The sequence below is a fragment of the Clostridium sp. Marseille-P2415 genome, assembly GCF_900155545.1.
Lineage (GTDB): Bacteria > Bacillota > Clostridia > Lachnospirales > Lachnospiraceae > Lacrimispora.
This window is the reverse complement of record NZ_LT732526.1, coordinates 3770427-3827610: the sequence shown is the minus strand read 5'-3', so window position 1 is coordinate 3827610 and position 57184 is coordinate 3770427. Positions and strand designations below refer to the sequence as shown.

Here is a 57184-nt window from a genome sequence, read left to right as displayed (position 1 = left end):
GTACGGAGCCTGTCCAATATCCGTTTAAGCTCCTCAGAACATTCATAGCACAAATCCATACCCACTTTATACCCACACAAAGACAAATTCCAATAACCAATGACAATATAAAACACCACGGAAATACTGATTTTCAGTACACCGTAGTACTTGATAAACCTGTATAAATAAACCAAAGATAAATAATTATTTTATGCAAAATGCCATTGCAACTATGACATAAAAATGTTATCCTATAAAAAGAATAAAATAAAAATTTTTTTCAGACAGATGGAGGGATAAAGACATGAAACTTTATCGCGCTAAGGACTACAATGATATGAGCCGCAAGGCTGCAAATATTATTTCCGCACAGATCATTATGAAACCGGGCTGCGTATTGGGACTGGCTACCGGTTCTACGCCAGTTGGGATCTATAAGCAGTTAATTGAGTGGTATAATAAAGGGGATCTGGATTTTTCCCAGGTAAAGACAGCAAACCTTGACGAATACAAGGGACTTACCAGAAACAACGGCCAGAGTTATTATTATTTTATGCGCGAAAATCTGTTCAAACATGTGAACATCAACGAAGCAAACACCAACATTCCGGATGGAACCGAGACAGATGCCCGGAAAGAGGCTGCCCGCTACGAAGAAGCGGTAAAAAACCTCGGCGGTGTCGATTTACAGTTATTGGGTCTGGGCCACAACGGGCATATCGGTTTCAACGAGCCTTCTGATATATTCCCAAAGGATACGCACATCGTTGATCTTCAGGAAAGTACCATCGAGGCCAACAAACGCTTCTTCGCATCCATTGATGAAGTTCCGCGCCAGGCATATACCATGGGAATCGGTACCATTATGAAGGCTAAAAAGATCCTGCTGACCGTCAGCGGAGCAGATAAAGCAGATATTCTTCATGACGTGCTCTGCGGCCCGGTTACTCCGCACGTTCCGGCTTCCATTTTGCAGCTTCATCCGGATGTTATCATCGTGGCAGATGAAGCTGCTCTGTCCAGAATGGGCAGCTGTTAATCTTGACTTTTACTTTTTCTGATGTTATATTAGGAACAAATTCTTGAAAAAAGGAGGTGAGACGCTATGCGTTATATTTCAGTGGAAGCTACATCATTATGGACTAACATTGAGCATATTGCCGCCATTTTCGGTAATTATGACGCGTCCGTGTATCAGTGCGCCCATTTTTACGAAAAAGGCAGCGTCCCATCTCAGATTTTGTCAAATAGCCGGTAATTTTCTGGTAACTGGTATATGACTGATTTTCTGCCCGGATGCTCCTGCACCGGGTATTTTTGTGCGCTTTTTCAAAATGAGGTCTCTGAACGGACGAATATACGATCTCAATTATAAATCCCGCACGAAATGGAGGAATTTCATTCATGAAACAGAAAAAAAGGGTTCTTACCGGCTCCGGCTTTCATCTAAAAGCCGTATTTTCCACTATGCTCATGTGTACGAAACAGATATTTGACGGCGGTTTCCTGTGTGTGGCAGGAGGATATTTCGTTCAGGCCGTCCAGTTTGTCATGCTTATTTTTATTTGGAGATCACTGGCAGAGAGCGGTGCTTTATCGGAAGGCACATCTTTAGACCGGCTGATGACCTATACCCTTATGTCAACCATTTTTCATCAGGAGTTAAACATCATTTCTCCGGCCACCTCTTCCCTATGGGAAGGTTCCATTATCGGACGGTTTCTCCGGCCTATGCCGGTAGAAATCAGCTTCTTTGCAGAAACCATAGGACGGTGGTGGATCCCGAACTTCCTGTTCTTTGGCCTGCCCCTGTGGCTTTTATCACCGGTCCTGGGAATCCGGCCGTGGCCTGCAACAGGGCTTTCCGGGCTTCTGGCTTTTTTTAGCCTCATACTGGCAGCTTCCTTAGGCTTTGCCATTGATTTACTTTTTGCTGCCTTTGCCATGCACTTAAAAAATGGCTGTTTCGCCGCACTGGCTGTCCGGGAGGCTGTTTATTCCCTGCTGTCAGGAGAAATGATTCCCTTTTCCATGTTTCCCTTTGGAATCGGAACCGTATTTTCTCTGCTGCCCCTTGGATCAGTGGCCCATGGCCCCTTAACCATTTATACGGGGACTGCCGGTAATCCATGGGCTGTCCTGGGGCTTTCAGTTTTATGGAATATCGTTTTATGGACTGCGGCGGTCCATATCTTTCAAAAATCAAAGGAAAGGATGATTTCATTTGGCGGATAATTTAAAAACTCTTCTTCGTCTTTACCGGCAATATGCTAAAATGGACCTTTTGTGGTTTCTGCGCGACACCCGGTACTTCTTGCTGCAGCTTTTATCTGATACGGTAAGCGGAGTATGCACCATTGCAGGCGTCTGTCTTTTGTCCGCAAGTTTCCGGAACTTCTCCGGCATGAACCGGGAGGAAATTCTGTTTATGATGGGCTACTCTGTCTTTATTGACGGAATTTATATGATGTTTTTTATCGGAAATAATACTTCCATGGTCAGCCGTATCATCGGGCGGGGCCAGCTTGACCATATTATGATCCAGCCGGTCCCCTTATGGGCTGAGCTTCTGGCCCAGGGCTTTTCTCCATTTTCCGGCTCCCCCATGCTGGCTTTCGGAACAGCCCTTACATGGTACGGGGCGGTCAGGGCTTCCATCGTTATGAGCCCGGGATGGATCCTGTTGTTCCTCGTATATGGAACCTGCTCCTGCCTGATCATTCTCTCGTTTCTGTATCTGCTGTCCTGTACAGCTTTTTACGCTCCTGCGGCTGCGGAGGAAATCGCAATGGTGGGAAGGGATCTGTTTTCTTCCCTGAAAACTTATCCCCTTGGAAACATGAATGCCGCCGTCAAAGGGATATTCCTTACGGTCATCCCCATCGGTCTTACGGCCTGGTTTCCTTCCGTCCTTTTGCTTAGGGCGGGAAGAGAGGGGGTATCCTCTCTGGACTTCCCCTCCGCTCTGTATGTACCGGCGGCATCCGCCATACTTCTTGCCGCTGCTATTTTATTTTTCAGGAAAGGAATGAAACACTATGCACGCTACGGCTCACCCAGGTACACCGGCTTTGGCCATCGATAATGTAACAAAACAATACTGCCAATGGCAGAGAAGCGGGAAAGCCCGTGATATTATTAAAAATATGCTTCGCCCGGAAAAACGGGCGGTAACTGCTCTTGACCATGTATCCCTTACCATTGGTCCCGGAGAATTCGTCGCCTATGCAGGCGCCAACGGAGCCGGTAAAAGCACTACGATCAAAATACTTTCCGGTATCCTCCTCCCTACGGAAGGAACCGTGTCTGTCCTTGGTTTTGATCCGGCAAAGGACCGGATCGCGCTTATGCGGCATATTGGAGTGCTGTTTGGGCAGCGGACGGAACTGTGGTGGGACCACCCTGTTATTACCAGCTTTGAGTGGAAGAAGTCGGTTTGGAACATTCCGGATGATATTTACCAGAAAAATCTTTCCCTTGTCACGGAACTTCTGGATCTGGAAGGCATTTTAAGGACATTCGCACGGGAATTAAGTCTTGGACAGCGGATGCGGGCAGATATTGCCATGCTGCTTTTGCACAGCCCTGACCTCATTTTTCTGGATGAGCCTACGTTAGGCTTAGATGTACTGGCCAAGCAGCAAATGATCCGTTTTTTAAAAAAGATCAACAAAGAACGGGGCACCACGGTTGTTGTCACCAGCCACGACATGGATGATCTGGAAGAAATGGCCCAGCGGATGGTGCTGTTAAATAAGGGCAGGATCGCATTCGATGGAAGCTTTAACGAGCTTAGAAACGTGCTTGGAGGTTTTTACCGGATCCAGGTCACTACCCGGGCCCAGGACCCTGCTCCGAAGCTTCCGGACATGAAGCTGTTAAAATCAGAAAACGGCATTCATGAATATGAGTTTGACCGGAAAAAGCTGGAGATCCATGAGGTTCTGGGCATGCTGGCCGGATTTGCAGAGATCCGGGATGTGGAGATTAAAAAAGCCCCCATTGAAGACGTAGTTGCAAATCTTTATTTAAGCTGGCGGGAAAATTAACGGTTGGATTTTCCAGGCAAATAGTGTAGAATGGGTGTAAAACAAAAGATAAGGAGACGATATCATATGGCATATACATTTACAAAAGATCTGGAAACAGGGAACCAGTTGATCGATTCCGAGCATCGTCAGCTCATTGATGCGATCAATAACCTGCTTAATGCCTGCGCGACAGGTAAGGGACGTGCGGAGCTTGCTAACACAACCAAATTCCTGCAGGATTATACTGCGAAGCATTTCAGTGACGAGGAAAAGCTTCAGCTTCAACACCAATACCCGGATTATATGAACCACAAGCGCTACCACGATGAATTTAAAAAAGTAGTGGCCGGAATCTGCGTAAAACTGGATAAAGAGGGTCCGACCGTCGCTCTTGTCGGGGAAGTCAACAGCGCTATCGCAGGATGGCTGATCAATCACATCAAGAAAGAAGATGTAAAGGTTGCGGCTCATATAAAAAGCAGATAAGATACCACGCAGAATAAGGGAAGAGAAAGAAATTATTTCAGAAAGAAGGCATATGATTATGAAAGATCCAAATTGCGCATACTGCATGAAGGGAGATCTGGTCGCAAAATTTGGCTATCCGATTTGCGAAATGGAAACAGGATTTTTATATTTATTTAAGGAGCAAAGCAAAAAGGGCAGAGTTATCCTGGCTTATAAGGACCATGTCAGCGAGATGGTGGATATAAGTGATGAAGAGAGAAATGCATTTTTTGCAGATATATCCAAGGTTTCAAGGGCTGTCCATAAGGTATTCAACCCGGATAAAGTAAACTACGGCGCTTATGGCGATACCGGCTGCCACCTTCATATGCACATCGTTCCAAAATACAACGGCGGTGATGAATGGGGCGGTACCTTTGCCATGAATCCGGATAAGGTCTATCTGTCGGATAAAGAATATGAGGATATGGCAGCCGCTATCCGTGCAGCATTATAATCAAATAAATGATGCTCATGGGGAAAGAGGGTGTGCATCATGTTAGATGAAATCACGAAGCAGGCTGAAGAGGCCGCAAAGGAACTACTGGGAGCGGCACATTTAAATGAACGGGACTTAGTCGTGATCGGCTGCTCTTCCAGTGAGATATCCGACCACCGCATTGGTTCCCATTCCAGCGCTGAGATCGGACAGACAGTTTTTTCCGCCATCTACCAGATTTTTAAAGCTGAGGGGATCTATGTGGCGGCTCAATGCTGCGAGCACTTGAACCGGGCCCTGATCCTGGAGAAAGAGGCAGCCCGTCTCTATGGTTACGAACCGGTTAATGTGGTACCGCAGCTGAAAGCTGGCGGTTCTCTTTCTACAGCCGCCTATGATACTCTGGGAAGCCCCGTTGCGGTGGAATCCATAAAAGCACATGCCGGAATTGACATTGGGGATACCCTGATCGGCATGCATTTAAAGGCTGTGGCTGTTCCTGTCCGCATTAAGACCCAGTACATCGGCTCCGCTCATGTTGTGGCTGCGCGTACCAGGCCGAAATTTATCGGCGGGGTACGCGCATGTTATGATGATTCTTATGAATAAAACAAAATCCCCCTTAAAGCCTGATGATTCATTCTTGATCTCATCAAGCCTCAGGGGGATTTTTTAACTTGATTTTTTACCTGTATGAGGTTTGGACCGCTTTCTTCAATACCTTTGGATTTTTGACATACGGAGTAACCGGACAGACCTTTTTATCCACTCCCATTAAAGTGTAGACAGCCATTCTGGCGGCTCGAACCGAATATTCCTCGGTAAATACCATGTCGTCCGGAATCTCTACAAACTGGCTTGCCATGGCAAAGTTGGTGGATCCGGCCGGGACCACTTTGGGGCGGTCAACCATTTTACGGGGCTGGAACTGGGCATCTACATATGGCATCATGCAGGGAATGACATTGATCACATCAGCCAGAATCTCCTCCTGGCGTTTTTCCATATGAAGATGATGAAGGAGCTCGATTAACATTTCTTCTCCGGTACAATCCTTCATAGGCTTCTTTACATAATCGCCTTCACGGTCGGTATAAAGTCCATATCCCCAGAAAACCGTCTGGTCCATGGGCTGGTTGATGAAATGGGGCTGGGCAGCCACAACAATGCTCATAAGCCAACTTGAATCCTTAAAGGTCATGAGCGCTCCGCTTCCCGGAACATTTCCGGAGAAATTCTCGATCATCTTTAAGAGCTTGTTGCCGCGGCTGGTCACGGTAAAGCTTTCCCAGTTAGTCTCATGAACATCTCCAAAGAACGGATAAGGATTTCCAATCCCCGGCTTCTTTGCAGCCACCTTGCTCCACAGCTCCCCGGAAATGGGCCTTAAAACAGGGGCAGGTGCCGGCGTATGCAAATTTCCCAGGGTGGCGCTGTCAGTCATGCAGGCATTCGTCATGATGCAGATATCCCCATCCTGAAGCTCAATGCTTCTCTCTATGCCATTATCCTTTAAGTGAAGTACCTTTGCTGTAATTCCATTTCCATCGGCAAAATCGATATCTTTAACCGTACAGTTTTCTTCAAAGACAACGCCTTGTTTCCTTAAATACGTCTCTAACGGGCGGATCACGCTGTCATACTGGTTTAACGGAGTTCTTGTCACCCCTTCCAAGGTTTCAATTCTTGAAAACTCCAGGATCATTCTGCGCATATAACGGCGGAATTCAAAAAGGCTGCTCCACTTCTGGAATGCAAAGGTCGTCTGCCACATGTACCAGAAATTGGTGGTAAAGAAGTGGGGCATGTCTGCAAACCATTCCTCAATGGTCATATCATCCAGCTTTTCTTCCGGTGTATTCATAAGCTTAAAAAGTGCCATACGTTCTTTCTGCGTAAAGCCCATGCTTTTTACATCCAAAATTTTTCCATCCTTATCTACCAGCCTGGCCTTTGCGCTGGTGGGATGAGCGTGATCAAAGTTTAATATTTCATCGGTTACGCTCCGGCCCGGGTTATTCAAAGACGGGATGGAACGGAACAATTCCCAGAAGTTTTCATAAGTTTCCTCATTGAGCATACGTCCGCCCCGGCAGACAAAGCCTCTTTCAGGGGTGCCGATGCCGTCATTGCTTCCGCCTAAAACAGGCATTCCTTCAAAAATCGTGATATGCTCTCCCGGAATTTTGCAATCGCGTATGAGATAAGCTGCTCCTGCCAGGCTTCCCAGTCCGCCGCCTACAAAATAAGCCTTTCTTTTTCCTGCATTCCGGCTTTCTATCCTCGGCTTTCCTGCTTCGCTCTGCTTCAAAGCCTTTTGTTTTTTTGTATAATCATAGGCTTTTTTTGCGGCCACTCCTGCCGTTGCCGCTGCCGCACCCCATGCAATTACTTTTCCAAAACCATTCTTTTCTCTCATAAGCGATGCTCCATTCTATGAATTGATTTTACTGATAAGCTTATATTATCATACTTCATTTTATTCGTCATCATACATGGATTTTAAGTTGTAAAAAAAAACGACACCGCAGAAATGGTGTCGAAAAACCAGACAATTCTTTTATTTTGTCTATCGAAATTTTTCTCATCTTCTTTTACAATAAATATTATCAAGAAGGAGGACTACTCATGACAGTCACCATGCACAAACACATCCGGGAATCCGTACTGAAGACGGCACTTCTACACCAGTTGAGGAACGGGCGGAAATCACCGGAACGGGCAGCCAGAAACATAGAAGAACTACTGCTGAAGTTCAGTCCCGGTTCTATGGAGCTTTTTCATTATACCGATCTGCTTGCACTGATAAAAAGCTGTTCCAGGGAGGAATGCCTGGATATCATTATGCGAAAGCTCTCTTAAAACTCCGCCTGGCTCCGGATATAACCGATCCGTTCCGTAGCCCTGGCGAGGCTTTTTAAGCGCTGTGCCACAAGTTTCGGTTCCAGTCTCATGCCTTTTCTCACCCAGTCTATAATAATCCCGCAAATACCGTAGGCATAAAACTCGGCATCAAAATCCCGCTCTTCCTCCGTAAGCTTTCCTTTTTCATCAAGCTTAAAGATCGCCTCGGAAAACAGGGCCTTTGCCATCTCAAAAAGATAGCTTTCAAATGTATGCTCCTGTTCTTTCATGGTATTGATATAAAAGGGTTTTTCAGACCTCATATTCTGCAAAAGTTCAAATATCTTCTGATCCCAGTTTTCAAGGGTGATGTCATCTGCAATCCTGGCAAAATTTTCGTTATAATAAATCCAGCTTAATAGTTCATATTTATCCTGAAAATGATAATAGAAGGTCTGCCGGTTTAAACCGCATACTGCAGTGATATCTGATATGGATATCTTGTCAAACGGTTTTTCCCTGCACACCTGCTTCAATGCTTCTGCTATCGCACGTTTCGTAATCAGCGAGTCTGACATAATCCCTCCTGTAAAATTATCATTTCATCCTCGTAAAATAGTTGCTGAGCGCAGCAAACTGTTCCAGATTCAAAGCCTCTCCCCGCACCGACGGTCCAAGCCCAAGGCTTTCTATTGCTTCCGTGATCTGTTCCTTTGTGAAAGGAATTTCCGGCGAATTGTTTAAGCCATTCTGCAGTGTTTTTCTTCTCTGGTTAAAGGAAGCGCGGATCAACCGGAACATGAGGTTCGGATCCTCTGCCTGCACNAATCGCCTTCACGGTCGGTATAAAGTCCATATCCCCAGAAAACCGTCTGGTCCATGGGCTGGTTGATGAAATGGGGCTGGGCAGCCACAACAATGCTCATAAGCCAACTTGAATCCTTAAAGGTCATGAGCGCTCCGCTTCCCGGAACATTTCCGGAGAAATTCTCGATCATCTTTAAGAGCTTGTTGCCGCGGCTGGTCACGGTAAAGCTTTCCCAGTTAGTCTCATGAACATCTCCAAAGAACGGATAAGGATTTCCAATCCCCGGCTTCTTTGCAGCCACCTTGCTCCACAGCTCCCCGGAAATGGGCCTTAAAACAGGGGCAGGTGCCGGCGTATGCAAATTTCCCAGGGTGGCGCTGTCAGTCATGCAGGCATTCGTCATGATGCAGATATCCCCATCCTGAAGCTCAATGCTTCTCTCTATGCCATTATCCTTTAAGTGAAGTACCTTTGCTGTAATTCCATTTCCATCGGCAAAATCGATATCTTTAACCGTACAGTTTTCTTCAAAGACAACGCCTTGTTTCCTTAAATACGTCTCTAACGGGCGGATCACGCTGTCATACTGGTTTAACGGAGTTCTTGTCACCCCTTCCAAGGTTTCAATTCTTGAAAACTCCAGGATCATTCTGCGCATATAACGGCGGAATTCAAAAAGGCTGCTCCACTTCTGGAATGCAAAGGTCGTCTGCCACATGTACCAGAAATTGGTGGTAAAGAAGTGGGGCATGTCTGCAAACCATTCCTCAATGGTCATATCATCCAGCTTTTCTTCCGGTGTATTCATAAGCTTAAAAAGTGCCATACGTTCTTTCTGCGTAAAGCCCATGCTTTTTACATCCAAAATTTTTCCATCCTTATCTACCAGCCTGGCCTTTGCGCTGGTGGGATGAGCGTGATCAAAGTTTAATATTTCATCGGTTACGCTCCGGCCCGGGTTATTCAAAGACGGGATGGAACGGAACAATTCCCAGAAGTTTTCATAAGTTTCCTCATTGAGCATACGTCCGCCCCGGCAGACAAAGCCTCTTTCAGGGGTGCCGATGCCGTCATTGCTTCCGCCTAAAACAGGCATTCCTTCAAAAATCGTGATATGCTCTCCCGGAATTTTGCAATCGCGTATGAGATAAGCTGCTCCTGCCAGGCTTCCCAGTCCGCCGCCTACAAAATAAGCCTTTCTTTTTCCTGCATTCCGGCTTTCTATCCTCGGCTTTCCTGCTTCGCTCTGCTTCAAAGCCTTTTGTTTTTTTGTATAATCATAGGCTTTTTTTGCGGCCACTCCTGCCGTTGCCGCTGCCGCACCCCATGCAATTACTTTTCCAAAACCATTCTTTTCTCTCATAAGCGATGCTCCATTCTATGAATTGATTTTACTGATAAGCTTATATTATCATACTTCATTTTATTCGTCATCATACATGGATTTTAAGTTGTAAAAAAAAACGACACCGCAGAAATGGTGTCGAAAAACCAGACAATTCTTTTATTTTGTCTATCGAAATTTTTCTCATCTTCTTTTACAATAAATATTATCAAGAAGGAGGACTACTCATGACAGTCACCATGCACAAACACATCCGGGAATCCGTACTGAAGACGGCACTTCTACACCAGTTGAGGAACGGGCGGAAATCACCGGAACGGGCAGCCAGAAACATAGAAGAACTACTGCTGAAGTTCAGTCCCGGTTCTATGGAGCTTTTTCATTATACCGATCTGCTTGCACTGATAAAAAGCTGTTCCAGGGAGGAATGCCTGGATATCATTATGCGAAAGCTCTCTTAAAACTCCGCCTGGCTCCGGATATAACCGATCCGTTCCGTAGCCCTGGCGAGGCTTTTTAAGCGCTGTGCCACAAGTTTCGGTTCCAGTCTCATGCCTTTTCTCACCCAGTCTATAATAATCCCGCAAATACCGTAGGCATAAAACTCGGCATCAAAATCCCGCTCTTCCTCCGTAAGCTTTCCTTTTTCATCAAGCTTAAAGATCGCCTCGGAAAACAGGGCCTTTGCCATCTCAAAAAGATAGCTTTCAAATGTATGCTCCTGTTCTTTCATGGTATTGATATAAAAGGGTTTTTCAGACCTCATATTCTGCAAAAGTTCAAATATCTTCTGATCCCAGTTTTCAAGGGTGATGTCATCTGCAATCCTGGCAAAATTTTCGTTATAATAAATCCAGCTTAATAGTTCATATTTATCCTGAAAATGATAATAGAAGGTCTGCCGGTTTAAACCGCATACTGCAGTGATATCTGATATGGATATCTTGTCAAACGGTTTTTCCCTGCACACCTGCTTCAATGCTTCTGCTATCGCACGTTTCGTAATCAGCGAGTCTGACATAATCCCTCCTGTAAAATTATCATTTCATCCTCGTAAAATAGTTGCTGAGCGCAGCAAACTGTTCCAGATTCAAAGCCTCTCCCCGCACCGACGGTCCAAGCCCAAGGCTTTCTATTGCTTCCGTGATCTGTTCCTTTGTGAAAGGAATTTCCGGCGAATTGTTTAAGCCATTCTGCAGTGTTTTTCTTCTCTGGTTAAAGGAAGCGCGGATCAACCGGAACATGAGGTTCGGATCCTCTGCCTGCACCGGCGGTTTTTTATGCCGGGTCAGGCGGATCACCGCAGACCCCACACCAGGACGCGGCATAAAGCAATTAGGCGGTACGTTTGCTACAATATAAGGTTCGGCATAATACTGAACTGCCAGGGAAAGGGCACCGTAATCCTTGGATCCCGGCCCTACCTGCATACGGTCCGCTACTTCCTTCTGCACCATGACCGTAATGTTGTCAATAGGGACCATACCCTCGAAAAGCCCCATGATGATTGGGGTCGTGATATAATAAGGCAGATTTGCCACCACCTTAATGGGGCGTCCCCCGTTATACTGCTCCGTTATACGTTTGATGTCAACCTTCAGGATGTCATCGTGAATAACGGTTACATTATCATAATCCTCAAGGGTCTCCTTAAGAATCGGGATTAAATTCGAATCAATCTCCACCGCCACCACATGCCTGGCGTTTTCTGCCAGATACTGAGTCATCGTACCGATTCCAGGTCCGATCTCCAGAACACAGTCATCCTTTGTCACACCTGCCGCAGCAATGATTTTGTCCAGTACGTGGGTATCAATCAAAAAATTCTGCCCGAATTTCTTCTGAAATGCGAACTCATATTTTTGTATGATCTCAATCGTCTTTTGGGGATTACCCAGTGTTGCCATGCTCGTCCTCCGTTTTCTTTTTTTGCAGCTCCATGATCTCTTAAATCAGTTTATATAATGTTTTCGCATTCTGACCGGTGATTTCAATTACCTCTTCTTCCGGAATACCCTTTATGGCGCTGATTTCCTTCACCACATAGGGAAGGTTTAAGGATGAATTGCGTTTTCCACGATTGGGCACCGGGGCTAAATAAGGACAATCCGTTTCCAGAACCAGCTGTTCCATGGGCATGTATTCCACCACTTCCCGAAGCTTTTTAGCATTCTTAAAGGTAAGCACTCCTCCGATTCCCAGATAATAGCCCATATTTAAGTATTCCCTGGCCATTTCCTTTCCATAGGAAAAACAATGGATCACTCCTCCTGTATCTTTCGCACCCTCTGCCTTCATGATGTCCAGAGTATCCCTGGCCGCATCCCGGCTGTGGATGATGACTGGAAGCTTCACCTGTTTTGCAAGGTCCAGCTGGCGGACAAACCACTTTTTCTGTATTTCACGGTCCGGCTCATCCCAATAATAGTCTAAGCCGATCTCCCCGATGGCTACGATTTTTTTATGGCCGGACTGTTCCTTAAGCCAGTTTAAGCTCTCTTCATTCAATTCCCCGGTTTCATTGGGATGCACACCGATGGCACCGTATACATAAGGATATTTCTCTGTCAGCTTCACCGTGCTTTCCGAAGTTTTTATACTGGCCCCTACATTTGTAACCGCCTCAATGCCATGTTCCCAAAGACCTGCCAGCAGGTCGTCTCTGTCTTCATCAAATGCCTCATCGTCGTAATGGGCGTGTGTATCAAAAATCATAATATTCTCCTTTTAAAAACAAGGCCCTCATACGCTTAAGGATCTGCTCATTTTTAAATTATAATCAAACGCAGTATATATAGTAAAAGCAAATGGACGGGATAAAACCAGTAAAAAAAATATTTTAAGTTCTTTTTCCCTCTTGTTCCATTGTACATGCGGATTGGGATCAATGCCAGCATGGCGGCTCCAAAGCATTCCAGGCTTTCAACTGCTGCCATAACTCCCCCAAACAAAGTCTGCAGCCTTTTATTCTCATAAAAAACATAAAAGAGCAGGATCATAACGATTCCAATGATATTATAGTCACATTTTAATAAAATTGACGCGCCGCAGCCGGCTAATATGACCAGGGACTGCTTAACCGGCTGCCCCATGGTCTTCCGGTACCAATAAAGGACCCAGAGACCAAGAAACAGGGTAAAATAAACATTCTGATAACCAGGGTTAAACCATTTGTCAAACAGCGCCAGATCAAAAGGTATCTCTGAAATAAGGGCAAACACCAGAAGCCTGGCTCCATATTTTTTCACATCCTTTGTATGGCAGAAACCTTCCACCAGCAGAAAGCAGAAAATTGGAAATGCCAGCCTCCCCATGGTCCGCAGTACCAGGTCGGCCATGCTCCACATTTTCCCCTCCGGCGTACTTAAAATTGCAAACGCCAGGCTGTTATTCTGATATTTTAATATACCGTTTTCGATGATAGCCACACCTGTGTGGTCAATGAGCATGGAAATAATGGCAATCATCTTTAAGGTATTTCCGGTTATTCCTTTTGTACGGGAACTCATTGGCTCATTCATGGAATTCTCCTTTTCAAAACCACAAGGCCGGATTATAATAACCCGGCCTTCGTTCTTTTCTCACATGCCTTTTGATATTCCCCTGATCAGCAGATTTCTGCTCCTGCCGGCATTGGTTTCTCCGGAACCATAAGGGATAAATTGCCTTCTGCGTCCTCCGCACAGAGAAGCATGCCTTCAGACATAACACCAGCCAGTTTTGCTGGTTTTAAGTTTACCACAACCATTACCTTTTTGCCAACCATTTCTTCCGGTGAATAATGGGCTTTGATTCCGCTTACGATCTGTTTTACCTGGCTGCCGATCCTCACCTGGGAGCATAAAAGCTTCTTGGATTTTGCAACTGCCTCACAGGCAATGATCTCGCCGACCTGAAACTGCAGCCTGGCAAAATCATCGTATTCGATTTCTGCTTTGGCTTCGATGTCAATTCCGTCAGATTCCCCGGCTTCGGCAGCTGCCCCGGCGGCTGAATCCGCAGAGGCGGCATTCATGGCTTCCACCTTTTCCATTACTTCCTTAATATCCATACGGGCAAATAAAATTTCCGGCTTATCCGTGACTTTATTACCGGATGGATACAGGCCAAATTCATTCATCTGAGACAGCTCTCTCTTAGCGGTGCAAAGCTGGTCAAGAATCTTTTTAGAGGTATCCGGCATGAAGGAGTCAAGTAAGGACGCTCCGATCGTAATGGCTTCCGTCAGGTTATATAAAACGGTTGCCAGACGGTCCTTTGATGCTTCATCCTTTGCAAGAGTCCATGGAGCTGTCTCATCAATGTATTTGTTGCTTCTTCTGAAAATATTAAATATTGATGTGATGGCATCCGCAACCCTGAGCTTTTCCATCTTTTCCTGAACTTTTTTCACTTCTTCCAGGACCGCTGCCTTTAAATCCCCGTCAATTGCATCCGCTGTGTTTCCGTCAGACACAATGCCTTCAAAGTATTTATTGGACATGGAAATGGTCCGGTTTACCAGGTTGCCAAGGATATTGGCAAGGTCTGAGTTCATGCGCTCCACCATCAGTTCCCAGGAAATGACCCCGTCATTGTCAAACGGCATTTCATGAAGCACAAAGTAACGGACTGCATCCACGCCAAAGAAATCCACCAGAGTATCCGCATAGAGGACATTTCCCTTGGATTTGCTCATTTTTCCATCCCCCTGTAACAGCCACGGATGGCCGAATACCTGCTTGGGAAGCGGAACATTAAGGGCCATAAGGAAAATCGGCCAGTAGATGGTATGGAAGCGGATGATATCCTTTCCGATCAAATGAAGGTCCGCAGGCCAGAATTTTTTAAACTGTTCGCTGCCGTCGCCGCCGCAGTCATAACCGATGCCTGTGATATAGTTGGTCAATGCATCCAGCCATACATAGGTCACATGCCTGGGATCAAAGGTAACAGGAATACCCCACTTAAAGGTAGTTCTGGATACACAGAGATCCTGAAGCCCCGGAAGAAGGAAATTATTCATCATCTCATTCTTTCTGGACACCGGCTGGATAAAATCCGGATTCTCATTGATATGCCGGATCAGACGGTCTGCATATTTGCTCATGCGGAAGAAATAAGCCTCTTCTTTGGCAGGCTTTACTTCACGGCCGCAGTCCGGGCATTTTCCATTCACCAGCTGGGACTCCGTGAAAAAGGATTCACAGGGAGTACAGTAAAGGCCCTCATAATATCCCTTATAGATATCGCCCTGCTCATACAGCTTCTTAAAAATCTTCTGAACCTGTTCTTCATGGTCTTTGTCTGTGGTGCGGATGAATTTATCGTAAGAGGTGTTCATCAAATCCCAGATTTTCTTAATTTCTCCTGCCGCCTTATCTACGAACTCCTTTGGTGTGATGCCTGCGGCTTCTGCCTTTTCCTCGATCTTCTGGCCATGCTCATCGGTTCCGGTCTGGAAAAACACATCGTAGCCTTCCGCTCTCTTATAGCGGGCAATCGCATCGGCTAATACAGCCTCATAGGTATTGCCGATATGGGGTTTTCCCGATGCATAGGCAATGGCTGTGGTGATATAATATGGCTTTTTGTTCGTATCCTTACACATTTTCTCTTCCTCCTGTTTATCAAATGAGATGCAGCGGAAAGACCGTTCTCCATATCCTTCCCGCAAAGAAAAAACCCGCCTAAAAACATCCTTTCGGAAATTTAAAGACGGGGAACTGTCCCGTGTTACCACTTTAATTTATCCATACCTTGCGGTACGGACCTTACCGGCTGCGTTTGTCCCCTTAAGCTTCATGCGGAAAACTTATGGTTACTTATTAACAGTCTGACACGATAACGGGTGTGACCGTCGAAATTTAAAGGCTGGTTCTCTGCCATTCAATTCCACTGCTCCAAGGCCATGTTGGGAAATACGCTCAAGCTTCCTTTTCAGCTCCCGGAAGTCTCTGCCCATGAGGTTGATTTCTTACTCTTCTTTTCTCAGCATTCTCACATAAATAAATTGTCAATAACCCTAGTGTAATGGTTCCTGTAAGGTTTGTCAAGCGGGTAAGTACCGATATCAATGCTTTTGTCATGACTTTTTTAGAATCATCATATAAATAGTATTAGTGAATTACGGAGGAATCATTTATGAAAAACAACGTTTTTAAGCAGGGCCGCCGTTTTCTTTCCATCATTCTGGCGGTTTCGCTGTTTTGCGCCTGTACACCGCCCCCAGAACCACTTGCAACAGCTCCGCAGGGGTATGAGCAGTACCGGGCCGATGACATATCTGTACAAAACAAGTTCGATCAGTTTACGGATGACCTGTTTCGTAAGGAGATAAGCGACTCCGGGATCAATTTTCATTTCAGCATAGCGAATCCTGCTTCCCGGGGATTTGATACGGTTCCTCTGACTCTTGGAGATTTTTCTCTGGATAAAATGAAAAAGAATTCCAAAGAGCTGCAAGAGCTAAAAAAGAAGCTGGAGGAGTTTAACCAGCGCCGGTTAACCAGCGGGCAGAGGCTCACCTATCAGATTTTATACTCTTACATAGAAACGGAATTAACCTCTGACGGCCTGGAGCTTTATGCCCAGCCCTTAACAAGCACCATCGGAATCCAGGCCCAGCTTCCGGTTTTGTTTGCAGAGTATGCCTTTTATACCCGGGATGATGTGGATCATTATCTTTCCCTGCTTTCTACTATTGATAATTATTACGGTCAGATCCTGGAGTTTGAAAAGAAAAAATCCGAGGCCGGACTGTTCATGAGCGACTCTGCCGCTGACCATGTGTTAAAATCCTGTGAGGCTTATTTAATCCAACCGGACCACAGCTTTCTGGCAGAAACATTTAACACCCGGGTGGATGCCCTTACGGACTTAACCGATGAGGAGAAAGCCGCTTATAAGGAGCAGAACTTAAAAATTCTGGAAGAGCACTTTATCCCTGCCTACAAGAACCTGATCGACGGCATGACTGCCCTTATGGGAACCGGAACCAATGACAAGGGATTATGCTGGTATCCGGAGGGAAAACGGTATTTCGAATATCTGGTCAATTCCAATACCGGAACATCTTATGATTCCATACGAAGCTTAACAAAGGCTATCGAAAAACAGATGAACTCTGATATACAGGCCCTGGGGCAGATTACAAAAGCTCATCCGGAGGTATTAAATTCTCTTGAAAATTATTCTTTCCAATATACCAAACCGGAGGAGATACTGGAATCCTTAAAGACTCAGATTTCAGAGGATTTCCCTGAACTTCCGCCATGCAGCTATACGGTCAAATACGTCCCGGCTACCCTGGAGACTTCCTTAAGCCCTGCTTTCTACCTGGTTCCGCCCATTGACCGTTATGAGGATAATGTTATTTACATTAACGGCAATCCCCGTTTTCAAAACGAGGATCTCTTTACCACTCTGGCCCATGAAGGCTATCCCGGGCACCTGTATCAAAACGTATATTTTTTAAGCAGGAATACCTGTGATTTAAGGAGCATCCTCTCCTTTTCCAGCTACTCGGAAGGCTGGGCTACCTATGTGGAATTTTATTCCTATACGCTGGATAACGGGCTGGACCCGGAGCTGGGACAGCTGCTGGCCCATAATACAGCCGTCACCCTCGGCATCTATGCCTATTTGGATATCTGCATTAATTATGAAGGCTGGGATAAGGATCAGGTAGCAAAATATCTGGGTACCTTTTATAACGTGGAGAACACCAATATTGTGGACACCATCTACAGCAGCCTGATCGAGAATCCTACCAATTACATGGAATATTACGTGGGATATATGGAGATCATGGAAATGCGGAATACCGCTCAGAGGATCTTAAAGGATGATTTTAATTTAAAAGACTTCCACACCTTTCTTCTTGATGTGGGCCCCGCTCCATTTTCCGTGATACAGCCCTCATTTCGAAACTGGCTTGGCAAACAATTACGGAGCTGATAAAAAGGCAGAAGCGTTAAATTTTGCGCTCCTGCCTTTTCTGTTATAATTTTATTTGATTTCTTTATAATTCTTAACGTATTCCAGATAATCATTATCACCCTGTTCCATATGTCCGCTGGAAAAGTTCTTTCCATTTACCAGAAGTTTTAACTTGTCCAGTTCAAAATTCTCAATAAAGGTATTACCAACCGCTGTCAGCATAAGTAAGTCTCCGGTTGAACCGCTGTTTGGAACCTGGGATAAATCCAGTGTGCCTGTCCCATCCGCCATATCAAACTTCAGAACCTTTGTACCTTCCGTCAGAACGCCGTATTCAATCAGTTTGTCCACCAGGGCATCTGCCGTTAACTCATCCACTGCATCCATCGCCTGGTTCAAACCGGTTGCATCATCGTTCTGGCTGTATACGGAAATGATTTCCATAGGTTCTGCGTTAGGGTCAGGAACTTTATCGCTAGCACCTCCTGTTGAAGCCATCACTTGCGGATCAGGTGCAGTAGTCTCCATCTTTGGCTGTGTTGGTGAACAAGCTGCCAGGGAAATAACCAGCATAGCGCTTAATAAAAACACGATGAACTTTCTCATAATTGCGTATTGCCTCCTTAAATTCTGTTAAAGGCTCCGAAACCATTTGTTCAGATTGGTCAGAGCTTTGATCAAAACTTCTATCTCATTTTCACTCAGGCTTGCAACAGCACCTGCGATCATTTCCTGATGAAATCTGGCATGGTGCTCATAGGCTTCCTTTCCCTTTTCTGAAAGAGAAATATATACAACGCGCCGGTCCTCTTTTCCTCTTTGACGGGTCACATAGCCTTTCTTAACAAGACTGTTCATGGCTATGGTCAATGTACCAACCGTAACGGAGAGTTCCCTGGCTATGGACGACATATTCTTTGGCTCTCCAATCCCGATCGCCTCTATCACATGCATATCATTATTCGTAATATTATTAAATTCCTGTGTAATGATAGCCTGTTGTTCTATATCCATAATATCCCGAAACAGTCTTACCAATACTTCGTTAAGAGTTCCGTAAGTATCCACGTTTATCCCCTTCATACCTTTATGACAATAAAAGCTTCTTCGTAATTATACATGATTATGTATTCCAAGACAACCACCTGAATTCTTATGAAATTCTTAAAATCGCTATGAAAAAATCCCTTTTATACCAAAAAACGGCTTAAAACGACGCTGGCAGCCACTCCTGCTGCCGTAGCCGCCAATGCACCGGCCAGGGTGTACCGGGTCTTTTTTATTTTAACGGTTCCAAAATAGATACTCAGACAGTAAAACACGGTTTCCGTGCAGCTCATAAGCACGGATGTCAGCATCCCGATATAAGAGTCAGTCCCATATTTCTTAAAAATGTCAAGTACCAGTCCGGTAGCCGCAGAATTTGATACCAGTCGAACTAAAATCACAGGAACGACCGGAGCGGGAAGGAAGAGAAGGGAAGCCGGCTTTGTCAGTAATTTTGCCAGAAAATCGAGAAAACCCGAGGCCCGGAGTACCCCGACCGCTGTCATCAGACCGATTAACGTAGGCATGATCCCTGCTACTGTCTTCATCCCTTCTTTGGCTCCGTTTATAAAATCATCAAAAACCGGCCGTTTGGACAAAATCCCAAATCCTACAATGTAAAAGATGATAAGCGGTACCGCTGCCTCTGACAGAAATAATAAAAATCTCACTGTTTACACCCAAAATTCCTCAATTGTTATAGTCTATTCAAATTCTTACCTTTTCATTCAACTGGTTTCAAGGTAAAATAGAAAGGAAGAACAGAAAGGAGATCTACAATGATGAATCTTTTATTTTTACAATACCCGCCCTGCAGCACCTGTAAAAATGCAAAGAAATGGCTGGATGCCCATAAAACAGCATACAATTCCAGGAATATCAAAGATGAAAAGCCCACTTCTGCCGAGCTTGCCGCCTGGATTGAAAAGAGCGGACTTCCTGCGAAACGCTTCTTTAATACAAGCGGTATCCTCTATAAGGAAAAGCATTTAAAGGACCTTCTCCCAGGCATGAGTGAAAAGGAGCAGATCGATCTGCTTGCAACAAACGGGATGCTGGTAAAACGTCCGTTAATAATCGGAAAAGATTTTGTTCTGGTGGGATTTAAGGAAGAGGAATGGGAGAAAGCATTGATGCAGTAGCTTCTCTCTGACTTTGAAACAAAAAACCTGGCGGAAAAAACGGCTTATATCCGTCACTTTCCGTCAGGCAGATGATTCCACCGCTACGGGCGGAAGCATTCATTCTATTTATCGTCTTCATAATAGTGCAGTTTCTTAACAATAGCTTCGAAATCCTGTTCCGGCATGATAGCAGACAAATAATAATATGCTCCATTCATTACAATACCCGTGCTATATTCCGCGGTTCCGTCAGGCAAATCATTTTTTTCAATATTAAAATCCTTATCTATGATTCCGTTGTAAACACTTTTAAATACAGCTTTACCCGAAATAATATTAATGGAAGAAGAAATCAGATTTTTAGCCTGAATGAAATAAACGTCCTGACCGTTATATGAAAATTTTATCGTTGCGCTTCCGCCTTCAATATCCATTCCATAAAACCCCATTTCAAGCGGCATTTCATCTATCATTAATGGCTTAATGTCAAGATTTTCTTTTATTACTTCATATGCATCGGATATCTTTTCCACTTTGACCGGCACATATGGGTTATTATTCCAGATAATTCCGATCTCCCCTGCCTTACGGACTCTCATTCGGTAATCGTAAGCCTTCCTTGCTGACATCCCAATTGATGACACCGTTATGATTACCAACAACACCATTATGATCATCAATGGCTTTTGCAGAAAATTAACAAGTCTGTGACCATAATGCAATGTCCTTAGCTGCCTCCTTACAACCGTCCTTGATCCACGTTTGTCAAGCTCCGCCATTATCTTCTGAAATTCCCCCGGAGGAGGGGATGGCGGCTCAGGTGTTAATTCCGGGTGTTTCTGCATATAATCAAGCAAATGGGCCTCTAATTTTTCCTGCGACTCCGCATAATATTTTATCCGTTTTAAAATGGAACATTTTTTTTCACGGTTTCTCTCCTGCTCCACGACTACACCTCTTAAATACAAGTTATCCTAAACTTCCCACAAGCTTTGGGGTTGACTTTTTATCGCTAACGTTTACTATAATAGTATATCGAATTTGGGAGGCAACGTTTTATGAAAAAAATCATCTTAACCGGCGGCGGTACTGCTGGCCATGTTACTCCAAACCTGGCTCTGATTCCCTCTTTAAAAGAGCGGAACTACGATATTCACTATATAGGCTCGTACCAGGGAATCGAACGGAAACTCATTGAAGGAGCTGGTATCCCCTACAACGGCATATCTTCCGGAAAATTCCGCCGGTACTTTGACTTAAAAAATTTTTCTGACCCATTCCGTGTATTAAAAGGATATGGGGAGGCTTTAAAGCTGATAAAAAATTACAAGCCGGATGTGGTATTCTCAAAAGGAGGTTTTGTAGCCGTTCCTGTGGTATTAGCCGCAAAACACCGCAAAGTCCCTGTTATCATACACGAATCGGATATGACTCCCGGACTTGCCAATAAGCTATGTATCCCGGCAGCTGCGAATGTGTGCTGCAACTTTCCGGAAACACTGGCCTACCTTCCAAAAGATAAGGCTGTACTCACGGGCTCTCCCATAAGGAAAGAACTTTTAAAAGGCGACCGGCTGACCGGATTAAAATATGCACAATTATCTGCAAACCGACCTGTTATCCTGATTATCGGCGGCAGTCTCGGTTCCGTTACAGTCAATACTGCTGTACGGGGCATCCTCCCGAAACTGCTCAAAAACTACCAGGTAATACATATCTGCGGTAAGGGCAATCTGGATGAAAGCCTCATAGGTACCGAAGGATATGTACAATACGAATATGTTGATGCCCCTTTAAAACATCTTTTTGCTGCTGCTGATCTTATGATTTCCAGGGCTGGAGCGAACTCCATCTGTGAAATTCTTGCGCTTAGAAAACCAAATATCCTGATTCCGCTTTCCGCTGCTGCCAGCAGAGGAGATCAGATTTTAAACGCCAGATCCTTTGCAAAACAAGGATTCAGCTGTCTTCTGGAAGAAGAAAACTTATCCGGGGATTCCCTCTTACAGGCCATCACCGAAACATTTGCGAACCGTCAGATCTTTATCTCAAAAATGGAGCAAAGCGAACTGCTGAATGCAGTTGATACCATCATTGATATGATCGAATCTCTGGTTCACGGTTAATCTTATTAAATATCATAATTAGGACCAAGAATCTTTTTTAAGCAAACTCTTGTCCGATATATCCGGGAACGGCACACTGTTCCCGGAATCTCCAACATTTCACAAATTTCAGGGATCGTAAGCTGCTCCAGAAAATAAAGAACAGCCATTTCCTTCCACTCCTCCCTCATATTGGAAATTTCCTTGGTTATTCTTAAAAGTGCCTCTTCTCCAAGGATTACATCCAAAGGATCAGTAACCACAAATCTCGCCAGCATCGCCACTTCATTTACTGCGTCTTCCTCATCTAAGCTCACTTTTTCATAATGGCCGTTTTTACGAAGGCAGTCAATGGATTTGCGCTTTAAAATCTTAATCAGCATGCTTTTCTTTCGTGTTTCTGTCCATGATAATGAATAATTCTCAAAATATGCAATAAAAGTTTCCTGTACCACATCATCCAGTTCCATATCTGGTACATTGAGTGTTTTCGCTATCCGGCGGAGCAGTCCCTGGTATTCTCCATATATGGACTGCAGCAGCAAATTTTCATCTTCATGTATGCTCATTTATTATGCCCCTCTGATTACAGGGCGCTCCTTATAGCGGCTCCTGTCTGTGTTAATTCTTCCGGACTTGCTTTACCCGGCACCCATGAAACCATAACAGGGCCTCCCTCATAACGAGGAATTAAATGCACGTGAAAATGAAAAACCGTCTGGCCTGCTTCTTTCCCATTATTCTGCACAACATTAAATCCGGCGCAGCCTAATGACTTTTTCATGGCGTCCCCAACTTTAGCTGCTAATGGAAGGACCTTCGCTGCTGTTTCTCCATCAAGCTCACAGATGTCTCTGTAATGCTGTTTTGGAAGAATCAGGGCATGCCCTTTGGAAGCTGGTCCTAAATCCATAATTACACGAAATGTATCATCCTCGTATAATGTCTCAGAAGGTATCTCGCCATTTGCTATTTTGCAGAAAATACAATCATCTTCTCTCACACGCTCACCTCCTTCCAAATAGATTATCCCCATATTTCCATATTGCGGCGCTTCTTCGGCTTACGGTACAGGAGAACTCCCATTACAATACCAATAAGCAGCCCCGCAATATGTGCAGTATTATCTACACCTGTGCTGGTAAACCCAAAATACAGGGAACATGCAATAATAACAACCAGCTGCCGTGTACTTAAATCCTCCAGTTGGCCACGATTGATGGCTACCGCATACAAAAGACCGCCAATCACGCCGAATATGGCACCTGAGGCACCTGCTGAGACTACATTCCGGTATTCTCCCAGGTTCACCATCATAGATACCACATTGGCACCCACTCCACAAAACAGGTAGAAAAACAGGTACTTTATATGCCCCAAAGCTCTCTCCAGATTATCTCCCAAAATAAACAAAATGAGCATATTATTCATAATGTGATTAATGCCAAAATGCATAAAAATCGAAGTAAGCAGCCGGAAATATTCCCTTCCTTCAAAAACGAGAGGAGCATACATGGCTCCATGGGACACCATGAATTTCGTATTATCGGTAGAACCTGTCATTTCTAAATAAAGAAAATAGATGACATTTACAGCGATTAAACCGATATTCACATATGCCTTTTTTTGCCTTTTTAAGTCCTCCATTACCGCTCTCCTTCACAAATAATATGTTTATTTTAGCACAAACTGACAGATTATGTAAATATAAACGCGAAATTTGCGATAAAAACTTCATCTCCCTTTTTTAATGCAACAGTCTCATTTGTTTCCAGTATCCTCCCGTTTACAGTCGTCCCGTTAGTGGAATTTAAATCGCTGACCCGATACTCCTCACCCTCTCTGTCTATTCTGGCATGAATCCTGCTTATTGCTTCTCTGTCCAGGACATAATCCACCAGCCCTTCCTGTTTCCCGATTAAAAACGGAACGTACGTGATAGCAATATCTTCCATATCCGGCCCAACCGCACGCAGATATCTGATATTTTTATCTTCCGCTGTATCCGTTAGAAGAACCGTCTGAAGAATCTCCTCTTCTTCTGCCTCCGGTTCTTTCTCATTTATCCCATCCTCAAATGTCATCTGCCATTCATGGCATTCCTCCTTTTTATGGATTTGAATCGGTTCCTTTTGCAGCCGTGATCCCTTTCCCGAACCTATCCGGACCGCAAAAACGGATAGGACCCCGGCTGCTGCGATTACATACCAGAATTTCCGGATCCCTCCCATACCAAAACTCAGCCACAATACGGCCGAAGCCCCGAACAGAATCGAAATCGAAGTAAGGGCCATCCGCCCAATACAGGATAATTCTGATACCTTCTTTTTTTCATCCCAGACGGGATCAGGGCCCTTCTCATCCATTTCTTTCCGGAAGGGATAAGGCATATCTGCGGCATGGCTGCCTTCCAGCTCACGGTCATCCTCCAGCTTCCGTGTTTTGTCATCATTTTTTTCTGTGTTCGCAGAATTCTTTCCAATGACCTCAAGCAAATCATTCACCCCGTAATTTTCTTTCAGACTTTCCTGATACAGCCCATATGCCATTACCACACATTCCTTATCCTGATGGTTAATCTTCCCCAGAAGATACCGTAATAATCCGGTCATCTCCTCCGGAAATCCGCCCTGCCTTCCGGGCACAAGGCAAAGAAAAACCGTAAATCTCTCCGGTTCTACATAAATATATTCGGGTTCCAGAAGAATCTGTTTTTCCTGTAACAGATAAATCTCCAGCCGCCCCAAGGTCTGTGCAATTCCACCAATTAGCTTTTTCAGTTCCTCTTGCCCCAGGCTGTGAAATTCCAAAACCCGGTTAAGTGGCTGCTTAGATGTAATTTCATAGTAATAATATTTACGGTTATCCACCAATTTTATACGAAATTTCAGCAGCCCCTCTATCCCGTTGGCAGCCATCATATACATCTCATAGCTGTCATAACCGGCTTCATCCGGTTCTATTATCAGATAATTATGTTTCATTTCCCGCCTGTATGTAATCTTCAACTCATTCCTCCTGATTGATCAGAGATAACAGCCGTAAAAAATTTTCCGGGTCAAACACACTCCGTTCCAGTTCAAGCTTCCAGCTTCCGCCCGCTCCCATTGCTTTCACTTTCTTTCCTGTTACAGAGGCGCCGGATAAACGAACCTGAAACTCATATTGTTTCCATGAAAAAGGCCGGCCGGCCCTTCGAGACGCCCACAAAGCCGCATCTTCCGGTTGTTCCGTTTCATTGTGGCGGAGCCGTTCCGCGGACTCTTCCAGAGCCAAAGCTCCCACAACCTCATCACGCAGGCGGTATGCTGCCTGAATGGAAAATAACAGGGCCCATAAGACAATTGCCATAACAAAGGCAGCTTCTATGGTATAGCTTCCTCTCAGCTTTCCTTTCATAGCATCACCAGTCCGATCCATACGGGAACTAAGACCGGCAGAAACGGTATTGATTTCTTTTTGATATCTTTTCCCCGCACCCGGCAGTAAAAGTAAATTCCGCTGCATATAAGTCCATTGAAGAACGTCCCGTAGATCAATAGCTTAAGGTTCAAAATCGTACTCAAAAAAAGACCGCTGACCACAAAAAAGCAGCCATCTCCTGCACCGATTGCCTCATCCGTCAAGCGGCTGATAAAAAGGAGCACAACCCCGATCAGACAGCTTAACAACCGTTCTATTCCAAATCTCCCCTGCAAAAGAGAAAGAAAGGTGCCCGCTATGCCTGCTGCTGCGAAAAGCCATACGCTTATGCTTTTCTCTCTTCCATCCTGCCAGGCCGCGGTCAAAAGAAACATACCAAATACAATTCTGTTTATGTTTTCAAACATAAAGCCACCTCCCTATTGTGAGCAATAAGAACATGCTCCCAGATGACGGACTTGAGATAAAGGAACGGCTTCTACATAAGCGGTGATGGAAGAGCAGTATGGATCGCTGTGATACCGTTCTCCTCCCGGCATGATGTAAACGCTGCTGTTTTCCCCTGCAAACCTGCCGCATCTGCTGCAAGGCCGGTACTTCCCTCCGGATGTATTGCGTGCGCTTTCCAATTCTTTAAAAGGAATCTGCTGTATATCATTATACAGATAATGGCAGGTCCGCTTCCTGTGATATCTGGTGCTGCTCTTCCCGACATAAACCAGCTCCTCTTCTTCACCGGCTCCTCTTTTATTTCCCCCAGCCCGGCCGATCCATGCCCTACGGCAGCTTCTGGCTGTCATGGGCATGCTGTACAATCCGAAGACTGGAAAAGGGAGCTTCACCTGGTAATTCATGATCAAATCTATGGTTTCTCCATCTCTTAAAACAGAAGACTGCGCAAAGGATACCGATCCAAGCGATCTAAAATCCACCCGCCCCTCCATTCGCTTTCTCACATAGAGCAAAATCCCCTGCTCCGTCAGACCTTCCGGAAATTCCTCCGGGATACCATCTGATCCGGCGGCTTTAAACGTTTCTCCCAGTTTAAGCTGATCCATAACGTAAGCATACTGGCTCACCTCTTCGCCTTCCGTTTCCAGGGCCGTCTGAATACGCCTTCCCTCATTCATCAATCGCATGGGCAGCATCAAAATTATCATAAAAAACAGGAAAAGCGGCAGAACTATGGCTGCCTCTATGGTCAGACTCCCCTTTCTCCGGAGGCCGGAGGCGGATGATAATACCCTTTTTACAAGGAATCTATGTTTCATGAAGGGGATCTGTACCTGGAGAGTAACATTTTTTTTATCATCTTTCTTTAAAAACTCCTTGAAAAAGGGCATCATCATCCGCCTCCTTCCCCTAATAAGCTTTCTCTGTCCGGACTTCCACCGGATAGAAAGGGTTACTTCCTCCGAAGAACATATGCCTTGACTTCACAGTTCCCCGGACTTCTGCCTGATAAACGCAATGCACCATGCGGAAATCTTCCTGCTTTCGGCATATATTCATCTGAATAATATCCATCAGGCGATAGTATTGGCGCTCAGCCCTGCCTGTAAAAAGAATAAGTTTCAAGTAACCTGTATAATCGATTCCTTTCTCATCCTCCTTTCCTCCGGCGTACACTCCCGTTCTTCCTAATTCCAGAAGGTTATCCAGAGATAAATTCCAGGTATCCCCTGATTTCACGAAGACTGCCTTTTTCCCTTCCAGAAGCATTCTTACGTCTACAACCGCTTCTCCCAAAGCCCAGATACTCATTACAAAAAATGCTACAACTCCGGTAAGGGGAATCAAACCTGCAACACCGGTAATCACGCCGGCAAGGGCTTTTGCTTCCTCCCGCTTCCGGCTGTCCGAAAGGATATGAATTAAGTTCATTCCTTCCCTGACCGCCAGAACATCCGCAACTGCCTGCTTTAGGTTTTCCTCATCTGTGTTTTTTCCTGAAACCAGATACTCTAACTCATACTTTACCTCCTTATCTTCTTCCGAGAGAATACAGGTAAGAAAGCGGCCGCAATATTCCTGAAACCAGATCCGGTCCATGAGGCCGGCCGTCTGTCCCTGTCCCTCTTCATAAGAAGCAGAAGGAAGATCAGTATGATCCAAAACCCCTTTGGATATTTCACTCCCCTCCGGAAGGACCAGGTCTAAAAGCCCCTTTTGTACAAAGTCCCCTACCTGTTCCAGAATCCTTTGTTTTTCCGGATCTCTGACACCACTGGAATAAGAGAGCACCGGAATATCTGCCTCATACCATATCTCCCTTACGGAATCCCACAATGCGGACTCATCCGGGCCTTCATCATCTTCATCATCCCAGTCCGAGATGATTTCCTCTACCTCATAGGAACGCTCCTCAGCCCGTTCCATGACCTGTTTTATCTGTATCATCTTTTCCGGCAGAGCTTCGATTTTCATCCTTCGCCCTCCTTCCTTATTTACATAAGATTCATAGCAGGCGGTGTCCTCATCAAGGGCCTCACGGACTCCCTGGCTTAACTCTCCCTGAACCGCTGACAGCTCAGTATTTGTTTCCTTCAGGCTCTTTTTCAGTTCATCCGCCCTTTTTCCATAAGCCTTTACCAGGGATGGTATCCGCTCCATTTCATCCTCAAGCCCTGCCGCCTCTCTTCGAAATCCCGAACCGTCATAATCACCTATCCTGTCATAAGCGTTCTGCCAGTAATCTTTTTGCCTGTTCAAAGAATCATTTATATCCTGCAAGGCCTTTTCCAGCCGGACTGCTTCCCGTGTATGCCCGCTATAGGCTCCCGATAGTTTTTTTACAGCACCCGCTTCCTTTAAATTCCGAAGCAGGACTTCGGCCCCGCTCTCATCGGGAATGTCCTCAAAGACCCCGTATTTCATATAGTCAAGGATTTCCTGTTTCAGATAGTCTCCACCGCGATCGGTAATGCGAAAAAGCTGCATGATATCTGCGTCTTCCACATCCATGGAATACCAGCCTGAGCTTTCCATATAGGGCTCCATAAAGTCTTTCCAGGTATTCTTAAGTTCTTCTTCATCCCCACATTCCAAAAGGAAGAGCCGGTATTTCTCCCAGACCTCTCTGTGATACCTGCTGAATACAGAGTCCATGGCGGAATCCGCTGCCAGCTTTAAGTAATATCTGGCCCCGGCAGTCCGTGCGGACTCTAAAAGTCCGCACATGAGACTGAATATGCACATAAGGACCAGAGCGAAAAACACTGTTATCTGACCGCTTTTGCGCATTAGTACACCTCTTTAGACTGGCTGTTAATTTCCTTGAAAATGTTTTCAAGAAGCGTTGTTATCTGTTTTTTAAAAATGATGACAAGGCCTATTAAAACCACTAAAATCAACACGACTTCAATGACACCTACCCCATCTTCTTCCTTAATAAAATCCATCACTTGTCTTTTTAAAAATATTCCCATTGTTTCACCTCCTTCTAATAAAATGCAAGGAACGCCGGAACTACAATCATGACCATGACCACTCCCAGCATCAAAAGCAGTGGAAGCAAAAGCTTGGTCCCCGCCTCCTCTCCCAGCTTTTTCGCCAGGTTTTTTCTCTGCTCAAAGGCAGAAACCATCTCAAGCTCCAAAGCCGGACGAAGCTGCCGGCTCCCATTTTTTTGGCTCTGCTCCAGAAGAGCGGAAAGCTTTAGATAAGATTGTATGCCGCAGCGCCTCCCAAATTCGCTATAGGCCCGCCCTTCCGCCTGCCCGCTGCTAAGCTGCCCCACGGTTTTCACCATCTCCTCATAGGCAGGGCGTATGCTTCTTTTCCCACGTTTTACAGCCTCTTCATAACCTGCTGCAATCCTCTCCCATGCCCCCCGCACCGTAAGCCCTGCCCCTATGTAGACCACAAGCTTGGAAACTACCTCAGAGTAATCAAAAAGCAGTTGCTGTTCCCGTTTCTTTGCCTGTTTTTGTTTATCAACTCCTTCCTTCACATGCAACAGGACTGCCAGCAAAATCCCAAGAACGGGAAATATCCGGTAATCCCCCTCCTTTGGCAGGCAATAAGAAAGCTTATGCCCGTCATACACCGACGGAAGCAACAGTCTGTCCTCTGTCTGCTGCTGAAGGTCTGCTTTACCGGCCCATTTTTTAAAGGCATCAGCTATCTTTTCTTCCGGAGTACGGATGGGCGGGTAAACGGTTACCTTATACTCATATCTCCGCTCGTGGCTCCCGTCCGTCACTCTGGCGCTTAACCAGACAGACTCCCCTTCTTCCGGAATCTCTTCATTATGAACGGTTCCAAAGGAATCGATCAGCTCGGGATTATCGGATTCCCAGGTAATTTTAAACCCATAGTCTTTAAGGCTGCTTTTTAAATTTAAATTTACTCTCACCTCCTCCAGAGTGTCATTTTCCCCCAGCATCTGCTCTTTCAATTCAGGCTGGATCCTTTCAAACAGATCCTTAGCCTCTTCATCCGAATACTTCCTTTCTCTCACAGGTATCTCCACCGTTATCCTCCTGCTTCCATTCTCCCGGTCAAGTCCCGACACCTGGATTTCATAAGAGGTCTCCCCCTGCCCCGGTCCGGCCCGCTTCAGTCCTTCCACTTCATACAATGCCTGCCCCCCCACTCCGGGAGCCAGCTCCATCACCGCATACAAAATAATTCCTCCTGCCACGCAGGCAGCCTGGGCCTTCGTAAAAGGCAGTTTCCGCTTTTTTATGCTTTTTTCCGACATATTACCTCCCTGTCTATATCTCAATTTCCATGATCTTCTTTGCGGCCGCGAATGCGGTTATGTATATGGCCATGCATATGGTCATGAGGATTTTCCCGATTCCTGTGCTGTACATGATGTCGAAAAAACCTGGTGAAGTCATATCGATATAGAGAACTATAAAAAATGGAATCATATTCATAATCTTTTGTTCAAATTGTTTCGAAGCTGTCATAGTTCGGATCTCCTGCCTTACCTGTACTTTATCCCGTATCACATCCGCCGTATGGCTGATGACTGAAACCAATTCTCCTCCGCTGCGTTTTGCAGCAGCAAATACCTCCGTGAAATTTTTAACATCATCAAGGCCGCTGCGGCCGGCAAATTCGGAAAGTGCCTGTTCCACCGAACGGTTCATCCGGATCTGGCTTACAATATGGCTGAACTCCTTTGAAATCAGTCCCTCCTCTCCATACAGCAAATTCAATTCCCTGACCGAAGCGGAAAATGAATTCTCTACCGAGTACCCGGCACTTAAAAAGGAGGATAATAATAGAATTCCTTCCTTGAATTCCAAATTCAGCTGTTCAAGCCGCTTTTCTTTCAGTTCTTTTCTTTTCATAACGGGAAAAATAAAACCTAAGGGAATGAATATCAGAAATGCTACAATGCTGCGGTAAAAGACATATGCGAAGAGCCCTCCTATGGCCAGGCCCTGAAGTCCGTATAAGCACCACTGGACTGGTGTCAAAATATATTCATCGTATCTCAATGCCTGCGGTTTTAAGCTTTTCGGTGTTTTGAAGGTTCCCCACCTTTTTAAGGCTTCCCCGCACGTTTTTCCCGCTCTCCCGGTCTTCATAATCTTCCTCAAACCGGTATAATGGATTAAGCCTGATTTCTCCGTTCTCATAGCCAACTACCTCCACAATGGACAGAACCCGCCTGCTCTTGTCTCTCAGACGTCCCAGATGTATCAGAATATCAATTGCCGCCGCCACCTGGCTGCGGACCGCCGGCAGGGGGATATCTGCCCCCATCAGTACCATGGTTTCCAGCCTGGAGAGCATGTCTTTGGGGCTGTTACCATGTCCGGTGCTAAGGCTTCCGTCATGTCCTGTATTCATCGCTGATATCATGTCCAGCGCTTCTTTCCCTCTTACCTCTCCAATTATTATTCTGCTTGGATTCATCCGCAAGGCCGCTTTAATTAAATCCCCGATGGTTATCTCCCCTTCTCCCTCCCCATTGGCCCCCCGTGTCTCAAGCCTTACCAGATTGGGGATATGAGCGATCTTAAGCTCTGCGGAATCCTCTATGGTCACAATCCGTTCATCCCGCGGTATATAAGCGGACAGTGCATTGAGAAAGGTACTTTTTCCTGAATTGGTTCCTCCGCTGATAAAAATGTTATACCCTGCTTCTACCAGGCATTTTAAAAAATCGGCCGTTTCTTCTGTAACGGAACCAAGCTTTAATAGTTTTGCCATGGTAATCGGCTCCGGAAACTTCCGTATGGTAACTGCAGGGCCATCTAAGGCAATGGGAGGCAGCACTACATGTACCCTGGAACCATCGGGCAGCCTGGCATCCGCAATGGGCCTTGATACATTTACCGTACGGTTTACCCTGCTGACGATCTGCTGTATGGTATCCTCCAGCTGTTCCTGACTGTCAAAGGTTTTACCGCACTGCTCCATACGTCCGTTCCGCTCTACAAAGATGCGGTCTGCTCCATTTACCATGATCTCAGACACTTCCCTGTCATCCACCAGTACCTGGAGGGCTCCCAGACGACGGAAAGAATCGAAAAGCCGGCCCCGAAGCTCAATCTTATCTTTTAACGGCAGGAAGCTGTCTTGCCCATATTCCAGTATTCTCCGGTCTATGATGGTGTAAAGCTCTTCATCCGTAACCTGCTGCTGTTCATCCAGCTCTCTCATGATCTCTTCCCGCATCTTCCTCCGCTGCTCATCGTCCATAACCATTCCTCCCTATGGCTGCTTCCTTAATAGCTGCCTTGTATAGTCTCCCAATTCTCCCCATAAAAGCTGTTCCAGATAGTTGTCTCTCCGCCCGAAACTGCAGTGATAAGGAAGCTTCAGCTTTTGAATCCGGTTCTTAAGAGGTTCATGACCGGAGGAGACCAGATATTCCTCAAATTCTTCTACCTTCGCTGCTGATACACAGTCATCCTTTACCGGCATGTATACTACATCACAGATCTCCAACACTTCCGTGGCTTTTTTACCAAACTGCCCCAGGTCCAGGATGAGGACTTCATAAGCGCTTTCTCTGGCTATACAGCTCACCAGGTCCGCCATCGCCTGTGCCGTTACCTGACAGAGATCCTCAGGGTAGCGCACCGGCGGTACATAATCTAAGTCTCCCCAGGTATAGACCATGGAACCAAGCCGCACCCAGCTAAAGCCATCCTGGCTGTAATAATATAAAAGCTCTGAGAGGCCCCCTCTGTATTCTTCTCCGATCAGACGTCCGAATCCGGAACAATCCTCTAAATTTAAATACAGCACCTTTAAATCCCGGGCCAGCAGCTGCCCCATGGTAAGGGCAAGAGAGGTCTTTAAACACCGGTTTACAGGCGAATATATTCCGGTTATCCGGCTCACCTTTGAAACCATGGTAAAACCCGAATCTTCCGGATCAGAACAGTAGCAGGCCATCACCTCACGCATAATGTTATCTGCAGCCTGATATTTATAAACGCTTGGATACTGCTCTTCCAGAGGAACTACTTCTCCATCGGCCAGCGTAACCACCCGGGAGGCCCCTATTTTACCAATCTCCTCCTGTGATACGGAGGAATTGATAAGTAAAAGCTCTATCCCATGGTCCGCCGCATAAGCCTTCAGCCGTTCCAAAGTTGTAAATGCCATAACGGAAAACGAAATCTGCTCCCTGTGATTAACAAATTCCGCGAACCTCTCCGCATACAAAGGATCCACATCATAGACCGCCATCACTCTTTTTGCCAAAACAGAACCTCCTTTTTCTATTGTAATAGTATTATGTAAACGAATGTTCCTAAAAACAAACATATGCCCAAGGGTATTACCACTTCATACCCATCCCGGACAGGATTGTAATAAGCTGTAAGTTTTCCAGTATGGAATACACGCCTGATATAGGCCAGAAGACAGGAAAGGCGTTTTAGAAGGCTGCCTTTTACTGCCATTTTGATAAAGGACCAGAAAGCCCCGATAAGAAAACCAAATCCAACGGCCAGAGCACCCGCCCTAAGCCCCAGATAACCGCATATCAGTCCGGCCAGCTTAATATCTCCGGCACCAATCATCCGACACACGAATAATGCGAAAAAAACCGCAGCCACAACTGCAAACCTCAGAAAGAAACGGAATGAAACTTCCAGAAAAACTGCACCTCCTGCAGACCTTTCTGATTCGAGAATGCCAAGCAGAATGCCGGTTACCATTCCTAAGAGCACCCACCAGTTGGGAATCCGGTGTTCCCGGACATCATAATAGGCTCCCGCCCCTAAAATAAACAGCAAAATAAAATATCGAACGATACAATCCCCCTCTTTCCTTAAAAAATTGATCCTGGAATTCTTGCTGGAATATCAGCTTTGAGATTATGGAAACATAGATCCATAATTCTCTGAAAAATCATTTGATAGACTGTACGCGGAACGCATACATGAATGTGACTTTATTATGCACAAGACAAGAGCGAATGTCAACAGTTTTTTTAAGAAATATTGTATACATTCATTTCGATTGTATCTGAGACATTTCCATATTCCATCTTCCACTTTTTGTTATTTTATACATTTTCCCATTGTTTTCGACGTTTTTCGCAGCATATGTCACAAAGTTTTTACAGTAAAACATTGACTTACCCTGATTCGGATGATATGATATTATTAGTTTATTTTTTTAAACCAAAGGAGGAATTCACCGGTGGAAGCCGAAGAGTTTCACAAGCTTTTCCAGAATTGCATGCCGCTTTTTATCGCTCTGGGGGATGAAGTCCGGCTGGCCATTATTGAGGTTCTTGCACGTACAGGCCTGTACGATGACATGGGAAACGATGTAGCCGGTATAACCGAAGGCTGCCCTGCACCGCAAAAACAGGGAATGAATGTTAAGGAAATCACGGAGCAGACCAGCTTATCCCGTCCTGCGGTCTCCCATCATTTAAAGATCCTAAAAGAGGCAGGTCTTATAAATGTCCGGCAGGAGGGAACGGCCAATTATTATTATCTGACCATTGGTGACAGCACGAAAAAACTTTGTTCCCTTGGACAACATTTACAGGGCTTTTTCAATCAGATTTCATAAATATTAAAAGTTATACAGGTAATTTATGAATAAAGTGGCATTTTCCAGATATACTGAATTCTATAGAGCATTTGGTATAAGACTATAAATCTGGAGATGGTAAAATGAAAAATGTGCTTTTAAAAAAACATCTGGCTCCATCAGAAGAGGAACGGAATTTAAGACGTGAGATCGAGCGTTCCAAAACTGCCATCGATGCCGCCAGAAACCACTTTGAACAAGTGGTTGACCCGACGCTTATCGATTGTTATATCTACGAACTTAACGCAGCACAGCTGCGTTATCAGTTCCTCTTGCGCCGCTTTAAAAGCCGGGAGGTATAAAATACTAAAAGCTGGAGGAGAAGTATATGAGCAGGTGGTGTGAGGATTTCTGCAGTAACAGCTCTCCCGGCTATTCTTTGGGAAACAATACGCGGCAAGGATATTCTGAATTTCCTTGCCTCGGTCTTTTTAATCCACTTATAAGGCAATATTTATTTGATATCATACGGTTGCCTGCCGATACCTTTGACACTGATGGCAGACGGATCATGAAACCATGCTTCACTCCGTCACCAGCTATGAATTACATAAAAGCAGTTATTCCGATTATAATGACCATAATTATTTTGAAATTGTACAAGGCTGGGATCCATTGGTTTGCGGCTTTATGCGTTTGTGTACAATCACGGCGAAGACCGGAGCGTTATAGAAAAGATTATGGAGGGGTGAGTAAATGACAGAAAGCGGAAAGGAAATTGGAACAGGTTTTATCACAGAGGTGGACCGGTACCTCTACAACAATGGCAGGCATTACGAAATCTACGAAAAACTGGGAGCCCATCCGAAAAAATTCGAGGGAAGGGATGGGATGTATTTCGCAGTCTGGGCACCTCACGCAGAGCAGATTGGAGTGGCAGGGGATTTTAACGGTTGGAATCCGGATGCCAATCCCATGACTCTGCTTGCTGATTCGGGAATCTGGGAAGCGTTTGTTCCCGGTGTCGGTGTGGGAGAATTGTATAAATTCGCCATTTCCACAAAGAGCGGCAAGATTCTCTTTAAAGCGGACCCCTATGCTTTTCACGCGGAATACCGACCCGGGACCGCTTCTGTTACAGCGGATTTATCCGGGTTCAAATGGAAAGACCTCCCGTGGATGGAGAAGCAAAGGAATAGGGATCCTATGAACGGACCTGTGAGCATCTATGAGGTACATCTGGGGTCCTGGAGAAGGAAAAACAGGGATAATAAAGATGGCTTTTACACTTATATCGAGGCCGCTCATGAACTGGCAGATTACATACTGGAAATGGGGTATACCCATGTCGAGCTTTTAGGAATTGCAGAACATCCCTATGATGGCTCCTGGGGCTACCAGGTGACCGGCTATTTTGCCCCGACGTCCCGTTATGGGACTCCGGAAGAGTTTATGTATTTTGTTGACTATATGCACAGAAAGGGAATCGGGGTCATATTGGACTGGGTTCCGGCCCATTTTCCAAGGGATGCCCATGGGCTGGCAGACTTTGACGGGGAACCCTGCTATGAATACGCGGACCCCAGAAAAGGAGAGCATCCGGACTGGGGGACCAAGGTCTTTGATTACAGTAAATACGAGGTGGATAACTTTCTCATCGCCAATGCCCTTTACTGGGTTGAAAAATTCCATGTCGACGGATTGCGGGTCGATGCAGTAGCTTCCATGCTTTATCTGGACTATGGCAGAAACAATGGGGATTGGGTCCCTAACCGGAATGGGGGAAATGAGAACCTGGAAGCCATTGAATTTTTTAAGCATTTAAACAGTGTCTTAAAAAAACGGGGAAACGGGGCTATGGTCATCGCAGAGGAATCCACCGCCTGGCCCAGGGTCACCGGTGATCCGGAGCAGGGAAGTCTTGGGTTTACCTTTAAATGGAACATGGGTTGGATGCATGATTTTCTTGAATATATGAAGCTGGATCCTTATTTCCGCAAATACAATCACGATAAAATGACCTTCGGACTTTCATATTTTACCAGTGAGAAATATATACTGGTATTGTCCCATGATGAGGTGGTGCATTTAAAATGTTCCATGATAAACAAAATGCCAGGGCTTTTAGAGGATAAATTTGCAAATTTAAAGTCAGGATATACATATATGCTGGGACACCCGGGCAAGAAACTGCTGTTTATGGGGCAGGACTTTGGGCAGTTCCACGAGTGGGATGAAAAGACAGCTCTGGACTGGTATCTGTCCGATGAACCCTTAGGCAAGGGGCTTAAGGATTATGTCCGCGATCTTCTGCACCTGTATAAGAAGTACCCGGCGCTTTATGAAAAGGATTATGACTGGGAAGGTTTTTTCTGGATCAATGCCAATGACCGGGAACGCAGCATTTTCAGTTTCATCCGCTACAGCGAAGACCATAAGCACAGCCTGCTGTTTGTTATAAGCTTCACGCCGGTAGAACGTCCGGATTACCGGGTCGGGGTTCCAAAACGGGGGAACTATACCCTTGTTCTGGATGAGAGCCACGGGTTGTACAAACGGGGGGAAAAGGCACCTTCCTTCCGTCCTGCAAAGGTGGAATGGGATGGTCAGGAATATTCCTTCGCCTATCCTCTTCCAGCTTATGGAGCGGCAGTTTTTCGTTTCTAGTTTAATGGGATAATTCGGTAATATTTCCGAATTTATTGCATTTTCAGCTATACTTTTTATGGATTTTGTAGTAAAATATAGGTACAAATCTACTACAAAATGATTTAGATTCATGGATGGAAGGAGAAGTTTTTATGGCAGCAGAATTAATAGCTACAACTGCAACAAAAAAGGTCTTTCGTGATGGAAATAAGGCGATCAAGGTTTTCAACGCTGATTTCCCAAAGGCAGATGTCCTAAATGAAGCATTGATTTCCGCGCGCGTAGAGGAAGTCGGCGGAATCAATGTTCCAAAGGTTTTAGAAGTTGGTGTTTATGAAGGCAAGTGGTCCATAACCTTTGATTTCATTGAGGGCAAGACTCTCCAACAGCTCATGGATGAAAACCCGGAAAAGCTGCCGGAATACATGGAAAAGATGGTTGACCTTCATTTGAGCATTATGGCAAAACAGTGCCCGCTTCTTAACAAGTTAAAGGATAAGATGTCACGGCAGATCCTGGATATTGAAGAATTAGGTGATGTGACCAGGTACGATATGCGGACACAGCTGGACAGTATGCCGAAGCATACCAAGCTATGCCACGGAGATTTTAACCCCAGCAATATTATCGTGAAGGATGACGGGACTATGTTTGTTCTGGACTGGGTGCACGCGACCCAGGGGAATGCCAGTGCGGATGTTGCAAGGACTTATCTGCTGTTCTGCCTGCAGGATCAGAAAAAGGCGGATATGTATATGGATTTGTTCTGTAAAAAAACCGGGACGGCGAAGAAATATGTGCAGTCGTGGCTGTCCGTCGTTGCGGCCGCACAGTTGTCTAAAAAGAGGCCGGAAGAGGCGGAATTGCTGCATAAATGGGCGAATGTTTGTGATTATCAGTAGGGAGGAGATTGAGTGTAGGGAAAGCGGGGACGCAGTGGGGCTGAGAGAAGGAGCAGGAGCTCCTTCTCTCTGAACGGCTGGCACCGTATTCCCCGCGTAATCCATTATAATGTCTCATCTTCCCCGGACATCGTATCATGTTCTTTTTTAAGCTCCTGATACAGGTCATAGAATTTCCACTTGCAATTGGTATCGGTTATCACCGCCTTTAAAGCGATCTTCGGGACTCCTGCCCGCTTTAAGTTCATGAGTAACTCGTCTAACCGGCGGTTGGAGAAATTCTTCATAACCAGAATTTCCTCCTCCACAGCCGGACATTCCTCCTGCTCCTGCTCAAGAAATCCGTCAAAGCCTGCCAGATATCCCACAGTCTGGCTAAGCTGGTCCGGGGAAATATTCTTAATCCGTATCCCCATACGGACCAGAACAGCCTTTAGCCTGGCGGCTTTCGTATCATTTCCGCTCTGCCTGTCCTTCTCCGGCTGATAATATAAGACTATTTCTTTCATGACTGCCATTCTCTATCCCTCCTGCCGCCGTTTTATAACAGATGTCCTCTCAATTCTTCCCCGCTTAAGGAACTTAAATACGCCGGGGCTATGTCAAATACGGTCTTACAGCCGCACTGGCCTTCCTGATTCAAACGGCAGGCAGCTCTTGCATAAGCGGTCAGGACAGAAGCGGTAAATTCCGGGTTGGAATCCAGTTTCAGGCTGTATTCCATTACATGGCTGTTCTCATCCTCCCAGCCTGTTGTTCCGGTCCTGATGACGAACCCGCCATGAGGAATTCCTTTATGCTCCCGAATAAGTTCTTCCTCCGTGATAAAATGGACTGTGGTATTATAATCTGCAAAATAATTGGGCATGGTCACGATTTCCTCTCTGATCCTGTCTAAATCAGCCCCCTCTTCCGCCACAACAAAGCATTCACGGGTGTGCTTCTCTTTGGCAGTCAGTTCGGGATTATTACCGCTCCGGACCGACTCTAAGGCTTCCCCGACCGGAACGGTATACTGTCTGGCATCCTTTACGCCGGAAATCCTGCGGATTGCATCGGAATGCCCCTGGCTCACACCTTTGCCCCAGAATGTATAATCATGGCCGCCCGGCAGAATGGCACCCGCATACAAGCGGTTTAAGGAAAACATGCCCGGATCCCAGCCTACGGATATGATTCCCACCTTATTTCCCTCTTTTGCCGCCGCATCAACAGCTTCAAAATGCTGCGGAATTCTGGCATGGGTATCAAAGCTGTCAACCACATTGAAATGTCTTGCAAGCTGTTTCGTCTGTACCGGAAGATCCGTTGCGCTCCCCCCGCACAGGATCAGCACATCAATGGAATCCTTTTTTGAAATGGCCTCCTCATAGGGATACACCTTTACACCCGGAGTTAAAATCCTTAAGGATTCCGGATTTCTTCTGGTAAATACCGCGGCAAGCTCCATATCCGGATTATGACGGATGGCGCATTCCACTCCCTTTCCCAGATTTCCATAGCCTGCGATACCTATTTTAATCGTCATGTTTTCATCTACCTTTCCAAAATTATTAATTTTTATTATAACCCGAAAAAGAGCCCGGTGTAAATCCTGTATTGCAAAGAGTTTTGCATACAAAGGGGCCGTCGCAAAATCTGAGATAGCAATTTATACAAAAGAACCGTATTAACAGCATGGAAATGCGCCTTGAAACGGCTTTTAAAAGCCCAATCAAGACGCATTTTTTGTGAATAATTTTGCGACAGTCCCTAAAATTCGCCTTATGCTAATGCTGCCACATCCGGCATATCCAGCGTTGTAGTCTCATATTTGTCCAGAATCACCTTCTGGATCATATCACGCGTGCCGGAATTAATGGGATGAGCGATATCCCGGTATTCCCCATCAGCTGCCTTGCGGCTTGGCATGGCGATGAACAGCCCCTTCTCCCCTTCAATCACCTTGATGTCATGAATCACGAATTCGTTATCCAGTGTAATGGATACAATCGCCTTCATCTTTCCTTCTTTTTCGATCCGTCTTACTCTCACGTCTGTAATCTGCATGTTAAACCCCTTCCCGTCACATTTCTTTATAATGTGTATCTTTCGTTTTTTTCCAGGACAACTTTTATATTGTCCGGTGTTCCAATATAGGTGGTATTCGCCCGGATGGTATCCCGGCTTTCCACAATACAATTTTCAATGACCGTATTATCACCTATATATACATCATTTAAGATGATGGAATTCTTTATAACACAGTTGTTGCCGATATAGGCCTTCTTAAAGAGAACCGAATTCTCTACCACTCCATTGACAATGCTGCCGCTGGATATCAGGCTGTTCTTCACCACCGCGCCCGGATTGTACTTGGCCGGAGGCAAATCATCTATTTTGGAATAAACATCCGGATACTGGCGGAAAAAATAATCCCTTACTTCCGGTTTTAAGAAATCCATATTGGTCTTATAGTAAGATTCCACAGAAGCGATATTCCTCCAGTAAGTGTTCATCTTATAAGCATAAATTCTCTTTAAATTCCGGTAGCGCACCAGAATGTCGCTTACAAAATCATAACGGTCCTCCATGGCGCAGCGCTCGATCAGTTCGATCAGCTGCCGCCTCCGTATCACATAGATCCCGCAGGAAACCGTGTTTGAAGAAGCTACCATGGGTTTTTCTTCAAAATCCGTTATCCTTCCGTCTTCATTGGACTTAACAAGTCCGAAGCGGGTGACATCCTCTCCCTTTGGAAGCTCCGTACACACAACGGTGATATCCGCCTTTCTTTCAATGTGATATTCCAGAACCTTTCCATAATCCAGCTTATAGATGCCGTCGCCTGCCGCAATGACCACATAGGGTTCATGGCTGTTCTTTAAAAATGTCAGATTCTGATAAAGCGCATCCGCGGTTCCCCGGTACCAGTCACTGCTATCCGCAGTAATGGTTGGGGTAAATACGAATAATCCTCCCTGCTTTCTTCCGAAATCCCACCATTTGGAAGAACTCAAATGCAGATGAAGAGACCTGGAATTATACTGGGTCAGAACCGCCACGTTCTGAATATGGGAATTCGTCATATTGCTGAGGGCAAAATCAATGCTGCGGTAGCTGCCTGCAATCGGCATGGCTGCGATCGCCCTTTTATTGGATAGATCCCGCATTCTCTTACTGTTTCCGCCTGCTAATACAATCCCTATCGCTCTCATCGCATGCCACCTGCCTTTATGATGTAGTCTCCGCCGGCCAGTTCTCCGTCCGCATAATCCTCTAATATTGTCTCCCCGACAATTGCCGTATTCTTACCCACCTTCACATTCTCCGGAATGTTTGAATTCTCACCAACCGTTACCAGATCAAACTGATACACCTTGGGATCATATTTGCTCGGAACAAAATCCCCGATCCCAAGCTCGGCACTGGCACCGATCCTTACATTCTCAGCAATAATGGCTTTATGGATCTTAGCGTTCTCCCCTATGATGCATTCCCTCATGACAATGGAATCCCGGACCACAGCACCTTTCTTTATGACAACGCCCGCACCGATGACGGAATTATGGACTTCCCCATAGATTTCCGATCCTTCTCCGATGATGCTTCTGTCTATGACCGCATCCTCCGCCACGTACTGGGGCGGAATGATGTCGCTCTTGGTATAAATTTTCCAGTATTCCTCGTAAAGATTAAATTCAGGAATGATATCAATCAATTCCATATTGGCTTCCCAGTAAGATCCCAGAGTACCTACATCCTTCCAGTAGCCATTGTATTCATAGGCGAACACCCGGTTTCCGGATTCGAAGCAATGCGGAATGATGTGTTTGCCAAAGTCACATCCCGGAACTTCCGACATCTTTATAAGTGCTTCTTTTAATACCTTCCAGCTGAATATGTAAATCCCCATAGAAGCCAGGTTGCTTCTGGGGTTCGCCGGTTTCTCCTCAAATTCCGTAATCCGGTTATTCTCATCGGTAATGAGAATCCCGAACCGGCTGGCTTCCTCGATCGGCACCGGCATGGCAGCAATGGTGATATCAGCATTATTCGCCTTATGATATTCCAGCATAACCTCATAATCCATCTTATAAATATGGTCGCCCGACAATATTAAGACATAGTCCGGATTGTAAGTCTCCATGTACTCGAGGTTCTGATAAATGGCATTTGCCGTTCCGGTATACCAGTCACTGCCCTTGCTCCTCTCATAAGGCGGAAGGATCGTAACGCCACCAACATTGCGGTCCAGATCCCACGGGATGCCGATCCCGATATGGGTGTTCAAACGTAATGGCTGATACTGGGTCAAAACTCCTACTGTATCCACTCCTGAATTGATGCAGTTGCTAAGCGGGAAATCTATGATCCGGTATTTGCCGCCAAATGATACTGCTGGTTTGGCCACCTTTTGCGTCAGCACGCCTAAACGGCTTCCCTGGCCGCCTGCCAAAAGCATGGCAATCATTTCTTTCTTAATCACGTTATCACCTCTTGCTGTTGTAATTTTATTGTACTAGCATTATAACACACATTTATAGAATAGTGAACAAATTTTTAAATTATTACAATGATTTTTTGTGCATTTTCCGACATTTTTCATGCTTTTTCCCTATCTTTTACATTTTATTCCATATCCGACGTTTTTACCCACTATCCCCCTTGAATCGAAACTGGAAATACAGTATAATCTTAATAAGTATGCGAACATATAGAAGGAGAAGCCATTATGGACTTAATAACAGTAAGACAAATATATAAAAACAAAGAATCGTTTCTTAACACCCAGATTACGGTCGGGGGCTGGGTGAGAAGCTTAAGGGACTCCAAAGCCTTTGGATTCATTGTTTTAAACGATGGAACCTATTTTGAAACACTTCAGGCCGTCTATCATGATACCATGGAGAATTTCTCCGAAATATCCAGGCTGAATGTAGGCACCTCAGTCATTGTTACCGGAACCCTGGTTGCCACACCGGAGGCAAAACAGCCATTTGAGATCCAGGCAACGGAAATCTTAGTAGAGGGTACCTCTACACCGGATTATCCTCTTCAGAAAAAGCGTCATTCCTTTGAGTATTTAAGGACCATTTCCCACCTGCGTCCCAGAACTAATACATTCCAGGCAGTTTTCCGTGTCCGCTCCCTGATCGCCTATGCCATCCACCAGTTCTTCCAGGAGAGGGATTTCGTTTATGTACACACCCCGCTCATCACCGGAAGCGACTGCGAAGGGGCCGGTGAGATGTTCCAGGTCACCACACTGGATCTGACAAACGTTCCGAAGACCGGGGAAGGTGCCGTCGATTTTAGTCAGGATTTCTTTGGAAAGCCTACCAACTTAACCGTAAGCGGCCAGCTGAATGCAGAGACTTATGCCATGGCATTCCGCAATGTTTATACCTTCGGACCTACATTCCGTGCCGAGAATTCCAACACCACACGCCATGCGGCGGAATTCTGGATGATTGAGCCGGAGATGGCCTTTGCGGATTTAAATGACGATATGGAGCTGGCAGAATCCATGTTGAAATATGTCATCCGGTTCGTCCTGGAGCATGCGCCGGAAGAGATGAATTTCTTCAACCAGTTTGTGGATAAGGAATTATTAAACCGTCTGAACCATGTTTTAAATTCTGAATTCGCTCATGTGACGTATACCGATGCCATAGAGCTTTTGGAAAAGCACAACGATGAATTTGACTATAAAGTGTTCTGGGGCTGTGACTTACAGACCGAGCATGAACGCTATTTAACTGAGCAGCTTTATAAAAAGCCTGTATTCGTAACGGATTATCCGAAGGAGATCAAAGCCTTTTACATGAAGATGAACCCGGATAACAAAACTGTGGCCGCTGTGGACTGCCTGGTTCCCGGAATCGGTGAGATCATCGGCGGAAGTCAGAGAGAGGACGATTACGGCAAGCTGACCGCACGTATGGATGAGCTTGGCCTTAAGAAAGAGGATTACGAGTTCTACCTTGACTTGAGAAAATACGGTTCCACCCGCCATGCAGGCTTTGGCTTAGGGTTTGAGCGCTGCGTGATGTATTTAACCGGAATGGCCAATATCCGCGATGTGGTCCCGTTCCCGAGAACTGCGGGCAACTGCGAACTTTAAACCTGTGCCGCAAATTCCCTTCCCTGACCGGCAGGGAATTTGTGGTATGTATATACAGAGGACCAGCGAGGTAATGATAATGAAATTCATACATATTTCAGATGTTCACTGGGGCATGAGCCCGGACAGCGACAAGCCGTGGAGCAAGGAGCGGTGCCAGGATATCAAAGACACCTTTGCAAAGGCGGTAAATCAGGCAAAAGTGCTGGAAGCCGACTGCCTTTTTATATCCGGTGACTTATTTCACCGGCAGCCTCTTGCAAGGGATTTAAAAGAAGTAAACTATCTGTTTTCCACCATTCCGGACGTTCATGTGGTCATGATCGCCGGCAACCATGACCGCATCCGGAACAACTCCGCCCTTTTAAGCTTCAACTGGGCGTCCAACGTGTCTTACCTGATGGGGGAGGAGCTGGAGAGTGTTTACTTTAAGGATATCAATACGGAAGTTTATGGTTTCAGCTATCATTCATCTGAGATCCCGGAAAACCGCCTTGACCATTTAAAGGTGCCTAATAACGGACGCATCCATATCCTCTTAGGCCATGGCGGCGACGCCAACCACATTCCCTTTGACAAGGGTGCCATGGCCAATCTGGATTTTTCCTATATTGCCATGGGACACATCCACCGGCCGGAGATCCTTTTGGAAAACCGCATGGCATTTGCCGGTTCCCTGGAGCCTTTGGACAAGACGGAATCAGGGCCGCACGGCATGATGGCCGGGGAGATCAATGAAGTGACCCGTATGGTGGCCTCCTTAAAGTTCATCCCGTTAGCAAGGCTTCAGTACATCTCCCTGGCTGTCAATGTGACCACTGCCACTACCAATACCGAACTGGCCATGAAAATCACTCAGGAAATCCAGAACCGGGGACCGGAAAACATATTCCGGTTCCGCATCCGCGGCATGAGAGACCCGGAGATTTCCTTTGATCTGGAAATGCTTTCCACCCGGTTTAAGATCATGGAGATCATCGATGAATCCGAACCGCAATATGACTTCCCGGCATTGTTCGCCGAACACCCCAGTGATATGATCGGATTTTTTATCCAGGCCCTTCAGAAACCGGAGATGAGCCCTGTGGAGAAAAAGGCCCTCTACTACGGCATCAACGCATTGCTTCGTACAACGGACGAAAGGAGCTGACCCAATGAAAATACTGGATATTTATATCAACGGCTTCGGAAAATTCCATGACAGAAATCTATCCTTCCGGGATGGGCTTAACATTGTATATGGCAAGAATGAGGCCGGAAAATCCACCATCCACACCTTCATCCGGGGCATGCTTTTCGGCATAGAACGCCAGCGGGGACGGGCCTCAAGGAATGATCTTTATACCAAATATGAACCCTGGGAAAACAGCGGTACCTACGAAGGTCAGGTACGCCTGGAGCATAAGGATCACATCTACCGGATCGAACGTACCTTCCATAAGAATAAAAAGGAATTTAAGATCGTAGATGAGACCGCCGGACGGGAAGTGGAGCCTACCAAGGCATTTCTGGATGACTTATTATGCGGCTTAAGCGAAGCCGCCTATATCAATACGGTCAGCATCGGACAGCTGAAAAGTGCTACCGATGAAGGCATGGTTTCCGAATTAAAAAATTACATAGCCAACCTAAATACAACAGGGAACCTGGCACTTAATATCACAAAGGCCGCGGCCTTTTTAAAATCCCAGAGAAAGGAACTGGAATCCCAAATGGTTCCGGAAGCCGCCCGTACTTATACTTCTTTATTAAGTGAGATCCGCAATACGGAAAAGGATATCGCATCCCCGGAATACGAAAATCAGATACAGGCATACCAGAAGCTGCGCTCAGAGGTTAAAAATACTTTGGAGGAACTCCAAAAAGAAAAAGAGGAACTTCTTCAAAAGGCCGCAAGGGGCAGGCAGGTATTAAGCAGCAACCAGTTTTCCGATCAGGAGTCCATAAACGTCTATTCCGGGAAGGCTCAGGAGACGTTTGACGAATACACGGAAGCCAGGACTGCCTGCGGGAAAAAGCCGCGGAAAATATGCTCCGTTCTTTCCCTGATCATTGCTACTGTGCTTTTATGCAGCACCGGAGTGCTTTACTACCTGGGGGAATCCAACTATTTTACCGCTTACTATGGACTGGATCTGATCCTTTTACTTGGCGTTTTCATCGGTGCCGCCATTATTTTCTACCTGATCGGTCTGATCCTCTTTTTGCGCCTGAGACACAGCCAGAAGGATATGGAAATGAGTGCCAAGATCCTGCAGGAAATTCTCTCCAGGCATTTAGGTAACACAGATATTTCCACAAAGGCTATCCAGGCTTTCCAGACCAGAATGGCGGAATTTACCCGTTTATGCTCTGCTGTCACCAGGTCTGAAGCTGCCATTGCACAGAAGGCGGCTGAGATCGAAGAGCTTCAGAAAAAGCAGGAAGGCTGCGGAGAATCCATTGAAAAACAGCAGAAAAGCCAGTGGGAACTGGAGAAAAAGCTGGAACATCTGTCAAACTGCAAAACACAGGCAGAAGGGCTTAAGCACATTCTGGCGGAGAATGACCGCATCCGGGAAGAGATATCAGCCATTGACCTTGCTTTGGAAACCATGACCAGCCTCTCATCCTCCATCCGGGATTCCTTTGGCTTATATTTAAATAAGACGGCCTCTGACCTCATCGCCGGAATTACAGGAGGAATTTATACCAGCATGAGCGTGGATGAAAACCTCAATGTCTTTTTAAATACGAAAACCAAGCTGGTCCCCTTAGAGCAGGTCAGCAGCGGAACTATGGACCAGGTATATTTAGCGCTCCGGCTGGCAGCTGCTACTTTAATCCAGGAAGGCACGGAACGGATGCCATTCATATTTGACGACAGCTTTGTATTATATGATGATGACAGGCTTCGTACCGCCTTAAAGTGGCTGGTGGGCGCCTATTCGGACCAGGTCATTATTTTCACCTGCCATCAGAGGGAAGCGCAGATGCTGACCGCCAACCTGATTCCTTATCATTTAGTGGAAATATAATCATGGATAGCACATTCTATAAAAATAAGACTGTAATACGGATATTCTCACGGCCGTATTACAGTCTTACTTTTATGTACTCTTATTTCGAGCGATACCTGCTGTAACACCGGCCAGAATTCCCAATAAAGCCGGTCCGATCCAGCCAAGCTCCACTTCATAAAGGGGGAGCAGGGAAAGTCCGGCATTTAAAAATCCAAGGCCTGCCTGTTCTAAGGACAGCAGCACACTGGTGATCCCGGTGAAAGCAATGGAACAGACATAAACTGCCTTCCACTTCCTGCCGTCCCGGAATCCAAAAGAAAGGAGAATCAGAACAATAGCCACCGGATAGATGGCATTTAACACCGGTACGGAAACCTCCAGTATCCTGTTAAGGCCAATATTGGAAATGATCAGGCTGACCAATGCAAAAATAAAAGCCCAGGTTCGGTATCCGATTTTCGGAACAATAGTACAGAAATATTTGCTGCAGCAGCTGATCAAGCCAATGCAGGTATTTAAACAGGCAATAAAGAATATGGCAGCCAGCATTACAAGCCCTGCATTACCGTATAAAAAACGCACTGTCTGATTTAATGTCCGGGCTCCGTTTTCCGCAAGTCCAAATGCTCCTCCTGTGATGGCTCCTACATGAGCCAGAGCGCTGTACACCCCAAGGAGAAGGCCTCCCGCAATAAGTCCTGCTTTGATGGTCTCCCGGACCAGGCCGGATTCCTTACTGATCCCCATGGTCCTGATATTCAGAGATATGATGATCCCGAAATTCAGGGCAGCAATGGTATCCATGGTCATATACCCCTCAAGAAACCCTTCTGTGAAAGGATTGGACTCATAGGCTTTCGCCGGTACCCCATAGGAACCCGGGGGATGAATCATGCAGCCTGCAAATATCACCACGATCAGCGTCAGAAGGCAGGGAGTCAGAACCTTCCCTAACCGGTCTGTCAGTTTATCCGGCTTTAATGCCACCACAAAAGCGATGGTAAAAAACACGGCGGAATATAGAAACTGAGTCAGCACACCGGAGCTTTCCTCCCTTAAAAACGGAACCACAGCCATCTCAAACGATGTGCTGGCGGTTCTCGGGATCGCAAGGCACGGTCCGATGGACAAATAGATAAGCAGTGTAAAGATAAACGCAAATTTAGAGTGGACATGGCCTGCAAGCTTATCAAGGCCGCCGGACTGAGCCACGGCAATGACTCCAAGGACCGGAAATCCAATTGCCGTCACCGCAAAACCGGCCATGGCGGTCCAGGTATTGGTCCCTGCCGATGCACCTAAAAAGGGCGGAAAGATAAGATTTCCCGCCCCAAAAAACATGGAGAAAAGTGTAAGACCTGCTAAAACGAGTTTTTGTGTTGATAATTTTTCCATATAGCCCCCAATTTACCTGTCTCCTGCTCGGTAACGCTCCAGAAGCCGGTTAATCCTGGTAGTCGGATTCAACAGGCCGCTTAAGGATGCATCATGGTTCAGATTATCCACGATCAACGCGATGTATTTACTCATATCAACATTAATGTAATATGGCCTGGAGAGAAGATCCGGGGTCTGATATACCAGGTTGGTAGTGAGAATCCGATCGATAAAGCCATTCTCATAATATTCATCGAACTTTGCAAGGCCGTTGGTAAAAAGACCAAATGTTGCACATACGAATACCTTCCTGGCTTTTCTTCTTTTCAGTTCTTTCGCAACATCCAGCATGCTCTCGCCGGATGAGATCATGTCATCAACAATGATCACATCCTTTCCTTCTACGCTGCTCCCCAGGAATTCATGGGCAACGATCGGGTTACGTCCGTTGACGATCTGGGTATAATCACGGCGCTTGTAGAACATACCCATATCAAGGCCCAGAACATTTGCAAAAAACACAGCACGTCCCATACCGCCTTCATCCGGACTGACGACCATCATATTTTCGCTGTCAATATCCAGTTCCTTTTCTTCCTTTAATAAGTACTTGATAAACTGGTAAATAGGCTGAACGGTCTCAAATCCCTTTAACGGAATGGCATTCTGCACTCTCGGGTCATGAGCATCAAACGTAATGATGTTCTCAACCCCCATATTCACCAGTTCCTGCAGGGCCAGGGCACAGTCTAAAGACTCTCTGCTTGATCTTTTGTGCTGTCTGCTCTCATATAAGAAGGGCATGATCACATTGATGCGGCGGGCTTTTCCTGCAGACGCTGCGATGAGGCGCTTCAAATCCTGGAAATGGTCATCCGGGGACATGTGATTGGTCATTCCGCACAGGGAATAGGTAAGGCTGTAATTACACACATCTACCATGAAATAAAGGTCATCACCGCGTACGGATTCCTGCAGAGTCCCCTTAGCTTCGCCGCTTCCGAATCTTGGGGTATTCCCCCCGATGATATAGGACTCTCTCTGATAACCCGCAAAAGCGATGGTAGATTTATGCTCACTCTCCCGTTCCTGTCTCCATGCCACCAGGTAATCATTGACTTTATCCCCTAAATCCCTGCAGCTTTTAAGCGGAATTAAACCCAGCGGCCCTACCGGAATGGTTTCTATCGTTTTCTCTTCGTAAAGCATTTCTTCTCTCCTTCAACATATCTTATTGCTATGCAACGGTTCTTTTATATCATTATGTGCGAAAATAGTCAAGTTAATCGGTACGTCCTGCCTTCTTTCGAATACGGATGTCGTCCCCGTAAAGCGGAATCACCGTATACCGGCTGATCAGCCTGGACGTTACACGCTCCGTATACCGGTCCCTCAGCTCGTTCATGGGATGATTGGTAGAAATAATGGTGGACTTAGAAGAATTAAGCCGTTCATTGATGCAGTAAAATAACTCAGAAGAAGTAAAGCTGTTATTAAGCTCTGTTCCCAGGTCATCAATGATCAGAAGATCGCAGTCCAGAATATACTGATACATGCCCTTCATGTCTTCTTCATCCTGATAATCAAACCGGTTCTTGGAAAACACCTCAAATAAATCATTGGCGGACAGGTAAATGACGGAATAATACCGGTCAATCAGCTCCTTGGCAATGCAGTTGGTCAGAAACGTCTTGCCGACTCCGGTAGGCCCTGTAAATAACAGGTTTCCATGCTCCGCGGAAAATCCCTTCACAAAATTCCTGCAGGTTTCCATGACCTGTCCCATATATTGTTTTACGGTACGGTTCAAAACCGAAATCACCCTGGTATCATCAAAATATTCATAGGAGAATGTATCAAAATTTTCTACCGCAACAATCTCCTCAATATTGGACTGGGCATACAGATATTTCATCTCAGACTGACGGAAACAGTGGCACTTCGCTCCATCCGCATACCCGGTATCCTTACAATCCGGACACCGGTGCCGCATCTCCATATAATCCGCAGAAAACCCGGCTGCCTTTAAAAGTACGCTTTTCTGTTCTCTCAAGTCTGCGATTTCACTGCGCAGCTCCTTAAGAGCTTCCTGATCCCCATCAAGAAGTCTGCGCGCACAAGCCACCGCTCTGGTGCTGATGGAATCATCCAGCTCTTTGATAACGGGAATCCTTTTATATACCTCTGCAATCCTTTCTTCCTGTTCATGGCGGTTCTTAAACTGCTGCTGCCCATAAGCCCGCATGATGGCGTTATACTGTGAATTGCTCAGCGCCATAGTTACCTCCATTCTTATACTGCCTTACGTAAATCCTACTGCTGCTCTGTCAGCTGCTTTAAGACAAGGGCATCATAATCAATCTCTCTTTGAGGGAAATTCTGAAACTGATTCTGTCCGCTTCTCCCCTTTGTGGCCGGAACCTGCTTATATTCTCCGTTCTTTCCATCAGCAGCCGAATTCTTTCCTGTCTTGTTCCCGCCGTTCTTTATCCGGTCCGCATGCTGCTCGTCCAGTCTCCTGACCTCTTCCATGGAGCGGACCCCTGCTTTTTTCCAGCCTTCCAATATCTTATCCGCATACTGGAAGCTGGGTGCATGAGTGGCAGATAACGTACGGTTGCATGCCTCGATCACCAGCTCCCTGGCAAATCCATAGGCCCGGAACCAGCGGTCCATAAAATCCCGTTCCAAATCTCCCGGCTTTCTGTCATTTAACCCAAAAGCCCTCATGACAGCAAAGGAGTCCTTGGAAAAGGAAAACGCATGATTCTTTGCATCCTCAATGGTCCGAAATCCTTTTTCATGCCAGCTGATGGCCACTGTTTCAATATAACGGATGCTGCTGTGCCCGCCCTGAACACAGTATTCCACCACATATTCCAGCAGTTCCGCCGTCATATGAAGACCGTCATAGAGATAGGCGAACACCTCGCATTCTCTCTGGGTAAATACCTTATTCATATATTTCTGTGCGATATAAAGGAGCTGGGAAAAGTCCTCATCCCCGGCAAGGCCGCTTATTTTCTCAGGAGAATAGACCGGTCGTTTCTGCGGCACGTCCGGTTTCCCGGACTCTGCTGCGGCACTTCCGGTACAGGCTGTCTCAGATACTGCCGGAGACACTTCCCGTCTGGCCGGAACGTCTTCCGCCAGGACTCCTGCCTTCTTCCAGTAAGACAACGCACGCGCCACATCCGCCTCCGTATGGTTTAAGGCATCCGCTATCATGGAAACGGTCACCTCTTCTCCTTCATGGCGCATCAAATATAAATATTCCTTTATGTACTCTCCATTGGCTCCTGCCATATGCTCATCAATGAAAGCATTGGATATCACCGTCGCATTTACCTTGAAACTGCTCTTAAAATTCACTGCCATAACCTCACCTTTTTATCATGCTCTTATCATACCACAGGTCTTTGCAAAAGAAAATAGGCGCAGTTATCCACTAAATGAATTGTGGAAACTGTGGATAATGTGGAAATCAGGTATACATAATTTGGAGTTCTCCTCCGAATCGTGTCGATTTGCTGATAAAACCGAGATTTTGTAAATTGTAAGACTATAAATTATGTAAATTAAAAAATCCACATAGCTTCTTAACATAAAATGTTGAAAACTATGTGGATAATGTGGATAACTATAAGCCCAACAGCTTTTCTCCCACTTTTACAATATCTCCGGCTCCCATAGTTATCAACAAATCACCGTGTATACAATTTTCCAAAATAAATGTTTCAATTTCATCAAACGACGGTATGTAATGCGCTTTCACGCCTTTTTTTTCGATCCGATCCGCGATATCCCCGGAACTGATTCCAAGATTGTCAGTTTCGCGGGCCGCATAGATATCCGCCAGTATTACCTCATCAGCCAGAGACAAAGCCTCTGCAAATTCGTCCAGAAATGCTTTTGTTCTGGTATAGGTATGAGGCTGGAACACTACCCACAGCTTTTCATGAGGATAATGCTTTGCCGTTTCCAGGGTGGCCTTTATTTCCTGGGGATGATGGGCGTAATCATCGATGATGGTCACACCGGATAAAACTCCCTTCTTCTCGAAACGCCGGTTGGTTCCCGTAAAGCGTTTAAGCCCCTTTTTAATCAGATCCATGGATATCCCAAGTTCCGTGCAGACTGCTGCTGCTGCCAGGGAATTGTATACGTTATGCTCACCCGGAACGCCAAGGGCAACCGTATCTACAATTTTTCCGTCTATCTTCAGATCATAAGTAGCCCTCGCCAATTCATCAAACCGGATCCCATCGGCCTGGTATCTGCTTCCCGGCCTCTTACCAAACGTGATCACTTTGCACGGAAGGCCAGCCGTTATGTTCTCCCTGTTCTCTATGTCATTGTTGATCACCAGCAATCCGTCCTCCGGAAGCTTTTCAGCGAAAAGGCGGAAGGAGTGCCGTATATCCTTTATATCTTTAAAAAAGTCCAGATGGTCTGCCTCTATGTTTAAAATCACTTCCATGGTCGGGAAAAAGGATAAGAAGCTGTTGGTATATTCGCAGGCTTCTGTTACAAACATTTCCGGACCGCCCACCCGGATATTACCGCCGATGGAATTTAAGATTCCTCCAACCGATATGGTGGGGTCTGTGTCCGCCGATAAAAGGACCTCTGTTATCATGGATGTGGTCGTGGTCTTGCCGTGAGTTCCGGAAACAGCTATGGAGTTCTGATAGTTTGCCATCATCTGGCCCAGCAGCTCTGCCCGGCTGAGAATCGGAAGCTGTTTTTCCCTGGCTTCTATAAACTCCGGATTATCCGGATGCACTGCCGCCGTATAGACGACCACATCGATCCCCTCAGTGATATTCTCCGGCCGCTGTCCGTATGCGATTTTTGCTCCCTTTGCCTCCAAATGTTGCGTCAGCTCTGATTCATGAGAATCGGAACCCGTAACAGTAAATCCCTCATCAATAAGAATTTCCGCCAAACCGCTCATGCTGATTCCGCCTATTCCAATAAAATGAATTGCTTCTGGTTTATGAAAATCAATTTGATACATGTTTTTTCCATCCTTAATTTTGTTTTTCTATGATGACTGATACTTCCTCTTACTTTTACTGCTTTTCTTTTGTAAAGTCAACTGCTTTCTTATCCATTATATAAGAAAGCAGTCAGAAAATCTACAATATAATCTTATATTGAAAAAGGCACCTTACAGATTTTATGACCTGTAAAGTGCACTTTATACCACTACTTCTTAAGACCCTATGGCAAAAGAAGGTGCCTCTTCCCCGTAGTCCCTGTCCCCATCATTGGCAGTGGCTGCTTCCGCTGCGGAAGCAATCATGTAAAGCATCTCCTTAAAACTCCGAAACGGCAGCTGCACTCTTCCTTCCCGCCAGTAAATAATGCCCTGCCAGGTAGAATACTCCTGGAACATTACTTTAATTGAAAAGGATGCCTTTTGCCCGCCCTTCCTGCACATGGAACAGGCCTCACTGGATATCAGCTGTCCATAATTAAGTCCGTATTTCAAAGTTTCATCCTCTGAAATTCCAATTTCCATAAAATTACAAAGGCTGCCTGCCAAATCAACCGGAACGCTAAACTGCTCCACCTTTTCCGCAGGTATATTTTGATAATTTCCTACAATCCGGCCGGAATTATAAACGTCAATGGATACGTGGCAGGAGTTTAAAGATTTTCCTTCCTGACTCTCCGGAAAACGCCCGTTTAAAATCTCATCAATCAACAGGATCAACTGCAGCTCACTTTCAAACGCCTCCGTGCGTTCTCCTCCCTGCCAGCTGATTGTCCCCTGCAAGCTTGCATGGTAACGGTACTGCACGTAAATAAAGAAGGTTGCCTCTTTCCCCTCCCGTTGTTCCTCTTCGCACCTTCGTGTCACAAAAGCCGGAGGCTTCGCACCGGGAAAGCACCGCATTTGAAATGTTTGCTTGGGACTCCCAATATCATCGAAGATACGGTCCATATTCATAATCATCTCCAACAGGCTGTTGTAACAGATGCCCTGAGAATCATTACCATGAAACATTACTCCTTTTATACCCCAATCCTTGCATTCGTCTACTGCTACCGTGAAATAACGATCGGCATTACGAACCACGCTCATTCTTCCTATTGCCATATTCTTCACCACTGTCCTTTTATTATGTCACTATTATAAACGATACCGGTTACATTTTGGTTACATTTTCAAAATCCGTTTAAATTTATTTTTTTAAATGTAACTTATTATGGAACTTGTAAAATGCTGGCGAAAAAGCTTATGAATTGTCTATGATAGTCAGGAATTTTCCGGATATTATGGAACGATCATTATTTAGACAAAAAACGTCTGAATACGATATGCTTATAGCAGTTTAAAATACCAAGCAGCAGATTTCCCAGCACGCCAATTGCAAGTATTTCACCGATTCCAACCGTGATCATCGCATACCAGATGAAATCCTCAGAGCCGTAAGCATACTTAAGCACCCACGGGATGATAATGGTGTTTGCCAGAATCGGCGGTACGCATACCAGCCATTTGGTCTTGCGAAGCTTATAGGAACCGACCGCTCCGATTAAGGTTGCCAGGCTGCCGAAAATAACATCCAGTGTGGCGGCACCGCACAGAAAATTGGACAACAAACAGCCAATAAACAATCCTGGAATTGCTGCCGGCGTAAAAAACGGGAGTATGCAAAGGATTTCTGAGATCCTGAACTGGACCGGACCGAAGCTGACAGGCGCAAAAATAATAGTCAGAACGGTGTAGATTGCAGCAATCACTGCCGAATAGACCATAAAATAGGTCCTTTCTGATGTTTTGTTACTCATATTCAATTCTCCTTTAGTTTTGTTTTAGGTGTGGAAGGTCTCGAACACACCGGTCATTGTTGTGAAATTTCCTTTAAAATCAAGGGTTTCACGGCCTTATTATGGGGGATACTATAACATAATGGAAGGGAAAAATCAAGAGCGTACCCCATTTTTACCCCATCAGGATTGCCATAATAATGAGACAAGATTTTCCAGGTATCCATTTCCGATTTAACTTCTTCACAAAAATAACTTTCATACAAATCACTAATCATAACTTGAGTTTTTTTTTACCAATGTCTCAATATTTGTGATTTTTTCATCAATCTCTGTTTCTCTTGCCATTTTAAAATACTCTCCTTTACATTTCGGTTTGCAAAGGGATAAATCTATATTATAATCAGAATATCCCCTTTGCATTGGTGTGTGATCGGGTTTGATTTTTTTATTAGCCCCTGTGTTTGGAATATATATCTGGCGAGGAAGAATAGGCTTGAAATGCCGTTCCGGATATGCTATATTAGAATTACAAAAGGAACAACCGCCCACAAGGGGTTGACCAGTAAAAAGATAGAAATGCCATCCTTTCAACCGCTCAAAGTTTACAAGGGTGGTTTTCTATTGCCTGTTTCCAGGCCTTTATAGAAAAACGCTACTTACAATTATAAAAAATAAAGGTAAGCAATGCGATGATAAAAGTTCCAAAGGCCATAAGGTCTTTAAAGTCATATTTCATCCGCATCACCTCCCAACTATGTATAATGGGAGGCCAACACCCTTGCAGTAACACGATTGCTCCATGTCACTATGGTAACATATCCCATTTCAATGTGCAATTACTTTTCCCGGCAGCAGGTCACAATTGTCCCTGCTGCCTTTTTTCCCTCTTGATGAAAACCTACGGCCCCCACCGGTTGAATTCTCAGCTCGCCCTCCGGTACGAGCGGAAGGGTGTCACATTTCGTTACCCCTTATCCAACTCTATTGATGAGTACCTAACGTCGTAGATCGCGACATCAGTGTCGAACCCTCCCCCGACGAAACACTTCTTTACCAGGGACATACAAGGATTTACAAGGGGTTTGTGTGCAGTTTTGTGTGCAGGCTTTTGCATACAATTTCCTGTCTTCTGGGGGGCGTGATAATGCATGATATCCTAGGATTTCCTAGGGTGCTTCCTTATCAAAACATGATTCCGGTCCTAATCCGGTCCGCTCAAAAAAGTATTTGCGTGGGATTCTTCCGGCTCTCGTCAAATATCCTTTTGACGCCAGCTCTGCATTTAATTTTCGAATAACAACGTTACTATGGCTGACGCTGATATCCATTGCTTCCGCAACCTCGTCAGGGGTCATCAAGTATTTACTCATTAACTTTTTCCTCCTTCTTATGCGGCCCCGTATTTTATTACCATTTCTCTAAATTCGGCATTTTCCTGGGCCTGTCACTCCTGTTCCTGTTTCAGTATATCACCAATCGGAACATTGGAAAGTCACAGGCAACTACAAACGCAGATTCTTCCGCTACCGATTTTTTTCTGCCTTATTTTGTTGTACTTTCTTTGTTGTGCAACGTTATCTGATTGTTGTACAACATTCCATTTCTACGGCATCAATAAAATAGCGAATAGAAAAATTTACCGTTCGTTAATATCAACTTACAGGGCTACCACAAAATGCAGTAGCCTTGAAATCCATCACCTGTCCGGCGTATGGAAATCACAAATCCGTTTTTGTGGAAATCGCGATTCCGACGAAAAGGAAATCGCTTTGCCTATAAAAACCTTATAATGATGTTATGCACCCTTTGGTGTAAATACA

Annotated in this window: 58 protein-coding genes and 2 pseudogenes; 20 read left to right on the top strand and 40 right to left on the bottom strand. The window is 45.5% G+C overall.

All coding sequences use genetic code 11. From position 1 onward, the window contains the following. Nucleotides 1–286 precede the first annotated feature (286 nt). From nagB to BQ9856_RS22450, 8 genes are all read left to right on the top strand, one after another. Complete coding sequence (nagB, locus tag BQ9856_RS22480) at nt 287–1021, top strand: glucosamine-6-phosphate deaminase (RefSeq protein WP_077612993.1); 735 nt, start codon at nt 287–289, stop codon at nt 1019–1021. A 66-nt stretch (nt 1022–1087) separates the two neighbouring features. Continuing rightward, nucleotides 1088–1240: a hypothetical protein gene (locus tag BQ9856_RS24965; protein ID WP_200801342.1), complete on the top strand. Its 153-nt coding sequence runs from the start codon at nt 1088–1090 to the stop codon at nt 1238–1240. Between the two features lie 146 nt (nt 1241–1386). Next, nucleotides 1387–2217 carry a hypothetical protein gene (locus BQ9856_RS22475; protein WP_077612992.1) on the top strand — a complete coding sequence of 277 codons (831 nt, stop codon included), beginning with the start codon at nt 1387–1389 and terminating at the stop codon, nt 2215–2217. Continuing rightward, nucleotides 2207–3067, top strand: coding sequence for an ABC-2 family transporter protein (locus BQ9856_RS22470; RefSeq protein ID WP_235839287.1), 861 nt, complete (start codon nt 2207–2209; stop codon nt 3065–3067). Before BQ9856_RS22475 ends, BQ9856_RS22470 begins: the two co-directional genes overlap by 11 nt. Continuing rightward, on the top strand, nt 3021–4031 hold the full coding sequence (locus BQ9856_RS22465) for an ABC transporter ATP-binding protein (RefSeq protein ID WP_077612991.1): 1011 nt from the start codon (nt 3021–3023) through the stop codon (nt 4029–4031). The genes BQ9856_RS22470 and BQ9856_RS22465 overlap by 47 nt, the downstream gene beginning before the upstream one ends. A gap of 66 nt (nt 4032–4097) precedes the next feature. After that, nucleotides 4098–4499 (top strand): bacteriohemerythrin, encoded by a 402-nt coding sequence (locus tag BQ9856_RS22460; protein ID WP_077612990.1) that lies wholly within the window; start codon nt 4098–4100, stop codon nt 4497–4499. A 58-nt stretch (nt 4500–4557) separates the two neighbouring features. After that, the gene (locus BQ9856_RS22455) at nt 4558–4977 is read left to right on the top strand and encodes an HIT family protein (protein ID WP_077612989.1); all 420 of its coding nucleotides are present in this window, start codon (nt 4558–4560) and stop codon (nt 4975–4977) included. A gap of 39 nt (nt 4978–5016) precedes the next feature. Further along, on the top strand, nt 5017–5568 hold the full coding sequence (locus BQ9856_RS22450; RefSeq protein WP_077612988.1) for a TIGR01440 family protein: 552 nt from the start codon (nt 5017–5019) through the stop codon (nt 5566–5568). Between the two features lie 76 nt (nt 5569–5644). On the opposite strand, the gene BQ9856_RS22445 is transcribed toward BQ9856_RS22450, so the two are convergent. Next, entirely contained in the window at nt 5645–7378 is a 1734-nt protein-coding gene (locus BQ9856_RS22445; RefSeq protein WP_077612987.1) for an oleate hydratase, read from the bottom strand. A 209-nt stretch (nt 7379–7587) separates the two neighbouring features. Between BQ9856_RS22445 and BQ9856_RS22440 the strand changes: the two genes are divergently transcribed. After that, the gene (locus tag BQ9856_RS22440; protein ID WP_077612986.1) at nt 7588–7821 is read left to right on the top strand and encodes a hypothetical protein; all 234 of its coding nucleotides are present in this window, start codon (nt 7588–7590) and stop codon (nt 7819–7821) included. On the opposite strand, the gene dhaS (BQ9856_RS22435) is transcribed toward BQ9856_RS22440, so the two are convergent. From dhaS (BQ9856_RS22435) to BQ9856_RS22425, 3 genes and pseudogenes are all read right to left on the bottom strand, one after another. Continuing rightward, the gene (dhaS, locus tag BQ9856_RS22435) at nt 7818–8381 is read right to left on the bottom strand and encodes a dihydroxyacetone kinase transcriptional activator DhaS (RefSeq protein WP_077612985.1); all 564 of its coding nucleotides are present in this window, start codon (nt 8379–8381) and stop codon (nt 7818–7820) included. The two genes, BQ9856_RS22440 and dhaS (BQ9856_RS22435), sit on opposite strands and share 4 nt — an antisense overlap. A gap of 19 nt (nt 8382–8400) precedes the next feature. After that, nucleotides 8401–8610, bottom strand: a pseudogene (locus tag BQ9856_RS22430) (16S rRNA (adenine(1518)-N(6)/adenine(1519)-N(6))-dimethyltransferase RsmA); the annotation flags it as partial. Beyond that, nucleotides 8595–9974: pseudogene (locus tag BQ9856_RS22425) on the bottom strand (oleate hydratase); the annotation flags it as partial. The pseudogenes BQ9856_RS22425 and BQ9856_RS22430, both read right to left, overlap by 16 nt. Nucleotides 9975–10183: 209 nt before the next feature. Between BQ9856_RS22425 and BQ9856_RS22420 the strand changes: the two are divergent. Continuing rightward, complete coding sequence (locus BQ9856_RS22420; protein ID WP_077612986.1) at nt 10184–10417, top strand: hypothetical protein; 234 nt, start codon at nt 10184–10186, stop codon at nt 10415–10417. On the opposite strand, the gene dhaS (BQ9856_RS22415) is transcribed toward BQ9856_RS22420, so the two are convergent. The 5 genes from dhaS (BQ9856_RS22415) to metG form a co-directional block, all read right to left on the bottom strand. Then, nucleotides 10414–10977, bottom strand: coding sequence for a dihydroxyacetone kinase transcriptional activator DhaS (gene dhaS / locus BQ9856_RS22415; RefSeq protein ID WP_077612985.1), 564 nt, complete (start codon nt 10975–10977; stop codon nt 10414–10416). The two genes, BQ9856_RS22420 and dhaS (BQ9856_RS22415), sit on opposite strands and share 4 nt — an antisense overlap. A gap of 19 nt (nt 10978–10996) precedes the next feature. Beyond that, the gene (gene rsmA, locus BQ9856_RS22410; protein WP_077612984.1) at nt 10997–11863 is read right to left on the bottom strand and encodes a 16S rRNA (adenine(1518)-N(6)/adenine(1519)-N(6))-dimethyltransferase RsmA; all 867 of its coding nucleotides are present in this window, start codon (nt 11861–11863) and stop codon (nt 10997–10999) included. Between the two features lie 40 nt (nt 11864–11903). Then, nucleotides 11904–12671 carry a TatD family hydrolase gene (locus tag BQ9856_RS22405; RefSeq protein WP_077612983.1) on the bottom strand — a complete coding sequence of 256 codons (768 nt, stop codon included), beginning with the start codon at nt 12669–12671 and terminating at the stop codon, nt 11904–11906. A gap of 53 nt (nt 12672–12724) precedes the next feature. Next, the gene (locus BQ9856_RS22400) at nt 12725–13477 is read right to left on the bottom strand and encodes a TraX family protein (RefSeq protein WP_077612982.1); all 753 of its coding nucleotides are present in this window, start codon (nt 13475–13477) and stop codon (nt 12725–12727) included. A gap of 86 nt (nt 13478–13563) precedes the next feature. Next, the gene (metG, locus tag BQ9856_RS22395) at nt 13564–15546 is read right to left on the bottom strand and encodes a methionine--tRNA ligase (protein WP_077613503.1); all 1983 of its coding nucleotides are present in this window, start codon (nt 15544–15546) and stop codon (nt 13564–13566) included. Between the two features lie 533 nt (nt 15547–16079). On the opposite strand from metG, the gene BQ9856_RS22390 reads away from it, so the two are divergent. After that, the gene (locus BQ9856_RS22390) at nt 16080–17894 is read left to right on the top strand and encodes a DUF885 domain-containing protein (RefSeq protein WP_077612981.1); all 1815 of its coding nucleotides are present in this window, start codon (nt 16080–16082) and stop codon (nt 17892–17894) included. A 51-nt stretch (nt 17895–17945) separates the two neighbouring features. Here BQ9856_RS22390 and BQ9856_RS22385 read toward each other — a convergent pair whose 3' ends face one another. The 3 genes from BQ9856_RS22385 to BQ9856_RS22375 form a co-directional block, all read right to left on the bottom strand. Further along, nucleotides 17946–18482, bottom strand: a complete 537-nt coding sequence (locus BQ9856_RS22385) for a GerMN domain-containing protein (RefSeq protein ID WP_077612980.1) — start codon at nt 18480–18482, stop codon at nt 17946–17948. Nucleotides 18483–18509: 27 nt separating this feature from the next. Continuing rightward, a complete protein-coding gene (locus BQ9856_RS22380) occupies nt 18510–18944 on the bottom strand; it encodes a MarR family winged helix-turn-helix transcriptional regulator (RefSeq protein ID WP_442855563.1) in 435 nt (144 codons plus the stop codon). Nucleotides 18945–19066: 122 nt separating this feature from the next. Then, the gene (locus tag BQ9856_RS22375) at nt 19067–19594 is read right to left on the bottom strand and encodes a nucleoside recognition domain-containing protein (RefSeq protein ID WP_077612978.1); all 528 of its coding nucleotides are present in this window, start codon (nt 19592–19594) and stop codon (nt 19067–19069) included. A gap of 111 nt (nt 19595–19705) precedes the next feature. On the opposite strand from BQ9856_RS22375, the gene BQ9856_RS22370 reads away from it, so the two are divergent. Further along, nucleotides 19706–20065 (top strand): arsenate reductase family protein, encoded by a 360-nt coding sequence (locus BQ9856_RS22370; RefSeq protein WP_077613502.1) that lies wholly within the window; start codon nt 19706–19708, stop codon nt 20063–20065. A 104-nt stretch (nt 20066–20169) separates the two neighbouring features. On the opposite strand, the gene BQ9856_RS24960 is transcribed toward BQ9856_RS22370, so the two are convergent. Next, the gene (locus BQ9856_RS24960) at nt 20170–20904 is read right to left on the bottom strand and encodes a glucosamine-6-phosphate deaminase (RefSeq protein WP_200801341.1); all 735 of its coding nucleotides are present in this window, start codon (nt 20902–20904) and stop codon (nt 20170–20172) included. A 201-nt stretch (nt 20905–21105) separates the two neighbouring features. On the opposite strand from BQ9856_RS24960, the gene BQ9856_RS22360 reads away from it, so the two are divergent. Continuing rightward, nucleotides 21106–22173: an undecaprenyldiphospho-muramoylpentapeptide beta-N-acetylglucosaminyltransferase gene (locus tag BQ9856_RS22360; RefSeq protein WP_077612977.1), complete on the top strand. Its 1068-nt coding sequence runs from the start codon at nt 21106–21108 to the stop codon at nt 22171–22173. 5 nt (nt 22174–22178) lie between these two features. Here the strand turns inward: BQ9856_RS22360 and BQ9856_RS22355 are convergent, their stop codons facing one another. From BQ9856_RS22355 to BQ9856_RS22290, 14 genes are all read right to left on the bottom strand, one after another. Further along, the gene (locus BQ9856_RS22355; RefSeq protein ID WP_077612976.1) at nt 22179–22721 is read right to left on the bottom strand and encodes an RNA polymerase sigma factor; all 543 of its coding nucleotides are present in this window, start codon (nt 22719–22721) and stop codon (nt 22179–22181) included. A 17-nt stretch (nt 22722–22738) separates the two neighbouring features. Continuing rightward, the gene (locus BQ9856_RS22350) at nt 22739–23155 is read right to left on the bottom strand and encodes an HIT family protein (protein ID WP_077612975.1); all 417 of its coding nucleotides are present in this window, start codon (nt 23153–23155) and stop codon (nt 22739–22741) included. Between the two features lie 23 nt (nt 23156–23178). Beyond that, a complete protein-coding gene (locus tag BQ9856_RS22345; protein ID WP_077612974.1) occupies nt 23179–23799 on the bottom strand; it encodes a rhomboid family intramembrane serine protease in 621 nt (206 codons plus the stop codon). Nucleotides 23800–23849: 50 nt separating this feature from the next. Next, nucleotides 23850–25160, bottom strand: a complete 1311-nt coding sequence (locus tag BQ9856_RS22340; protein ID WP_077612973.1) for a DUF6382 domain-containing protein — start codon at nt 25158–25160, stop codon at nt 23850–23852. Nucleotide 25161: 1 nt separating this feature from the next. After that, complete coding sequence (locus BQ9856_RS22335) at nt 25162–25551, bottom strand: hypothetical protein (protein ID WP_077612972.1); 390 nt, start codon at nt 25549–25551, stop codon at nt 25162–25164. Beyond that, complete coding sequence (locus BQ9856_RS22330) at nt 25548–25982, bottom strand: prepilin peptidase (protein WP_077612971.1); 435 nt, start codon at nt 25980–25982, stop codon at nt 25548–25550. Before BQ9856_RS22330 ends, BQ9856_RS22335 begins: the two co-directional genes overlap by 4 nt. A gap of 12 nt (nt 25983–25994) precedes the next feature. Next, complete coding sequence (locus BQ9856_RS22325) at nt 25995–26924, bottom strand: TadE/TadG family type IV pilus assembly protein (RefSeq protein ID WP_235839286.1); 930 nt, start codon at nt 26922–26924, stop codon at nt 25995–25997. Between the two features lie 13 nt (nt 26925–26937). Beyond that, a complete protein-coding gene (locus BQ9856_RS22320; RefSeq protein WP_077612970.1) occupies nt 26938–28818 on the bottom strand; it encodes a DUF5702 domain-containing protein in 1881 nt (626 codons plus the stop codon). Further along, entirely contained in the window at nt 28818–29003 is a 186-nt protein-coding gene (locus BQ9856_RS22315; RefSeq protein ID WP_442855562.1) for a Flp1 family type IVb pilin, read from the bottom strand. The genes BQ9856_RS22320 and BQ9856_RS22315 overlap by 1 nt, the downstream gene beginning before the upstream one ends. 14 nt (nt 29004–29017) lie before the next feature. After that, entirely contained in the window at nt 29018–30280 is a 1263-nt protein-coding gene (locus BQ9856_RS22310; RefSeq protein ID WP_077612969.1) for an immunoglobulin-like domain-containing protein, read from the bottom strand. 13 nt (nt 30281–30293) lie between these two features. Continuing rightward, nucleotides 30294–30881, bottom strand: coding sequence for a type II secretion system F family protein (locus BQ9856_RS22305; RefSeq protein WP_328587261.1), 588 nt, complete (start codon nt 30879–30881; stop codon nt 30294–30296). Between the two features lie 136 nt (nt 30882–31017). Continuing rightward, nucleotides 31018–32241, bottom strand: a complete 1224-nt coding sequence (locus tag BQ9856_RS22300; protein WP_442855561.1) for a CpaF family protein — start codon at nt 32239–32241, stop codon at nt 31018–31020. Nucleotides 32242–32253: 12 nt separating this feature from the next. Beyond that, nucleotides 32254–33255, bottom strand: coding sequence for a hypothetical protein (locus tag BQ9856_RS22295; protein WP_442855560.1), 1002 nt, complete (start codon nt 33253–33255; stop codon nt 32254–32256). A 17-nt stretch (nt 33256–33272) separates the two neighbouring features. Next, on the bottom strand, nt 33273–33791 hold the full coding sequence (locus tag BQ9856_RS22290; protein ID WP_235839285.1) for a prepilin peptidase: 519 nt from the start codon (nt 33789–33791) through the stop codon (nt 33273–33275). A gap of 409 nt (nt 33792–34200) precedes the next feature. On the opposite strand from BQ9856_RS22290, the gene BQ9856_RS22285 reads away from it, so the two are divergent. The 4 genes from BQ9856_RS22285 to BQ9856_RS22265 all read left to right on the top strand — a co-directional run bounded on the left by BQ9856_RS22285 (nt 34201) and on the right by BQ9856_RS22265 (nt 38093). After that, nucleotides 34201–34581, top strand: a complete 381-nt coding sequence (locus tag BQ9856_RS22285) for an ArsR/SmtB family transcription factor (protein ID WP_442855559.1) — start codon at nt 34201–34203, stop codon at nt 34579–34581. Between the two features lie 104 nt (nt 34582–34685). Beyond that, nucleotides 34686–34904, top strand: coding sequence for a YaaL family protein (locus BQ9856_RS22280; protein WP_077612965.1), 219 nt, complete (start codon nt 34686–34688; stop codon nt 34902–34904). Nucleotides 34905–35298: 394 nt separating this feature from the next. Next, nucleotides 35299–37209: a 1,4-alpha-glucan branching protein GlgB gene (glgB, locus tag BQ9856_RS22270; protein WP_077612963.1), complete on the top strand. Its 1911-nt coding sequence runs from the start codon at nt 35299–35301 to the stop codon at nt 37207–37209. A gap of 134 nt (nt 37210–37343) precedes the next feature. Continuing rightward, complete coding sequence (locus BQ9856_RS22265; protein WP_077612962.1) at nt 37344–38093, top strand: phosphotransferase family protein; 750 nt, start codon at nt 37344–37346, stop codon at nt 38091–38093. A gap of 104 nt (nt 38094–38197) precedes the next feature. Here the strand turns inward: BQ9856_RS22265 and BQ9856_RS22260 are convergent, their stop codons facing one another. The 5 genes from BQ9856_RS22260 to BQ9856_RS22240 all read right to left on the bottom strand — a co-directional run bounded on the left by BQ9856_RS22260 (nt 38198) and on the right by BQ9856_RS22240 (nt 42537). Beyond that, nucleotides 38198–38611 carry a DUF3783 domain-containing protein gene (locus tag BQ9856_RS22260; protein ID WP_077612961.1) on the bottom strand — a complete coding sequence of 138 codons (414 nt, stop codon included), beginning with the start codon at nt 38609–38611 and terminating at the stop codon, nt 38198–38200. A gap of 23 nt (nt 38612–38634) precedes the next feature. Next, nucleotides 38635–39621 (bottom strand): diaminopimelate dehydrogenase, encoded by a 987-nt coding sequence (locus BQ9856_RS22255; protein WP_077613497.1) that lies wholly within the window; start codon nt 39619–39621, stop codon nt 38635–38637. Nucleotides 39622–39857: 236 nt separating this feature from the next. Next, nucleotides 39858–40142 carry a septation regulator SpoVG gene (spoVG, locus tag BQ9856_RS22250; RefSeq protein ID WP_077612960.1) on the bottom strand — a complete coding sequence of 95 codons (285 nt, stop codon included), beginning with the start codon at nt 40140–40142 and terminating at the stop codon, nt 39858–39860. A gap of 26 nt (nt 40143–40168) precedes the next feature. Next, nucleotides 40169–41290 carry a glucose-1-phosphate adenylyltransferase subunit GlgD gene (gene glgD, locus BQ9856_RS22245; protein ID WP_077612959.1) on the bottom strand — a complete coding sequence of 374 codons (1122 nt, stop codon included), beginning with the start codon at nt 41288–41290 and terminating at the stop codon, nt 40169–40171. Next, the gene (locus BQ9856_RS22240; protein WP_442855604.1) at nt 41287–42537 is read right to left on the bottom strand and encodes a glucose-1-phosphate adenylyltransferase; all 1251 of its coding nucleotides are present in this window, start codon (nt 42535–42537) and stop codon (nt 41287–41289) included. The genes glgD and BQ9856_RS22240 overlap by 4 nt, the downstream gene beginning before the upstream one ends. Nucleotides 42538–42807: 270 nt before the next feature. On the opposite strand from BQ9856_RS22240, the gene asnS reads away from it, so the two are divergent. The 3 genes from asnS to BQ9856_RS22225 all read left to right on the top strand — a co-directional run bounded on the left by asnS (nt 42808) and on the right by BQ9856_RS22225 (nt 47216). After that, the gene (gene asnS, locus BQ9856_RS22235; protein WP_077612957.1) at nt 42808–44199 is read left to right on the top strand and encodes an asparagine--tRNA ligase; all 1392 of its coding nucleotides are present in this window, start codon (nt 42808–42810) and stop codon (nt 44197–44199) included. A 79-nt stretch (nt 44200–44278) separates the two neighbouring features. Next, on the top strand, nt 44279–45349 hold the full coding sequence (locus BQ9856_RS22230) for a metallophosphoesterase family protein (RefSeq protein WP_077613496.1): 1071 nt from the start codon (nt 44279–44281) through the stop codon (nt 45347–45349). A 4-nt stretch (nt 45350–45353) separates the two neighbouring features. Next, on the top strand, nt 45354–47216 hold the full coding sequence (locus tag BQ9856_RS22225; protein WP_077612956.1) for an ATP-binding protein: 1863 nt from the start codon (nt 45354–45356) through the stop codon (nt 47214–47216). Nucleotides 47217–47288: 72 nt separating this feature from the next. Here the strand turns inward: BQ9856_RS22225 and brnQ are convergent, their stop codons facing one another. From brnQ to BQ9856_RS22185, 8 genes are all read right to left on the bottom strand, one after another. Further along, nucleotides 47289–48596, bottom strand: a complete 1308-nt coding sequence (gene brnQ / locus BQ9856_RS22220) for a branched-chain amino acid transport system II carrier protein (protein WP_077612955.1) — start codon at nt 48594–48596, stop codon at nt 47289–47291. 12 nt (nt 48597–48608) lie between these two features. Next, complete coding sequence (locus BQ9856_RS22215) at nt 48609–49787, bottom strand: ribose-phosphate pyrophosphokinase (RefSeq protein WP_077612954.1); 1179 nt, start codon at nt 49785–49787, stop codon at nt 48609–48611. A gap of 73 nt (nt 49788–49860) precedes the next feature. Then, complete coding sequence (locus BQ9856_RS22210; protein ID WP_077612953.1) at nt 49861–50856, bottom strand: ATP-binding protein; 996 nt, start codon at nt 50854–50856, stop codon at nt 49861–49863. Between the two features lie 35 nt (nt 50857–50891). Next, nucleotides 50892–51956: a DnaD domain protein gene (locus BQ9856_RS22205; RefSeq protein WP_077612952.1), complete on the bottom strand. Its 1065-nt coding sequence runs from the start codon at nt 51954–51956 to the stop codon at nt 50892–50894. Between the two features lie 262 nt (nt 51957–52218). After that, entirely contained in the window at nt 52219–53598 is a 1380-nt protein-coding gene (gene murC / locus BQ9856_RS22200; RefSeq protein WP_077612951.1) for a UDP-N-acetylmuramate--L-alanine ligase, read from the bottom strand. Between the two features lie 198 nt (nt 53599–53796). Continuing rightward, entirely contained in the window at nt 53797–54687 is an 891-nt protein-coding gene (locus BQ9856_RS22195) for a hypothetical protein (RefSeq protein ID WP_139348749.1), read from the bottom strand. 191 nt (nt 54688–54878) lie between these two features. After that, a complete protein-coding gene (locus tag BQ9856_RS22190) occupies nt 54879–55382 on the bottom strand; it encodes a QueT transporter family protein (protein ID WP_077612949.1) in 504 nt (167 codons plus the stop codon). 1148 nt (nt 55383–56530) lie between these two features. After that, a complete protein-coding gene (locus BQ9856_RS22185) occupies nt 56531–56734 on the bottom strand; it encodes a hypothetical protein (RefSeq protein ID WP_077612948.1) in 204 nt (67 codons plus the stop codon). Between the last annotated feature and the right edge of the window lie 450 nt (nt 56735–57184).

Bases quoted from the DNA above. Each gene is read 5' to 3' on its own strand.
- nagB (WP_077612993.1), top strand. From the start codon at position 287: ATGAAACTTTATCGCGCTAAGGACTACAATGATATGAGCCGCAAGGCT.
- BQ9856_RS24965 (WP_200801342.1), top strand. From the start codon at position 1,088: ATGCGTTATATTTCAGTGGAAGCTACATCATTATGGACTAACATTGAG.
- BQ9856_RS22475 (WP_077612992.1), top strand. From the start codon at position 1,387: ATGAAACAGAAAAAAAGGGTTCTTACCGGCTCCGGCTTTCATCTAAAA.
- BQ9856_RS22465 (WP_077612991.1), top strand. From the start codon at position 3,021: ATGCACGCTACGGCTCACCCAGGTACACCGGCTTTGGCCATCGATAAT.
- BQ9856_RS22460 (WP_077612990.1), top strand. From the start codon at position 4,098: ATGGCATATACATTTACAAAAGATCTGGAAACAGGGAACCAGTTGATC.
- BQ9856_RS22455 (WP_077612989.1), top strand. From the start codon at position 4,558: ATGAAAGATCCAAATTGCGCATACTGCATGAAGGGAGATCTGGTCGCA.
- BQ9856_RS22450 (WP_077612988.1), top strand. From the start codon at position 5,017: ATGTTAGATGAAATCACGAAGCAGGCTGAAGAGGCCGCAAAGGAACTA.
- BQ9856_RS22445 (WP_077612987.1), bottom strand. From the start codon at position 7,378: ATGAGAGAAAAGAATGGTTTTGGAAAAGTAATTGCATGGGGTGCGGCA.
- BQ9856_RS22440 (WP_077612986.1), top strand. From the start codon at position 7,588: ATGACAGTCACCATGCACAAACACATCCGGGAATCCGTACTGAAGACG.
- dhaS (WP_077612985.1), bottom strand. From the start codon at position 8,381: ATGTCAGACTCGCTGATTACGAAACGTGCGATAGCAGAAGCATTGAAG.
- BQ9856_RS22420 (WP_077612986.1), top strand. From the start codon at position 10,184: ATGACAGTCACCATGCACAAACACATCCGGGAATCCGTACTGAAGACG.
- dhaS (WP_077612985.1), bottom strand. From the start codon at position 10,977: ATGTCAGACTCGCTGATTACGAAACGTGCGATAGCAGAAGCATTGAAG.
- rsmA (WP_077612984.1), bottom strand. From the start codon at position 11,863: ATGGCAACACTGGGTAATCCCCAAAAGACGATTGAGATCATACAAAAA.
- BQ9856_RS22405 (WP_077612983.1), bottom strand. From the start codon at position 12,671: ATGATTTTTGATACACACGCCCATTACGACGATGAGGCATTTGATGAA.
- BQ9856_RS22400 (WP_077612982.1), bottom strand. From the start codon at position 13,477: ATGAATGAGCCAATGAGTTCCCGTACAAAAGGAATAACCGGAAATACC.
- metG (WP_077613503.1), bottom strand. From the start codon at position 15,546: ATGTGTAAGGATACGAACAAAAAGCCATATTATATCACCACAGCCATT.
- BQ9856_RS22390 (WP_077612981.1), top strand. From the start codon at position 16,080: ATGAAAAACAACGTTTTTAAGCAGGGCCGCCGTTTTCTTTCCATCATT.
- BQ9856_RS22385 (WP_077612980.1), bottom strand. From the start codon at position 18,482: ATGAGAAAGTTCATCGTGTTTTTATTAAGCGCTATGCTGGTTATTTCC.
- BQ9856_RS22370 (WP_077613502.1), top strand. From the start codon at position 19,706: ATGAATCTTTTATTTTTACAATACCCGCCCTGCAGCACCTGTAAAAAT.
- BQ9856_RS22360 (WP_077612977.1), top strand. From the start codon at position 21,106: ATGAAAAAAATCATCTTAACCGGCGGCGGTACTGCTGGCCATGTTACT.
- BQ9856_RS22355 (WP_077612976.1), bottom strand. From the start codon at position 22,721: ATGAGCATACATGAAGATGAAAATTTGCTGCTGCAGTCCATATATGGA.
- BQ9856_RS22345 (WP_077612974.1), bottom strand. From the start codon at position 23,799: ATGGAGGACTTAAAAAGGCAAAAAAAGGCATATGTGAATATCGGTTTA.
- BQ9856_RS22335 (WP_077612972.1), bottom strand. From the start codon at position 25,551: ATGAAAGGAAAGCTGAGAGGAAGCTATACCATAGAAGCTGCCTTTGTT.
- BQ9856_RS22330 (WP_077612971.1), bottom strand. From the start codon at position 25,982: ATGTTTGAAAACATAAACAGAATTGTATTTGGTATGTTTCTTTTGACC.
- BQ9856_RS22325 (WP_235839286.1), bottom strand. From the start codon at position 26,924: ATGATGATGCCCTTTTTCAAGGAGTTTTTAAAGAAAGATGATAAAAAA.
- BQ9856_RS22320 (WP_077612970.1), bottom strand. From the start codon at position 28,818: ATGCGCAAAAGCGGTCAGATAACAGTGTTTTTCGCTCTGGTCCTTATG.
- BQ9856_RS22315 (WP_442855562.1), bottom strand. From the start codon at position 29,003: ATGGGAATATTTTTAAAAAGACAAGTGATGGATTTTATTAAGGAAGAA.
- BQ9856_RS22310 (WP_077612969.1), bottom strand. From the start codon at position 30,280: ATGTCGGAAAAAAGCATAAAAAAGCGGAAACTGCCTTTTACGAAGGCC.
- BQ9856_RS22305 (WP_328587261.1), bottom strand. From the start codon at position 30,881: ATGAAAAGAAAAGAACTGAAAGAAAAGCGGCTTGAACAGCTGAATTTG.
- BQ9856_RS22300 (WP_442855561.1), bottom strand. From the start codon at position 32,241: ATGGACGATGAGCAGCGGAGGAAGATGCGGGAAGAGATCATGAGAGAG.
- BQ9856_RS22280 (WP_077612965.1), top strand. From the start codon at position 34,686: ATGAAAAATGTGCTTTTAAAAAAACATCTGGCTCCATCAGAAGAGGAA.
- glgB (WP_077612963.1), top strand. From the start codon at position 35,299: ATGACAGAAAGCGGAAAGGAAATTGGAACAGGTTTTATCACAGAGGTG.
- BQ9856_RS22265 (WP_077612962.1), top strand. From the start codon at position 37,344: ATGGCAGCAGAATTAATAGCTACAACTGCAACAAAAAAGGTCTTTCGT.
- BQ9856_RS22260 (WP_077612961.1), bottom strand. From the start codon at position 38,611: ATGGCAGTCATGAAAGAAATAGTCTTATATTATCAGCCGGAGAAGGAC.
- BQ9856_RS22255 (WP_077613497.1), bottom strand. From the start codon at position 39,621: ATGACGATTAAAATAGGTATCGCAGGCTATGGAAATCTGGGAAAGGGA.
- spoVG (WP_077612960.1), bottom strand. From the start codon at position 40,142: ATGCAGATTACAGACGTGAGAGTAAGACGGATCGAAAAAGAAGGAAAG.
- glgD (WP_077612959.1), bottom strand. From the start codon at position 41,290: ATGAGAGCGATAGGGATTGTATTAGCAGGCGGAAACAGTAAGAGAATG.
- BQ9856_RS22240 (WP_442855604.1), bottom strand. From the start codon at position 42,537: ATGCTTTTGGCAGGCGGCCAGGGAAGCCGTTTAGGCGTGCTGACGCAA.
- asnS (WP_077612957.1), top strand. From the start codon at position 42,808: ATGGACTTAATAACAGTAAGACAAATATATAAAAACAAAGAATCGTTT.
- BQ9856_RS22230 (WP_077613496.1), top strand. From the start codon at position 44,279: ATGAAATTCATACATATTTCAGATGTTCACTGGGGCATGAGCCCGGAC.
- BQ9856_RS22225 (WP_077612956.1), top strand. From the start codon at position 45,354: ATGAAAATACTGGATATTTATATCAACGGCTTCGGAAAATTCCATGAC.
- brnQ (WP_077612955.1), bottom strand. From the start codon at position 48,596: ATGGAAAAATTATCAACACAAAAACTCGTTTTAGCAGGTCTTACACTT.
- BQ9856_RS22215 (WP_077612954.1), bottom strand. From the start codon at position 49,787: ATGCTTTACGAAGAGAAAACGATAGAAACCATTCCGGTAGGGCCGCTG.
- BQ9856_RS22210 (WP_077612953.1), bottom strand. From the start codon at position 50,856: ATGGCGCTGAGCAATTCACAGTATAACGCCATCATGCGGGCTTATGGG.
- BQ9856_RS22205 (WP_077612952.1), bottom strand. From the start codon at position 51,956: ATGGCAGTGAATTTTAAGAGCAGTTTCAAGGTAAATGCGACGGTGATA.
- murC (WP_077612951.1), bottom strand. From the start codon at position 53,598: ATGTATCAAATTGATTTTCATAAACCAGAAGCAATTCATTTTATTGGA.
- BQ9856_RS22195 (WP_139348749.1), bottom strand. From the start codon at position 54,687: ATGGCAATAGGAAGAATGAGCGTGGTTCGTAATGCCGATCGTTATTTC.
- BQ9856_RS22190 (WP_077612949.1), bottom strand. From the start codon at position 55,382: ATGAGTAACAAAACATCAGAAAGGACCTATTTTATGGTCTATTCGGCA.
- BQ9856_RS22185 (WP_077612948.1), bottom strand. From the start codon at position 56,734: ATGAGTAAATACTTGATGACCCCTGACGAGGTTGCGGAAGCAATGGAT.